Below are 57,671 nucleotides of genomic sequence, written 5' to 3'. Positions count from 1 at the left end.
TCCTTCTTAGCCAAAATACTGAAACTACGTTCATCAATTTTGTAGGCGATGTAACTCAACACGAGCCCCAGCAATACTAAGGCATAAATACCGTGGGTATAAAGAATGCCTGAAGACCAGCCAAATTCATCAATCAACACCGATTGGAAATAGGCAAGATGTGGCAATAGGTGTATAATAGCATAGGAAACCCCCACACCAGCCGCGAAAGAATGAAAAAACTGAACATCACCATTTTTATCCAATAGAAAAATAGATGCCAAATGAATCAAGATAAAACCTGAGATCACCAACAAATTGATGAGCACCTCTGAATTCGAAAACATATGAACTCCTTACCAACAACCATGTTTAATATTTTAATATAAATAACGATTGTTTATTAAGTTCGAACCGAATATTTAACTAATAAGCAACATTTAATAATATGTAAAGCATTAAAAATATTGTAACACGCCTATTTTAAAATAACAACATACGCCATAGTGAAAACGCTAGGTGAAAATCATGAAAAAAACAGTTAAGCTTTCACTTAACTGTTGGTCAATGGATGGTGGCTTGCTTGCTGATCGAGATGATTGCTGTATAATGCCAAAAAATGTAATAACTCGGCTTTTTGCTCCGCATCCATCGTGGCAAAAATCGGTTGATCCCGTTCTCTGAACACTTGGTGCAAATCACGATGGGTGTCATATACGGACTGGCCTTCTTCCGTCAAGGCAAATAAGATCTCTTTTTTATTTTCCGGGGATTGATAGCGAGTGATTGCATCCTTCTTCAATAGCTTTTGCGTCAATTTGGTCACCGCACTGCGGGTCAAAAACAGCGTTTCGGCCAGCTGTGTCACATTCGGATGTGGCAAGTCATTGATCGCTTCAATCAAATGGACTTCAGTTGACGTATAGCCCGCCAACGCAGCTTCCATTTCCTGTTTGTTCAAGGCAGCCATTTTGTTGTAGACATCACGAAAGCCGCGTATGATTTTTTCTTCATCGGTATAAGGCATCATCTTGCAGCTCCTTCATTTTTTATTATTATAAGCCGAATGAAGGAAGAATTCAATGGACGCCTCAGTCAAGAGAGTGAATCATATTATACCACTAATAGCAACAGCAAATGTTTCCACAAAAATCAACGTATACCATTCCGATCCAAAGTGATTTTTTCGATAAAATCAAGGTGATATAGTTTTTCCCAGTGGTTGATATTCAAGGTTCCTTGTGTAAGATGAATCGCCAAGAAGCAACAGCCTTGGTCTTTCTCATTGTTTACCTCATCATACCAAACAAATGCCTTCCTGATTTTCTCTCTCAGTTCAGCATTTTTCGGATCTAAGACCCATCCTAAATTCTCCCCAATTCCATTAGCCGTAAACCATTCCCCGCAAATTGCAATTGAAACTTCTGGATTTTGTTGGATCTGCTTGATCTTATTCGAATTTTCATGAGTGCATACATAAAATACCCCCGCTTCGTAATAGGCGTCTACATCACGGACAACAGGACGCGGCGTTCCCTTGCTCCCTGGCTCGCAAGCAATGGTTGCCAAGGAGATTAAGTTGTCTTTCCCCTTACCGAATTTTTCTTCTATCAGTAAAATTCCTTCTTTATACAATGTCATGGTGCGCTCTCCTTTTTTTATTAGTCTATGATTTTTCTTCACATATAATGGAATGAGATACCTGTTTCTGCTTGTAAAGACAACGTTATGTGTTTTATTTCACAAGATACCATTTACAGCATTGCAGAAGCAAACAAAGCAAATCTATCGGAGATTGAATCAGATAGATTGCTTCTTTAAAAGTGTATCAAGTAACATAATAATCCGCAACAATAAGCCATACTCACACTGAATCAACGCGTACGCTTCTTTCCTCTAACTTCCCATCCTTCATCACTACTTGTCGGTCACAGGCATCAGCAATAGCTTGTTCATGGGTCACGATGATCACAGTCTTGCCTTTTTGATGTTCCCTTCTCAGAATATCCAACACCAACTGACTATTGTGTGAATCTAGATTCCCCGTGGGTTCATCGGCCAAAAGAATATCTGGGTCATTGATCAACGCTCTCGCGATCGCGACACGCTGTTGTTGGCCACGGGAAAGCTGATTCGGATATTTTTTCAGTTGATTGTCGATCTGCAAGTCAGTAGCCAATGTGGCTAACTGAGCCGCTTTTTCTTTTCTGATTTTTCTCGGCAAATAGGTTGTTGGCAATAAAATATTTTCTTTCACTGTATAGTCAGTGATCAAGCCAAAATGCTGTAAAACAAACCCAATCATTTGATTTCTTATCTGTGCTTCTTGTTTATACGTGAATCTTTCGGTTAGTTGATCTTTAAGTTGATAACTACCGCTGTCACAGTGATCCAGCAAGCCTAAAATTCTTAACAATGTTGTTTTTCCGCTGCCCGATTCGCCGATGATGGCGAGCAACTCCCCTTGTTCGCAATGAAATAAGGGGATATCAAGCGCAGTATAAACCGTGTCTCCTGTTTGATATGTTTTCTTGATATCTGTTAAATGAATCACCTGATAGGCCCTCCTTTTCTCAACTACTGCTTCTTTCTAATCTTTCGTCTTGGAAAAAAGCGGCTGATTAAGACGGTCATGACTGTTACCCCATAAAATGCAAGATAAAATAATGTACCAAACACTATCTGCCGATTCAGCCAGTTTTCTCCTAAAAATAATTGATTGATCATATACATCAGCGCCCACGATACTGTAAATAGCACCAAATAACTTATACTGATCACAGCAAACAGCTCTGCTTTTGTAGACCCTATGCCAAAATAAGCAGCATATACAGTTTGTCGTTTTTGATAGCTAAAATGAACGATCATGCCTGTTTGTACCGTTGCAAAAACAAGCAGCAACAGTAACAAAAACAGTTGATTTTGGTACAAAGAGCGATACATATTGATCTCAAAATCAAAGATGGATCGATCATTGCTAAAAGAAAGGTAGCTGTATCCATGTCTAGTGCCTATGTCTTTGACCGCTTCTGCAAGATCTAAATAATTGAGCGATTCTTCCTCTTTAGCAGACAACATATAAAAAAAGCCCATGATCTGCACCGATAGATTGGGGCTATCTGATTGCATTAAATCTTCCGTCAACGGGATGACGATCATCTCGTCTAGTAGGATTTCTTCAGTTCTGCCTTGCCAAAAATTCAGCAATGAATGCGCCTCAGTCAGGAAGCCTTTCACCTGATACGTCCGCTCTGCTGTAATCACTTGACCCGCTTCATTGATTTCGACAAAAGTTTGCAATAAAAATTCATCACCAATCTGGTAACCTTCTCGGTAATGCGCCCCCAAGAGAATCCCATTTCCGCTACCGGCGAAATCACGCTCCTCAAGTTGGCGTCCGTTAGCAAGACGGAAGTCAGCTTTTTCTACTAATGCTTGATTCATGATCATGATTTGTGGCTGAACCAAAGACTGGCCAAATTGATTTTCAATCGCCAGTTCCGCCTCAGGGTAAACAAAGGCCTCTGCTCCTGCAAAAAAATCTCCCCCTTGCAAATAGTAATAAATGTCATCGCCGAATAGCGTTTTGCCTTCGTCAATGATCGCTAAAATATCCTTCGAAGAAATAGATTCGGTTGAAATGTCCACAAAACGGATCGAGGCGTCCGATCCAAAGTTTTTCATTAGAGCTTGTGTGTGTTCCAGATAGGTTTCATATGATTGGAAGAATTGGACACTGCTCATGATAACAAGGGTAGTCATCCCTACTACTGCAGCTTTCAGCCAAACATGTACGCCCATTTCGGTCAGTACATAGATCAACCTTCTCATTCGTCCACCTCCATAAACATAGCTGTTACACTGACTTTCCTGACGTACCAGATAGAAAGTAGGAAAAAGACGCCTAATAGTCCTGTGTACAACGCGTATACATGGAGCAATGCAAGCCAACGTTGAAAGGCTGTTAACGGTAAAAACCATGGAAACAAGCGAACTATACCGAAGTAGACTATGCAGGCAGAAACAAAGGCCCATGTAGTCAAAAACAAAAATTTTTTAAAGGTATCGATCACTAGCTGAAAAGTGTGGGCACCAGCCATTTTTCGGACAGCAAATTCCAAGCGCCATAAATCAAAGCGCTGATAATAATGAATCCCCATGCACAGCAAGATGATCAAGAGTAATTGCATGAATAATTGCCGGTATTCCGATACAATATCCGCCATATTTTGCTGATTCAACCCAGCGGACAGATCATTGATCGCGCTCATATAGTCACTTTCATCGACAACAGCTAAGATAGCTTGTAATTGGTTCTGTGCTTTATCGTAATGCGCACTGCTTACCACGATCGCAGTAATATTGGATTGGTAACGTGCATCTGTCAATATCTTATCAGAGTATAAAATTAGGTTCTGATTAAATGGCGATTGAGGCAGCAACCCAGTGATAGCAAATTGGGTATCATAAATAGCTAGTTGCTGATGATGGATGTCTTTGGCAATCGCTTGATACGCATCTTTCCCCGCAATCAGATGTGGAACTGTCTGGGCTGTATTTTCTAACACATTGAGCTGTTGAATCGCCCCTTGAGGATAGATCATCATTAATGAGGTTTCTGCATTATACATTGGCAAATAAAACTGAACAAAACTTGTATCATCTAACACATCATTCATGACGCGAATCATTTCCTCTCCATCGAATTGCAGCCCATGGACGTCGATTTTAGCAAAGGATTTTTCGTAATACGTTTGGTAGGTAGAAAAAAATGTCAGCTGGGATTGGATCATCGTACTTATGAAGAGTAAAAGCAGAAAGCTAACGGTAATGATCGCTCCAGGCAATAGTTGTTGATTCAATCTTTTCATAATGATCCTTTCAATTTGTGCGCACTATTCGACTTGGTTTAGCATCAAGGAAACTTCCATTTTGTAAGGTTGGTCTTGACCAAAAGGATATTTGAAAACAGCCAACCATTTAGTCAGATTGGTTTCTCTATCATAAACTGGTATTTCTGTATAGATCTCCCAAAGATCCAGTGGCAGTTGGTCACTGACCGATGTCGCCTCATAATGAAATTCTTTGTTGGATTGATTTCCTTCTAGCATGATATACAATGGAATGGCGTAAAAGCCTTCTGCTTCAGCAAGGAACTTGTACTTGTACTTGTCATAGTAGCCTAATCCATCATCACTATGATAGGATTCGTTTTCTTCTATCCCTATCCCATAGGCGAATTGTTCATAAAAAGCACTAGATTGGATGACATCTCCCGATAAACCATCACTAGATAACTGAGATACATAGCCATATTCTTTATTCTTAAGATAGATTTTTAATGTATTGCGCACATATTCATCCACTGACATGAAACCATTGTTGACTTCTGAGTCGATTACCGTGAATAGTTCGTCTTTCGTAAGTTGTTCAATACCTTTTTTACCCTCGCTATTGGCTATAAAAACAATAATAGCCGCGAGTATACTGAAACAACTAAACCCCCATAATACATATTTTCTCAAAAAGATCACCTTCAATTTATTTACTCTGCAACATATACAATATTGTTCAAGATACATTCAGAAATGCATTTGTTTTTGAATGTTCAGACTATTCTCTTGATATTTTATCATAATTAATAGTTAAATATATATAAAATGAAGATATTTTTGAGATTTTGTATAATATGCCAAATTTTTCAACTATCCTGTCCGAACGAAAAAACTATGAATAAGCTGTGAATAACTGATGAGGTGTCAAATCCAGAAACAAAAAAAACCAGTGCAATCTCTCATCGCACTGGTTTTCATATCTATTCAATTTTTAACGCACCATATTTGAATTTCAATAGAAATAAATCGGTCGTTCTTTGCGGTCTTGCAAAGGCCGGTTGTTGTTTTCCAAGACTTCTTCGCGGAATTCTTGAATAAACTTGCGGCTCATCTCTCCCACCCAGTCAAAAACGAACCAGTTGATCGGTCCTTTGGTTGGTGGTGTAGTCAATGACCCCACATAATGAAAATGGTGGGTCCGTTCTGGTAAGAACATGCTCGGATCGAACCATTGGACATGGTTTTCGAAATCCCAAATACTGTCATCTTGTGCATTGCAGATCCAGTTCAGTTTATCCGTCAGACGGAATAAGATACCAACAACCAAGTTCTGCCCTGCTTCATTCATATGCACTAAATGAAATTCAAGTTCTTGTTGTTCGTCATCGATGATATGTTCTGAAGGCATGTGGAAATGAATATCCGTCAAGTGGTAGTCGACCCCTTGGAACGTCACATAGCTCTCTTTATCGAAGGGAACAAAGTGGATCGTATTTTTAAATTCTTTCTCGGTAAATTGCTCACGGGTATAATGGAACGTCAGATCTTGATCGATTGGTTCTTCGGTTTCGTCATGGACCAATGCGATTGGGGATTGCAACGGGAACTCCGCGCCTTCTGCATACCAGTCACACAATGTATGCCAATGTTCGGGTCCATTATCGCCTGAATAACTCCAGGGCACATCCATATTTCTTTTCAAACAAACAGCCTCCTATATCAAGCGAATAGTCATTGTAAAGTTTACGCTAAGAAAACTTTCTCCCCATGCTATCAGAAAATAAATAAAATGAAAACGAATATGCTTACAGCTGACTGTAAGCTATTCGTTATTCGTTTCATGAAGAATGATTTAGTCGTTGGCTTTCCATGTTGCTGGTGACTGGCGCCACTCTTTCAACAAGGCCACATCATCTGCTTGAATCTTACCCGTTTCTAATGCCACATCGATCAAGGTCGAATAATTTGTCAGCGTAACAAAAGGCAATCCTGCTTCAGCAAAGTTTGCTGCTACTTGCGGCAATTCATAAGTGAAAATAGCGGCGACACCTAACACATCTGCGCCTTCTCTCTTTGCTGCACTGCAAGCTTCGAGCACACTGCCGCCGGTGGAAAGAAGGTCTTCGATCACGACCATTTTTTGATTAGGGGTGATTCGTCCCTCGATTTGATTGCCTTTTCCATGGGCTTTGGCTTGACTGCGAATGTAAACCATTGGTAAATCAAGCAATTCAGCTACCCATGCTGCATGAGGAATGCCGGCTGTTGCAGTACCAGCGATGACTTCAACATCAGGAAACGTCGTTTTGATGTTCTCAGCTAGTCCTTGTGCGATGGCGCGTCTGACTTGCGGATAACTCATCGTGATGCGATTGTCACAGTAGATTGGACTTTTGATGCCGCTAGCCCAAGTGAAGGGCGCATTTGGTTGTAGAAAGATGGCCTCGATGGCTAATAAATCTTTGGCAATTTGTTTGGCTTGTGTATGCATTATTGTTCCTCCCATGCTTCTTTGATTGCAAGATAACTTTCATATGGAGATGCCGCTTGCGTGATTGGCCGACCGACAACGATCATCGTAGCGCCAGCTTTACGGGCATTTTGCGGTGTCATCACCCGTTTTTGATCACCAATGGCACTGCCGGCTGGTCGGATCCCGGGTGTCAAGCGAATAAAATTCTCACTCGTGTGTTCTTTGATTTTCTTTGCTTCATGTGCTGAGCAGACCACCCCTTGCAGACCAGCAGTTTGCGCACATTTGGCATAATGCAAGACACTATCTTGCAAAGAAGTCAAAATTTGCTGATCTCGGTGCATTTGTGCTTCGCTGGTGGAAGTCAATTGCGTCACCGCGATCAGGTCTGGTACCCGCGCACCGGTTGGCGTGCCTTTGTGTAATCCAGCTAGACCCGCCTCCATCATGTCGATACCACCGGCGGCATGGACATTGGTCAATGAAACCCCCAGACCAGCCAAACGAGCCATCCCTCTTTCGACGGTGTTAGGTATATCATGCAACTTCAAATCAAGAAAGACATCATGGCCTTGATCCTTTAACCAAGCAACGATTGCCGGCCCTTCTTGATAAAAAATTTCCATGCCGACTTTTACAAATAAGGATTCATGCTGCGGAAAATGGGTGAAGAACGCCTCGATTTCTTGTTTGTTTGGAAAATCTAATGCAATGATTGGTCGTTGATTCATTGATCAAGCTCCTCTCTGACGTCTTTGATGAGTTGTTCCAAGGAAGATATACCGAGTTCTGCCATCCGCAAGGGTAAAGCGTCGATCAGTTTCGGACAAATATAAGGATCGGTGAAATTTGCGGTTCCCACTGCCACGGCTTGCGCACCGGCTAGAAACATTTCCAGTACATCATCCACGGTCATCACACCACCCATGCCAATGATTGGTAAATGCGAAACTTGTGCGACTTGCCGAATCAGACGTATTGCTACTGGTTTGATCGCCGGTCCCGACAAGCCACCAGTTTGATTGGCAAGAATTGGTTTTCTGGTTTTCAGATCGATCCGCATCCCCAATAAAGTATTGATCATCGTGAACCCGTCCGCCCCGCCTGCTTCGATCGCGCGAGCAATCGGCACGATGTCAGTCACATTCGGTGACAATTTGACATAGATTGGTACCTGCGACACTTCTTTAACGGCTTCTGTCAAAGCACCAGCAGTTGCTGGATCGGTACCAAAAGCGATGCCACCATGTTTGACATTGGGACAAGATACATTCAGTTCGATCGCTTTGACATTCGGCGCCTGGCTGATCTCTTTACAAACAAGCACATAGTCTTCGACTGTTGAACCCGCCACATTGGCAATGATCGGCAATGTGGGGTGCTTAGCGGCTAAATCCGGTAAAATTTGCCCCAAGACGGCATCCAGACCGGGATTTTGCAGACCAATGGCGTTCAGCATACCGCTTGGGGTTTCGGCAACCCGCGGCGTTGGATTGCCAAAACGGGCTTCAGGCGTCGTGGCTTTGATCATCACAGCACCAAGTTGACTGATATCATAGTATTTGTCATATTCTGCTCCAAAACCAAAGCAGCCGCTCGCAGGCATGATCGGATTCGCTAAATCTAATCCGGGTAGTTTCACTTGTAAAACCATCTCTAGATAACCACCTTTCTCGCTTGAAAGACAGGCCCTTCATCACAGACCTTGACGCTTTTGACACCCGTTTCATCCTCTTTCGTGTGACAAACACAAGCGTAACAAGCCCCCATCCCGCAAGCCATGCGGGCTTCCATCGAAAGTTGCACATCATCAAGCGCTTCATAGAGTTGGGCAACTGTTTTCAATAAACCGTTGTTGCCGCATGCAAAGACAGCTGCAGGCGTTTGGGCTGCAGCCATCAATACATTTCCGACATTTCCTTGTACACCATAACTGCCATCATCTGTGGCGATCCGCGTATCACCTAAAGCTTTAAATTCTGCCTCGTAATACATGACATCTTTACTGGCAAATCCAAGGAAATGGATGACGTTGATCTGACGTTGGCGCAACTGTTTGGATAGTTCATAGAGGGGTGGTACACCAATACCGCCACCCACTACGAACACTGTTTCGCCGGGGGTCAAATGATGAAATTGAAAACCATTGCCTAAAGGACCCATCACATCTAGCAAATCTCCCGTTGTCAAATGTGAGAAAATCTCAGTGCCTTCTCCTTCGACCCGGTAAATGATCCGGCATTCTTTTTTTGCTAAATCTACATGATTGATACTTATCGGCCGCCGTAAGAGAAAAGCCTGTTGCGGCACCCTAAGATGAAGAAATTGACCAGGGGTGGTCATTTGACTGACCAATTCCCCTTTTAGCGTCATTTCAAAAATCCTCGGCGCCAGTTGCCGTTGTCTTACGATTGTCATGTCTTCTTGTTTCATCCGTCGTCAAACCCCTATCCGTTATATTGCTTTTGTAGAAAAACTCCGAGATTCCATCACTTTTAAAATCGCATCTGCCGTATCAAGCGAGGTAAACAGCGGTACACCATGTTCTACTGCTTCTCGACGAATAATAAACCCATCTTCGGTGGTATTGCGTCGATCTTTATCCATGGTGTTGACTACGACTTGTGTGGTGCCATTTCTGATCAAATCTACCACGTTTTCTGAAGCGGCAGAATCAGAGATTTTGGCAACTCTCGTGACAGGCAGCCCTTGCGCTTCAAAGTAATCCGCCGTGCCGTTTGTAGCCAGTAAAGTAAAGCCAACCTCGAAGAATCTGGCCGCTAAAGCTGCGGCTTCTTCTTTACTTTCATCAGAAACTGTAAAGAGTGCTTTGCCAAATTCAGGAATATGCAACCCTGATGCTTCAAAGGCTTTATACAGTGCTTTTGCTAAATTCTTGTCTGAACCCATGACTTCCCCTGTTGACTTCATTTCAGGGCCTAAGTACGTATCGACTTTTAAAAGTTTTGTAAAGGAGAAGACGGGTGCTTTGATATGCACCTCATTCGGTGTTGGATACAAACCGTCATGATAGCCGAGTGCTGTGATCTTATCGCCTAAAATCGCTTTTGTGGCAATTTGCGCCATCGGGATTTCAGTAACTTTACTTAAAAATGGTACTGTACGACTTGCACGAGGATTGACTTCGATCACATAGACCTGATTTTCGTGGATCACGAACTGAATGTTCATCATACCGATACAGTTCATACCGATTGCCAAGCGTTTGGTATAATCCTCGATCGTTGCGATGATGTCATCTGAAAGATTTTGCGGCGGATAAACTGCCATCGAATCTCCTGAATGGACCCCAGCGCGCTCGATATGCTCCATGATCCCGGGAATCAACACTGTTTCCCCATCGCAGATCGCATCTACTTCACACTCTTTCCCAACCAAATACCGATCGACTAAGACTGGATGCTCTGGAGAAGCTTTGACTGCATGGCGCATATAATCTTGTAGATCTGCCTGGTTTTCGAGGATTTCCATTGCCCGTCCACCCAAGACATAGCTTGGACGCACCAACACAGGATAACCGATTGTTTGTGCAATGGCGATCGCTTCTTGTTCATTAGTCGCGGTATCTCCTGGCGGTTGCGGAATGGCCAATTTCTGTAATGCTTGCTCAAATAAATCGCGGTTTTCAGCACGATCTAGATCCTCAATGCTGGTCCCTAAAATTTTGACTCCATGTTTGGCCAAGGGTTCTGCTAAATTGATCGCGGTTTGTCCACCAAATTGCACGATAACGCCGATCGGCTGCTCTAAGTCAATGACGTTCAAGACATCTTCCAAAGTCAAAGGCTCGAAGTATAGTTTATCGGAGATTGAAAAGTCTGTAGACACGGTTTCCGGATTGCTATTCATGATGATCGCTTCATATCCCGCCGCTTGGATTGCTTTGACTGAATGAACAGTCGCATAATCAAACTCGACCCCTTGTCCAATTCTGATTGGCCCTGAGCCTAAAACCAGCACGGATTCTTTTGCGCTGCGTTGGCTTTCATTTTCAAATTCATAGGTGCTGTAAAAATATGGCGTTGCTGACTCAAATTCCGCCGCACAGGTATCAACCATTTTGTAAACAGGCAGCAGCTTCGCTTCATGACGTTGAGCACGAACTGCATCTTCTGTCGTTTGCCATATGCCAGCAATCGTACGGTCAGTGAAGCCGTTTTGCTTCGCTTCTTTCAAGTGTGCTAGGTCATTTTTGGCTGTTGCCAATGCTTGTTCGATTTCGAAGATATGCAGCAGTTTATCTAGGAAGAAGAGATCGATTTTGGTCATCTCATTCAAATCTTCTATCGTATAACCGCGACGAATGGCTTCCATGACATAAAACAACCGATCATCCTGGGCTTTGATCACTTTTTCGATCAAGTCATTGTCTGACAGCTCTGCCAATTCTTTGATTTCAATATGATTGGTGCCGATTTCCAATGAACGCACTGCCTTCAGCAATGATTCTTCGATATTGCGGCCGATGGCCATGACTTCACCAGTGGCTTTCATTTGTGTCCCTAGGCGCCGATCGCCAGTTTCGAATTTATCGAATGGCCAGCGAGGGATTTTTGCAACAACATAATCTAACGCTGGTTCAAACTCGGCATAAGTTGTCTCCGTCACTGGATTTTTCATTTCATCTAAAGTCAATCCGACAGCGATTTTGGCTGCTAGTTTGGCAATTGGATAGCCGGTCGCTTTACTGGCCAATGCGGAGGAACGAGAGACCCGCGGATTGACTTCGATCACATAGTAATTAAAGCTATGGGGATCAAGTGCCAACTGGACGTTGCAGCCGCCTTCGATTTTCAAAGCCCGAATGATTTTCAATGATGCATCCCGCAGCATTTGATACTCATGGTCTGACAATGTTTGGCTTGGGGCAAAGACGATCGAATCGCCAGTGTGGATCCCCACAGGATCAAAGTTTTCCATGTTGCAGACAACGATGGCATTATCGGCAGAATCTCGCATCACTTCGTATTCGATCTCTTTGAATCCAGCAATACTACGCTCGATCAAACATTGGGTCACTGGCGATAATTTTAAGCCGTTTTCCGCAATTTGACGCAGTTCCTCTTCATTGTTGCACATGCCGCCGCCGGTGCCCCCCAACGTAAAGGCTGGCCGCACGATGATCGGAAAGCCGATTTTTTTCGCAAAGGTCACGGCTGCTTCAACAGTCGATACGATTTCAGATTCTGGGATCGGCTGCTCTAGTTCTTCCATCAATTGTTTGAAAAGATCGCGGTCTTCTGCTTGGTCGATCGCTGATAATTTGGTACCCAATAGCTCGATCTGCAACTCATCTAAGATTCCTGAATTGGCCAATTCCATTGCCATATTCAGCCCTGTTTGACCGCCTAATGTTGGCAAGATTGCATCTGGCTGTTCTTTCCGAAGAATCCTTGACACAAATTCAAAGGTGATTGGTTCAATATAAACTTTATCGGCAATCTCTTTATCAGTCATGATCGTTGCCGGATTTGAATTGACGAGCACGACTTCATAGCCTTCTTCTCTTAGCGCCAGACACGCTTGTGTGCCGGCATAATCGAATTCTGCAGCTTGTCCAATAATGATAGGACCAGAGCCGATAACCATGATTTTCTTGATATCTGTACGTTTTGGCATATTAGTTCTGCTCCTTCCAAGCGTCGATCATTTCTAAAAATTCATCAAATAAGTGCACTGCATCATGGGGTCCAGGTGCAGCGTCTGGGTGATATTGGACACTGAATGCTGGGTAGCGGCGATGACGTACCCCCTCGATCGTGCCATCATTGACTTCCACATGGGTGATCATCAATTTTTCTGGATCAATAGAAGATTCAGCCACCGCAAAGCCATGGTTCTGTGAGGTGAAATCGATCCGTCCTGTTGCGATCTCTCGCACCGGATGATTCAAACCTCGGTGACCAAATTTCATTTTGTACGTATCTGCCCCATTCGCTAGCGCAAACAATTGATGTCCCAAACATATGCCGAAGATCGGTACCTTTCCTTGAATGCCTTGAATCATCGTAATGGCTTCTGGCAAACTCTTGGGATCTCCTGGGCCATTGGTCAACATCACGCCATCTGGTGCTAGATCAAGTATTTCTTGTGCAGTGGTATTGTATGGCAAAATCGTCAAGTTGCAGTTTCTTCTTGACAGCTCCCGCAAGATACTATGTTTCAATCCATAATCGATGACTACGATGTTTTTGCCTGTGCCTGGGCTTGGATATGGTTTTGATGTTGACACCTGTGCAACTTGATTGGTGGGCAGAACAGCGGCTTTCAGCTGATCGAAGGCATGATCAAACGTATCCCCCGCATCAACGATACTCGCTTTCATCGTGCCATGCTGCCGAATCTTGCGGGTCAATGCCCGAGTATCGATCCCAGCAATGCCTGGAATGTTCTTGCGGGTCAAAAATTCATCTAAAGTCAACTGATTGCGCCAATTACTGGCACGACGGGCATGTTCTTTGACTACGACCCCTTTGCATGTTGGGGCGATCGATTCGTAATCATCTCGGTTGACACCATAATTGCCCACCATCGGGTAGGTAAAGGTGATAATTTGTCCATTGAAACTTTGATCAGTGATCGTTTCTTGATAACCCGTCATACTTGTTGTGAATACAATTTCACCATAGACGTTGATGTTGGCGCCAAAGCCCTCGCCTTCAAAATACGTCCCATCTTCTAAAATCAACCATCGTTTCATCTTATCGCCCACCTTTTTGCCAAACTATGTTGCCATTTACAAATGTATAACTGGTATCGCCGTACAATGTCCACCCACCAAATGGGGTATTCACGCCTTTTGATAAAAAGTGCGCTGGATCGATCTCATAGGCTCCCTCTAAATCAAAGATGGCCAGATCAGCTGGTGCACCTACTGTCAAACGTCCCGTATCTAGGCCAAAGACATCTGCTGGTTTCACTGTCATCCAATCAATCAACTGCTGTAAGGTAAAGCGTCCTGTTTTGACGAAGTGCGTATACAGCAATTGAAACGCATACTCTGACCCTACGATACCGAATGGTGCTTTTAAAAAACTTTGCATTTTTTCTTCTAAGCCATGCGGCGCATGGTCGGTTGCGATACAATCAATCGTGCCATCTAAAAGACCTTCAATCAATGCGTGCCGATCGTCTGTACCGCGCAATGGTGGATTCATTTTCCAGAATCCTTCATCAGCAGGAATATCTTCATCCACCAACAATAAATGATGGGGTGAAACCTCAGCTGTCACATGGATCCCGGCTTTCTTGGCATCACGAATCACACGGACACTCTCTTTTGTCGACACATGACAGACATGATAATGGGCACCCGTCGCTTCCGCCAACAAGACATCTCGCGCGATCTGAGAAGCTTCCGTCACACTCAAGATACCTGGCAAGCCCAACGCTTCTGCTTTTTGACCTGCGTGCATGACACCGCCAAACAAAAGCGAATCATCCTCTGTGTGGGCGACCAACGCCAAATCATTTTCAGCAGCAGCTTTCATAGCCAGATACATGGTCCCTGCAGTTTGGACGCCGACACCATCATTTGTTAGCGCAAAAGCGCCAGCTTTCTTCATGGCTGCTGCATCCGTCAATACGTTACTGCGTAGATTCTCTGTGATTGGCGCGTATTGCAAGACGTTGATCGCCGCATCTGTTTGAATTTTCTGATAAACGCGGTTTAACTTCTCTGGGGTATCTGGGACAGGATCAAGATTTGGCATGGCACAGACGGTGGTAAATCCGCCTCTGGCTGCTGCCATACTTCCTGTTTCAATCGTTTCTTTGTACTCAAATCCTGGCTCTCTGAAGTGAACATGAACATCCACCAATCCTGCTGTGATCAGTTGCTGTTTGGCATCAATGATCTGATCAAAGGCTATGTCAGAAAAGTCACTGCCAATGCCTCGAATCTTACCGTCCTCGATCCAAATCGCTGCAGGAACGCAATGATTGTCTTTTTTGATTATCTGACCATTTTTAATCAGTGTTTTCATGTTTTCTTCCTCCTTAGGTTGGTGTTTTGCTGCGATGGTTACGCTTTGCCATTCAATACGGCTTCTAAGATCGCCATGCGGATATAGACGCCATTGGCCATCTGAGTGACGATTCTAGAGCGGATACTTTCAACAAGCGCATCGGCCAGCTCGACATCCCGATTGACAGGTGCCGGATGCATGATAATCGCATGGTCCTTCATTTTCGCTGCTCTAGCCACCGTCAATCCATGATGTTTCAGATACTCTTCTTTAGAAAAGCTCTCTTTGCCATCATGTCGTTCATGCTGGACCCGCAGCATCATCATGACATCCACTTCAGTGACTAATTCATCCAAAGGCAGCCAATGGCCATAAACTTCATATTCTTCGTCATACCATTCCTTTGGTCCTGAGAAAAAGACCTGCGCCCCTAATCGTTTCAACATCTGCATATTCGATTTCGCCACTCTGGAATGGGTGATATCACCCACGATTGCTACTTTCAGATCCGAGAACTGACCGAATTCTTCATAAATGGTCATCAAGTCCAACAAACATTGGGTAGGATGCTGTCCACTGCCGTCACCGCCATTGATGATACTGCACTGGATCGTTTTACTCTGGATCAATTCATCATAGTAGTGTTCATCACCATGGCGAATGACCGCTATATCAACGCCGATTGCAGACATGGTCAAGACAGTATCATAAAGCGTTTCGCCTTTTTGAACTGAGCTAGTAGATGCGTCGAATTCAATCACTTCGATGCACAATTTTTTTTCGGCGACATCAAAACTCTTATGGGTGCGCGTGCTATTTTCAAAGAAAAGATTGGTTGCAAAATATTGCGGTTTTTGCGGGGTCCACTTGGCCCCTTTTTTAAAGGCTTGCCCTCTTCTGATCAGTCCCGTGACCTCACGATCAGATAAGGCTTCTACAGTTAAGAGATGTTTTAAGCTGATTTGTTCGGATTGGATAATCATGAATGTAATCCTCCTTTTATGCGGATGATGCTTGTCTTTCGTCTATTGTTCTTCGCTGCGAGAGGTTTCTGGTAAGACTAAGTTTAAGAAGATGCCTAAGACAGTCGCTAATGCCATGGCCGATAAAGTGAAGGTTCCGACTGTGAAGACCAGTCCACCGATACCGACGACTAAGATGACTGAAGCAATGATCAAGTTCTTCTTGCGGTCAAAATCGATGTTGTTATCGATCAAGATTTTCAAACCGCTGGCGGCTATCACACCGAAAAGCAGAAAGCTGATGCCTGAGATCACTGGCCCAGGGATGCTCAGGATCAACGCACTTAGCTTGCCGACAAATCCCAAAATAATGGCTAATGCTGCGGCGCCGCCGATGACGAACACACTGTGGACCCGCGTAATGGCTAAGACGCCAATGTTTTCCCCGTAACTCGTCACGGGTGGTCCGCCAACAAAGCCGGCAACGATCTGTGCGAAGCCATCCCCCATCAACGTCCGATTCAGTCCTGGTTCTTCAAAGAAATTGCGTTTGGTCAATTTGTTCAAGACCATCAAGTGACCGATATGCTCAGTCATTGTCACAAAAGCGATTGGTGCCATTGTGGTAATGGCATTCAAGTGTAAAGTTGGTGTGTAGTTGACAAAAGGAATCTCGAAACTAGGTAAGCTGAACCAAGCAGCATCGATAATCGGCTGAACATCGACGATACCTGCTGCTAATGCGATCAGATAGCCCCCCACGATCCCTAGCAGGATCGGGATCAGTCCCAAGAAACCACGCAGGAACATGTTGAAGAAAATCGTTAAGCCTAATGTCGCTAAAGCGACCAATATATATTTAAAGTCATAGACACTGTCATTGTACATCGCGTTTTGCGCGGCATTCGCTGCCAACCCAAGACCGATAACCATGATCACCGGGCCAACAATGATCGGCGGCAAGATTTTGTCTAACCAAGCTGCCCCCGCGCGTTTGATGATCATCGATACGATGACATAAACCAAACCTGTAGTGATGGCCCCTTGTGCAATGGCAGGATAGCCGTCTGATTTCATCAACATTTGCATCGCTGCGATGAAGGCAAAACTACTGCCAAGATAAGCTGGAATCTTCCCTTTAGTGGTGATCAGATAGACCAATGTACCTAGCCCTGAACTTACTAAGGCGATACTTGGATTGATCCCAACTAAGATAGGCACCAAAACGGTTGCCCCAAACATTGTGAATAAGTGTTGTAAACTAAGGCCTAGCCAAGGCAGGGCTTTTGGTCGATCTTTAATGTCTAAAACTGCATCCGGGTTACGAAATTCTTGCTTCTCCATCCTGTGTGTCACACTTCTTCCTAGTCGTTTTCTTTGTTGATCATAATGCGGTCTGAACCGTCTGTTTCTTCCATCTCAACGATGATTTCTTCACTTAAAGCCGTTGGGATATTCTTGCCCACGAAATCAGCTCTGATCGGCAACTCACGGTGTCCGCGGTCTACTAAGACGGCCAATGAGATTCTTCTCGGTCTGCCAATATCCATAATGGCATCCAGCGCGGCGCGGATCGTCCGTCCTGTAAATAAGACATCATCGATCAAGATCACTTCTTTGCCGTCGATCGCAGTCGGAATGTCTGAAGAATGGATCTCTGGATCTTCTTCGGCTTTTTTGTCATCACGATAGAGCGTGATATCTAATTCTCCCACCGGCACATCGACGCCTTCCAATTGTTTCAAACGCTCTGCAATCCTTTGTGCGATGTAAATACCGCGGGTTTTGATCCCTACAAGCACCAAATCCTCAATGCCGCGATTTCTTTCAATGATTTCATAGGTGATCCGTGTTAAGGCACGTTTCATTGTTACTGCATCTACCACTTCTTTTGCTGTCATCTGTTTTCCTCCTCATTTTGAACATAAAAAAACTCCTACCTGCTAGAGGTAGGAGTCATGTTTTCTGATTACAGCCCAATCCTAGATGTTACTCTTGTTTTGGGTATGCGTCATCATCCAGTAAGGGTTCGATCTCCAACGCGGGAGTCGTCTGCTTACTCATTCCTTCTTAGCCTCACGGGACTACATTTAAAGGAGCTATTTACTTGTTAGGAATACTATACATTTCTTTAAATAAAAAATCAATCATTTTTTCGCAATTTGTTTAAAGTCTCTTCAAACAACGCAGGTAATGGTGCTTCAAAGACCATGTTTTCACCTGTTGTCGGATGCGTGAAGCCCAACAATTTGGCGTGCAAGAATTGGCCATTGCCCTTCAGTGTTTTCTTTGGTCCATAGACTGGATCTCCGGCTAAGGGAAACCCAATATATTGCATGTGGACTCTGATTTGATGGGTCCTGCCAGTTTCCAATTGCAATTCCACCAATGTGAATTGATCAAAGCGTTCCAAGACGGTAAAGTGCGTCACCGCAGGCTTCCCATCTTCGATCACCGCTTGCATCTTCCGATTGACCTTTGAACGACCGATCGGTGCAGTGATCGTGCCTTTCTCATGACTGATATTGCCGTGGACCAATGCGACGTATTTGCGCAATGAGGTCTTGTCTTTCAACTGTTTGGCTAACGATTCATGGGCATGGTCGTTTTTGGCCACCATCAATAGACCCGATGTATCTTTATCGATGCGGTGCACGATCCCAGGACGAACGACATCGTTGATCGTGGATAGATCATCCAGATGGTACAACAACGCATTGACCAAAGTATGGTTTGGATGCCCTGCGGACGGATGGACCACCATCCCTTGCGGCTTATTGATGACTGCCACGTCGCTGTCTTGATAGACGATCGTCAAAGGGATATTTTCTGGTTCTAAGGTTAATACTTCAGGTTCAGGGATTTGGATCACGAAATGATCCCCAGATTTGACTTTATAATTGGCACGAACGGCTTCTCCTTCAAGTGTCACCGCATCTTCTTTAAGCCATTGCTGGATCTGTGACCGGGTGTGGTCAGCCAATCGTTCTGCCAATACTTTGTCAACCCGTCCTTTTTCTTCTTTAATGATTACTTCAAGTTGTTTTTCCATGATTTTCTCCTTACCCATTTGCTTCGTCATCAGTTAGTGCATAAATAAAAATCAATATAACCCCACATACCAATGACATATCTGCAATGTTGAAAATTGGGAAATTGATGAAATCAAATTGGAACATATCAACGACATAGCCATGCTGCATCCGATCAATAAAGTTGCCTATCGCCCCTGCGAGAACAAATGCTAGTCCGAAGCGAAACCACAAACTGTTTTTACGGTAGCGGAACATCAAGTAGATGACGACTGCCACAGCAATGACCGTGATGATCGCAAAGAAAATCATTCTACCTTCTAAAATACTCCATGCTGCCCCTGTATTTTGCAGATAAGTTAAAGAAAAAATACCATCGATCATCGAATGGATCTCACCCAATTGATAGTTGGTCACGATCCATATTTTCAGCCATTGATCCAAACCAATCACGACTGCACTTAATAAAAAAAACACTGCTATCATCTATCTTCCACACTCTCTTCATTAAAAATATCTCTCGGCCGAATAATCCCCAATAAATTGCCATTAGGGTCTTGATTTTTGGTGATCAAGACGGCTTCAAGAAATGTATTCTTCTGGAATAATTCCTCGACTTCGCTGATGGTCGTATCTGGCGAAACAAAGCAGTAGTTCGCTCTTTTACCATCTGCATGCAACAATTCAGCTGCCGTGCGGCCGGCAAGATCCAATGTGCCTGTTTGACTTTCTTTCGCAAACCAATAGCCTAAGATACGCAACGTGATCAAGCCTAAGAATTGCCCTTTATCATATAAAGGAAATTGCGAATAGCGTTTTTGGGCCACTGTTTTCAATAATTCCGTCAAAGGCAAATCTTTCTCGAACCCAGTCACTTTTTTGGCAAATTTAGGGACGACACGATCCGGTTGCAGCAATTCCTTCTCAATGGCTTGAATACGTTCTACCACCCATTGATTCGGCTCGGCAATCACAAAGTTTTCACCAATCTTTTCATGAACGATCGCATTGCGCAATTGCGCCATTTGCAATAAATCATCTTCTGCTTTTCGGATCGTTCCTTTTTGGCTCTTGGCCAAACGACGCACCATTTCCGAGAAGCCCATATTTCGAGGATTATCTAATGCATCCCGCAAATATTTTTCGATCCGATTAAAACTACTTAGAAATAGATCGGCACCACTGGCCATCTTATTCAACCTCCCTAATCAAATAACCTCGCACAAGGAAATAGCGCAAACCGACGCCATATAGGACGATCAGCATAATCAACAGCGGCCAAAGCCAGCCTTGCGTATAAAATAACCCGCTCAAACCAGCAAAAACGAAAAACAGGCCATAACTGAGAAAATAAAACTGTTTCAACTGCGGATTAAGCACAATCTCAAGCTTGACCGGCACCATCTCATGCTTCACCCTATAAGGTTGACTGCGAAGCATCATCAATTTAACCGTCAAAGGTTGTGACGGATCGATCGTGACCAGTTGTGATTGGTCGTGAGAGATACTGGCAATCGGTTGTCCAACTTGTATCAATTTGATTGGACTGGCCATGCCGAAAAAGCCTGTGCGACGTTTGATTTCGATTTGCATAGCAGGTACACACTCCAATTTTTTAAGTATACTTGAAAATCTGCAAAAATAAAACAGCTTTTGTCAGACCTCTTCTGATTATAACAAGAAAAACCGAAATTTGCGCCTAAAGACGACAAAGCACCAAAAATAACGACTACCATCGTGCAGACAGTAGTCGTTGTGCTTCTCTATTAAAACAGTCCCACCGCTTGTCCATCAGAAGTGACATCCATCTTCAAGGCAGCTGGTTGTTTCGGCAGGCCTGGCATAGTCATGACTGCTCCTGTCAGCGCCACGATAAAGCCAGCGCCTAGTTTTGGTACAAATTCACGGATGGTGACCGTAAAGTCCTTCGGTGCCCCTAGGCGTTGCGGGTCATCACTAAAGGAATATTGGGTTTTCGCCATACATAAAGGCAATTGATCCCAACCTTTTTCAGCGAAAGCCGCTATCTGACTTTTGGCTTTTGCTGAGAATTCAACGGCAGAACCGCCATAGATTTCACGTACGATCGTTTCGGCTTTTTCAACCAAAGATTGTGCATCCGAGTATAACCGTTGATAGCGGGCAGGCGTGCTCTCAATCGTCTGGACGACAGCCTGCGCGAGTGCTTCGCCCCCTGCGCCTCCCTGCGCCCACACATCGGTTCTAGCAACTTGGACATCTATCTCTTGGCACAGGTCTTCTACCAGTAGTCTTTCCTGTTCAGTATCTTGGACAAATCCATTTAATGCCACGACCACAGGTATTTGGTATTTCCGCAGATTGCTGACATGACGAGCCAAATTGCCAAAGCCTGCTCGGATCGCGTCAAGATTCTCGCTACCTAGCGCATTGACTGCTACACCGCCATGCATCTTCAAGGCGCGGATCGTTGCGACGACGACGATGGCATCCGGCGCTTTGGACAAATTCGGTGTTTTGATATCCAAAAATTTTTCAGCCCCTAAATCAGCACCAAATCCGGCTTCCGTTACAGTATAAGCGCCTAAACGCAAAGCAGATTCTGTAGCGATCACGCTGTTGCAGCCATGCGCAATATTGGCAAATGGGCCGCCATGTACAAAGGCTGGTGTACCTTCGATCGTTTGGACAAGATTCGGTTTCAAGGCATCTTTGAGTAATAAGGCCAATGCACCTTGGATTTGAAGATCTGCTACGAAAACAGGCTGCCGGTCATACGTATACCCAATCAAAATGTGACTCAAGCGTTGTTTCAAATCATCGATACTGGTGGCCAAACATAAAATGGCCATAATTTCACTGGCGACTGTGATGTCAAATCCATCTTCTCTAGGTACACCTTGCACAGGTCCACCTAGTCCTACGATCACTTGTCGCAAGGCCCGATCATTTAAATCGACGACGCGCTTCCAACTCACTCTGCGGGGATCGATGTTTAGTTCATTCCCTTGTTGGATATGATTATCGATCAAAGCGGACAAGGCATTGTTCGCCGCAGTGATCGCGTGCATATCTCCTGTAAAGTGCAAATTGATATCTTCCATCGGCAACACTTGTGCCATGCCGCCACCGGCCGCACCGCCTTTGACACCCATCACAGGCCCCAATGAAGGTTCTCTTAATGCAATCACGGATTGCTTCCCGATCCGATTCAAGGCATCTGCAAGACCGATGGTCACGGTCGATTTGCCTTCCCCAGCAGGCGTTGGATTGATTGCCGTAACTAGGACCAATCTCCCGGTTGCTTGTTGTTTGCGTGCTTCGATCGCTGACCACTCCAGTTTGGCCTTATATTTGCCATATAAAGATACATCATCTTCAGTCAAGCCAATGGTCTGCGCAATGTCAATAATCTGTTTAAGCGTTGATTCTTGTGCTATTTCAATATCTGATTTCATTTAAACCCTCTATTCACGAACTATTTAGCATATAAATAAAGATTCGTTTGCTATATATCCATTATACTAGTTTTTCAATAGATGTGAAGCCCGAGTTTGTGCCCAATAGCAAAAAAAAAGCCTCTCCTTCTGCCGCAGCATCCAGAGAGCACTTTATCATTAGTCGATCGGCGGTCTTTTTTCTACCACACCTGAAACAATCGGCAATGCTGTTTTATCCGACAAATATTCCGCCAAAGCTGAAACATCCTGTTTGCGGAAAGCAGCGGTCCATTGCTCATTGCTGGTTGAAATCTTCAACATCCGTCCTTCATTGCAGAGATGTTCGATCTCTGTATAACGGATCACTCTTTTTTTCCAAATACGGGCATAACGGATCGTGAGTTGCGTATCATCTAACGATACTTTGCGCCGCGAGCCCAAATAGACAAATAACACAAAGAACGCCAGCACCAAATTGCTTTTCCAGTAGGGTCTGGTATTCTCCAAAGCCAAAATCAAACTATAAAATAAAATGATCAAAGTCAATGACCAATAAATAATCGCTGTTGCAGCTTCTGGCTGCCAGTAAAATTTACGCTTCATATATGTTCCTCACACCATTTATTTCTTGTATACTATAAGTTAATCATAACAAAAAGGGTGAAAATATGTTAAAAATCTATCTCGATGCTTCTACAAAAGGCAATCCTGGTCCTAGCGGCGGCGGCATCATGCTTGTCGGTGACCAGATATATGAACAACTGTCCTTCCCATTAGCACAAGGCAGCAACCATCAAGCTGAATTCGCCGTCATGGCCCAAGCGTTGACCTTTGTCTTGGAAAGAAAGCTGCATCAGCAAACCTGCATGTTCTTTACCGATAGTAAAATCGTGGCGCAGACCATTGATAAAGACTATACCAATAATCCCGATTTCAAAGATTATTTACAGCAGATTCATCTTTTGCTAGATCAGTATGCTTTGGCGATCATTCAATGGATTCCCGAAAGTCAAAATAAGGGCGCCGATCATCTGGCCAGACAAGGGTTGGCCAAAGCCCTGAAATTACAAGATCGGTGAAAGCAGTCGTGAAAAGTTTTGCTTGAATCGCAGCCAATAGGATTGTTCCGCCAATAGTTCATCCGTCAGCAATGTCGATTGCTGCATATCCTCTTCAAAAAATTGTTTCAACGTTTGCGTGACATCATGGTCATAAGTAAAGGCATTGACTTCAAAGTTCAATGCGTAACTGCGGATGTCTTGATTGGTGGTCCCAAATGAACAAATCGTGTCATCCATCATCACCGTCTTGGCGTGTAAGAATCCATTGTTATACACATAGATTTTGGCGCCCCGACGATGCAAATAATTGGCATAATGCTGCGTAGCACGATAAATAAATGGATGATCTGGCATACAAGGGATCATGATGCGAACATCGACACCTGAATGGATCGCGATTTCCAGTGCGTTCATCATACTATCATCGGGAATCAAGTAAGGTGTTTGGATCCAAATGGACTCTTTGGCAGCCAAAATCATTTTGACGAAGCCGCCTTTGAGAATTTCGGTTTCTGATTCTGGTCCGTCAGCCACGATTTGCATATCCACATTGCCAGAAAGCTCTTTTGAAGGCAAAATAAAATAATTGTCTGCATATTCCAGCTGGTCTTCTTCTTTTTGTACAGAAGCATTCCAGTCGCGGATAAAAATCTCTTGCAACGTAAAACTAGCGGTACCAACGATACGGGCGTGGGTATCTCGCCAGTAACCAAATTTGGCTTTTTTACCTAAATACTGATCCCCTACATTAAAGCCGCCCGTCCAGCCGATTTGTCCATCGATAACCACGATTTTCCGATGCAAATGATAATTCAATCGGGTATTACGGATCAAATTTTTAGATGTAATGAACGGGGCAACTTTCCCCCCCGCATTGATCAACGGTTGAAAAAACTTCCGATTGGCTTTTGGTGATCCCCATGGATCATACACCAAACGAACTTCGACCCCTTCTTTGGCTTTATCGATCAAGATCGATAAAAATTGACCACCGATCTCATCATTAAAAAAGGAGTAATACTCTACATGCACGTTATCTTGGGCTTGTTTGATATCTTCAAACAATGCCGCAAATTTCTCTTTGCCATCGGTATAAAAATCAACTTTGTTGCCTTTTGTCAACGGCGACTCATCTAAGTTTTTAAAATAGCGTTCCAATAAATGGTTGTCATCCGAATAGGGATGATCAGGGAAAGAATAGTTGTGCATTTTGATGATTTGATTGATTTCATTGATGCGGCTTTGGTGGTGCTCACTAAATTTATAAATGATTTCTCCATCGATCCCCCGACCGCAAAACAAATACAAAACAAACCCTAATCCTGGTATGAACACCAACGTCATCATCCAGGCAAACACACTTGCTATCGAGCGTGGTTTGCGAAACACCGTAATGAGGGCTGCCACTGTATTGATAAAGAGCAGCGCCACAAAGACAGTTGACACCATACTCATATCCATTTTAATCATATTTTCCTCCTACAATAGATAACTATGGTCAAAGGTGATCTCCACCACATAGTTTCCTAATTCCTCCGTCATTTTTTCCTGCATCATTTGCCGAATAACCGCATCTGGATAGAGCGCTTCATTCGGGATGACCAGATCAAAGTAAATCTTTTCCCCCGACACACGAAAATCATGCATTCTTAGTTGCGGATCGATCATCCGCAGCAATCTTTTGACGGCTTGTCTCAATTGGCGATAATGCGGATCATGGATCGGGACCGGATCCAAATGGCAAACAAGCTCCACTTGAAGCTGCGTGAAAAAGTCATGCTCGATTTGATCGATCACTTGATGGGCTTGATTCAAGGTCCAGGTATCATCCACTTCTATATGCACACTCGCAAACCGATTTGAAGGGCCATAATTATGAACGAGCAGATCATGAAAACCCAAGATCGTCTGATAACTAGCCAACCGTTCTTCCATTTCTGTCAACTCGGCTTCGGTTGGACGACTGCCTAACAAATCATTGATAAATGTGCGAATCATTTGTATCCCATTATATAAAATATACAGCGCGATCAGCAACCCAACGTACCCATCGACCCGCCAGCCTGTCAGCCATTCCACGATTGCTGACAATAAAACAGCAGCTGTCGTGATGACATCATTGATGCTGTCTTGGCCACTGGCTTGCAATGTCGCCGAATCGATTTTTTTTGACAGCGATCGGTACATCAAGCCCTGCCAGACTTTGATACCAATCGATAAGATCAAGACAACAAACAGCATAGGCGAAAGGCGAATATGTTCCGGTGTGATGATTTTATTGATTGAGGAAAGCAAGAATTGCCCCCCAACAAAGGTGATTAGCAAAGAGACTACAAACCCGCTGATGGATTCAAAACGGGCATGTCCATAAGGATGCTCACTATCTGCTGGCTTCCCCGCGATCCGAAAGCCGATCAACGTTAGCAATGAGGAAGCTGTATCGGTCAAACTGTTGATTGCATCAGCCATGATCGCCACTGATCCCGCCGATAAGCCAATCAAAAACTTGCCGATAAACAAGACAAGGTTCGATCCCAGCCCTAGCCAACCTGCCCGCACACCGATCGCCACACGGTCATCAGATCCGTTTTGACGATTGCCTTTCTGATTAAAATCAGCCACAAGTCGTCCCCCTCTCACCTAAAATTTCGTCTTTCTTATTTTACCCCGAAAGAAAAGATTTAAACAACTATTCCTCTCTTCATTTGAAAAAAAGTTTTTTTTGACTCTCAATGATAGGACCAGATAAACGTACATTTAAAAAGATAACAGAATGACCTCAATCATTCTGTTATCTTCTGACAATCGCTTGCGTCTAAATATAAATAAGGGTTGTTTTATTTTTCGGCTAACCATTCTTTGGTTTTGGTCAAGGCTTCTGCGATTCCTTCAGGATTCTTACCGCCTGCTTGCGCCATATCAGGACGGCCGCCACCCCCACCGCCAACGATTGGTGCGATGGTTTTGATCAGGTCGCCAGCCTTTATGCCTTTGGCATTAGCCGCTGCATTCACAGCTGCCAAAAGATTGACTTTGCCATCATTGGCAGTCGCTAAGACCAACACGTCAGAGTAGTCTTTTTGTTTCCATTGATCGGCCAATTGACGCAGTTGGTTCATATCTTTGACATTGACTTTGGCTGTGATCACACGGACACCATTGATCTCTTCGACTTCTTTAAAGACATCTCCAGCTTGCTGATTGGCCAATTTGCTCGCCAGTGCTTCATTCTCTTTTTGCAGTTCCCGCAATTGCATGTGCAATTGTTCTGTCTTGGCAACCACTTCTTTGATTTGTGCGGACTTCACGATAGAGGCAACAGCTTTCAATTGTGCTTCCTCGTCTTGCAGCAAGCGATAGGCTTCTTCACTAGTTACCGCTTCGATCCGACGAACGCCTGCGCCAATACCAGATTCTGAAATGATCTTGAAGATACCGATATCTTCCGTATTCACAACGTGGGTTCCCCCGCATAGTTCGATCGACCAATCTGCTACATTCACTACCCGAACATCATGGCCGTATTTCTCACCGAATAAAGCCATCGCGCCCATGCCTTTGGCAGTATCGATGTCGGTTTCAATGGTTACGACTGGCAAAGCAGCCCAAATCTTTTCATTGACGATCTGTTCCATTTGGCTCAGTTCGTCGGCAGTGACTTGGCCAAAATGGCTAAAGTCAAAACGCAAGTGCCCAGGTGCCACTAATGAACCGGCTTGATTGGCATGATTGCCCAATACTTCTTTCAACGCTTTGTGCAGCAAGTGGGTTGCTGTGTGGTTTTTGATAATTTTATTGCGACGGTGCTGGTCGACTTGCAAGAAATACACTGTATCGACTGTGATCGGTGCAAGGATCGTGACTGTATGAAGGAATTGACCATTCGGCGCTTTCTTCACGTCGGTGACTTCAGCAACGATTTGACCTGTTTCATCAACGATCGTTCCAGTATCTGCGACTTGTCCACCCATTTCTGCGTAAAATGGCGTTTCAGCAAAAATCAATTGCGCTTCGCCTTCATTCGCCGTATCTTGCAATGCTTCCTCTTGGATCAAGACGCGCAAAGAACTTTTGACTTCTTGGGTGTCATAGCCGACGAAACGGCTGTCGATTTTGATGTCTGTCAACAAAGCAGATTGAACGCCCATAGATAACTCCGTTTGACGGGCAGAACGTGCGCGGGTCCGTTGTGCCTCCATTTCAGCTTCAAACCCTGCATGATCGACTTTCAATCCTTCGTCTTCTGCCACTTCTTCTGTTAATTCTACTGGGAAACCATACGTATCATATAGTTTGAAAATATCTGCCCCTTGCAATGTATCTTGATCAGCAGCTTTGACTGCAGCGATGACATCGTTCAAGATGGCTAAACCTTCATTGATAGTTTCATGGAAACGTTCCTCTTCACTGCGAACGACTTTTTCAATAAAGGCTTGTTGTGCCAATACTTCAGGATAGTAGCTTTCCATGATCCCGCCAACGATTGGCACCAATTTATACAAGAAAGCAGCGTCGATCCCTAATTTCTTACCATGCATGACCGCACGACGGAGCAAACGACGCAAGACATAGCCGCGGCCTTCATTTGATGGCAGTGCGCCATCGCCAATCGCAAAAGAAAGCGCACGGATATGATCAGCGATGACTTTGAACGAGATATCCGTTGTTTTGCTATCGCCATATGCGACTTTTCCGCTCAATTGGGCAACTGCTTCAATGATCGGCATAAACAGGTCCGTTTCAAAGTTGGTTGGTGCATTTTGCACGATCGATACCATCCGTTCCAGACCCATCCCCGTATCAATGTTTTTGTGCGGCAGTGGTTCATAAGAACCGTCAGGCTGGTGGTTGAACTCAGAAAAGACTAAGTTCCAAATTTCTAAATAACGCTCATTTTCGCCGCCAGGATAATTTTCTGGATCATCTTCCGCTACATCATTAAACGCTTCACCACGATCATAAAAAATCTCTGAATCCGGTCCACATGGGCCCGCACCGATATCCCAGAAATTGTCTTCGATCTCAACAATATGTTCTGGAGTCAAACCGATTTCTTCCGCCCAAATGCGTTTTGCTTCCGTATCTTTCGGGTAAACAGTCACATATAATTTTTCCGGATCAAAAGCCATCCATTCAGCACCAGTTAAAAATTCCCAGGCCCAATGAATCGCTTCATTTTTGAAATAATCACCGATGGAAAAATTTCCTAGCATTTCAAACATTGTATGGTGACGGGCAGTCTTACCCACATTTTCGATGTCGTTGGTCCGAATTGATTTTTGGGCATTGGTGATACGCGGATTTTCAGGTACGACTGAACCATCAAAATATTTCTTTAATGTTGCGACACCCGAATTGATCCATAATAATGTCGGGTCATTGACAGGAACCAATGATGCACTTGGTTCGATAGAATGGCCTTTAGATTGGAAAAAATCTAAAAACAGTTTGCGTACTTCTGCACTGGATAATTGTTTCACTTTATTCTCCTACTTTCTGCTGTGTTCGTTTAGGTCGTGGTGCATACGCTCTCCTGTTGATCGCGGCGTATAGAAAAAAAGACAAAAAAACACCATTGCAAAGACAAGGACGTCAACACGCGGTACCACCTTGCTTGCAATGATGTAACTCATTACCTCTTAGACTCGCTAACACTGAGTACGCGTCAACATTGCTGTTGAAAACCGATCAAAGGGAGCCATTCAGCTGGGCACATGTTTTTCTCTCAGCAGTGAAAAACTTTCTGTGATGCAACACCAAACCAACGATATCCTTTATCATTCAAAGTATAAGGAAAGATAAGGAAAAAGTCAATCCTTAGATGCGGTCTTTTTCGATCAAAATCGCTTTACGATAGCGATAATCTTGGGGAGAAAGAAGTTTATCCGGTTGCAAGATCTGCCGTGACCGATAGTAGGTGGCATAGGGCAAGGCATCCAACAATGAATGACCGCAAGCTGCCCACTTATCCATTTTCAACGACAAGCCATCGGTCAATTCCCAGCCGTCTGCTAACCCATACATACAGCCAAACATATTGGGTTCCAGCAGCTCAAAGGCAGGCAGTGTCATTCCATCCTCGCAGGATTTCTCATTCCCCCAGCGAAAAAGCCGTCTCGTGCCAGCGCCGCAGCAATATTCCCACTGGTCTTCTGACAACAACGAAAAGCCCTCAGCAGCCAATCTTGTTTGCAGCATCGTTTGGGATACTGCTTGATGATCGAACAGCATATAATCGTCGGTCAGAGGATGCAAAGCAGCATAATAGTGATTTTCTTTCACGATTCCTTGAGGCAACGCATAGCGTAAGCTTTCTTCGAAGGAAGTCGGCCGATGGAATGTTCCTTGTAGATCGTCGGCAAACAAATTGTATCGCTCGACATGGCCGCGAAACTCTGCAGTGACGGTGTTGAGAATCCCCACGAAGGTACTGCCAACTGGTAATGCATAACATTGCACCAGCATAGGCGCAATTTCAGCTTTACGCAGCGGACTGGTAGATTCATTGACATAGTCAGACCAATCCTGTTCATTTTGGAAGCCATAGGTTTGAGCCAAGCTTTCTGCATGGGTATTTGCTTTTTGCCATGATTGTCCCCAGCTTGATAGCGTCAACCCTTGAACACCTAAATCCCAGCCCAAGATTGCCTCAGAAGTGCCTGGCACAAATACAAAGGCCTCATCATCGATCATTAGCTGAAACGTCGTACATTTTATTCCAGCATACGCATATTCCACTAGATGCAAATCGGTTATTTCCTTTAATGGACTGACAAAATACATCAATATCTGTTGAATCAACTGGTGTTTGACCTCCAACGGCAGCTTTTTCCAATTGTTCCATTGCAACGCCTCAAAAAAGTCCACGTCATATCCCCTCTCATCTGCTACAATTACTTTACCTAGAGTATACCATGAATCAGGAGGGAATAAATACATGCTTTATTTTGGACGCAGTCCCTGGTTGACAGCACAGGTCTATGCCTTGCGACGCACGGTTTTTGTTGAAGAACAACAGATTCCCGCTGCTTTAGAGTTTGACCGATTGGATCAAACTTGCCCTTACTACTTGTGGCTGGACGACAATGATCAGCCAATCGCCACCGTGCGCTATCAATTAAGCGACCCAATGACAGTGCAGCCGGATCGTTTTTGTGTGGCTGCAGCCTATCGACAACAAGGATATGGCAAACGCTTGCTAGCCTTCTTGGAAGAACGAGGCCAACGCGCAGGTGCCGAACGCGCCATCCTTTCAGCTGAAATCACTGCCAGCGGTTTTTACTTATCTTGCGGCTATCAGATTCATTCTGCACCTTTTTTGGAAGATGGGATTCCTTGTGTGACCATGCTGAAAAAACTAAAATAACCCTCGGAAATGATTTATCCAAGGGTTGCTTTAGTCGATCAACTATTCGAATTTTTCTTGTTCTTACGCGCAGTACGCGTTGTTTGGCGTCGCTCGATCTTGCGTTTTTCTTTGTTTTTCTTCTCTACGGCCCATTGAATTTTCTTCTTGTAGCCTGGTTTGATATTTTTCTTTTTCTTTTTCACTAAACCAATCAAAGTAGGATCTAGTTCGTCACGAGATTTTTCCCGCTTGGTTCGTCGGTTACGATCATAGGTATCGACGATTTCATCGTTTTTGATTTCTTTCGGTTGGAAAGTCACACCCAGATCTTCAATGGCTTGGATCGCTTGTTCATCTGCTGGATCATATAATGTGATCGCCGTACCAGGTAAATGGTTGCGTCCTGTCCGTCCCACTCGGTGGATAAAGAAATCTAAATCGGCAGGAATCTCCGCATTGATCACGTGGGATACCCCTTCAATGTCGATCCCGCGGGCCGCCAAATCAGTGGCAACGACATATTGAAATTCTAAATCATGGACTTGGCGCATGATCCGTTTGCGTTCTCTTGGACTGATATCCCCATGGATCTTCGCGACTTTTAAGCCCTGCCCTTTCAGGTAATCCGCAATATCATCGACACGGCTTTTTGTGTTCGCGAAGACAATGGCTAAATACGGGTGGCCAGTCGTCAAAATTTGGTGGATCAATTTGTTTTTGTTCTTCCCTTTGGTAGAGATCAGCCAGTTTTCAATAGAATCAGAAATAACGGCTTTGGCTTTGATTTCTTCAATCAATGGGTTTTGCATATATTTCTTCAAAAATGGGCGTAGTTTCTCAGGAATCGTCGCTGAGAAGACCAGCATTTGCAATTTGGCTGGCAAGCGGCCGGCGATTTGGTCGACTTCTGCCAAAAACCCCATGTCCAATGTCATGTCTGCTTCATCCACGACAAAGGCTCGTGCAGTATGCACGGATAAAGCTTGCTCGTTGATCATATCAAGGATTCGACCTGGCGTTCCAACAACCACATGCGGTTGTTGATTGCCTAAACGGGCCAATTGGCGTTTTTTATCGGTGCCGCCGACAAAATTTGATACTCTGATCTCTGGATCATGGAAGCCGCCGATTTGTTTGGCTGCTTGATAAATTTGAACGGCTAATTCTCGACTAGGTGCCGTGATCACGACTTGAACTTCATCTTTGCTGGCATCGATTCGATCCATCAAAGGCAGTAAAAATGTATGGGTTTTACCGCTTCCCGTCTGGGATTGTCCGACAACGCTGCGGCCTTTTTGGATAACCGGAATCAATTTGGCTTGCACTTCAGTTGGTGTTGCGAACTGTTTTTCCGCAAGTGCTTCGTAAATAAATGGTTGAAATTTAAATGACTCAAAAGACATTCAAACACCTTCTTTCTTTTAACATCTTTAGAATTATAGCATAATCTACAGGCTTTTCCTAACCTTCTTTTGGTTGGACCGTACTTATCGTATAGGTTTTGCTGCGTTTCTCATAAAAGAAGCGCGGCTCTTTTCTGATGGCTCCCCAGATCAAATTGAGGTAAAAGCCGAATTGCAGCAAGCCAAACAGCAAGACCATCAGCAAGCTCACTATCAGCAAAAGAGCTGAATCTGATTGAAGGAAAGGTGCGAACAGCAGGTTGACTCGACTGATACTGGCATAAATCAAGTAGAATAGACCATACCGAAGGAACAATGCAGAAAAACTGATTCTTTGCCGTCCTTCTTGCATCAATCGGATGCGTACCATTTTTTTCCCAAGGGTTTGCCCGTTGGTTAGATAAGGGATCAGCATGAAATACAGACAGACTTCCACAGCGAAAAACCAATAGTCACCAGTAAAATCGCGCATATTTTTTTGCGATACCAGTGTGACGATCAGCAACAAGAAGGTCTGAAAAACATTTAAAATCAGCCAATCGATTGCCCAGGCGAAAAAGCGCCGTGTCACTGTCACCCGTGTATCCTTGGCATAAGATTCGGCATCGATTTCTTCTCTGGATGGCAACAAGAAAGTAAAGATTGGTGCAATCCCCCACCCCAGCACACCACCAAGAGTATTGACGAATAAATCATTGACATCAAAGAGTCGATAAGGCCGTGGGTAGATGAAATATAGACCAGTCAACTGTGTCAATTCAAAAAACAACGTAAGACAAAAGGATAACAACAAGGTTTTTTTGAATGAATAGTTAAAGTAATAGCGCAAGTAAATACCGAATGGGACCGTCAGCAGCAAATTAAATAGCGGCTCCAAGACGACGCCTTGCTTCAAAGCTGGCAGATAGGTGCTTGGGTCGTGGATATCTAAGACCGTTTGCTGCATGAAATGGACCCATGACGCCCCCAAATGCCACTCCATTTTTGGTCCCGTCATTTGTGCCACTTCAGAAATAGCTGGCAATGGCAAGATCACCAAAAAATAGGCGCACAATAAATAAAAGACAAATGAATACAAGATGATTCCTCTTGACCAGATAAATCGGCCATATCGCCGATATTGGCGAACAAAAAAGATCGTGGAAATCGCAAGCGCGAGAAATGGAAATACGAGTAATGCGATTTTGATTGGTTCAATATACGCTGACATGATACACTCCTCTGTAATGAATATAGCACGCAAGTTCACAAAAATCAGATTTTGGCGTATGATAAAGAAAAGGAGGTCGAAAATATCATGTTAGATCCTTACTTCTCATTCGGCGTGCCCAGCTTATTGCTGATTTTATATGTGGCATTTGCGTTGTTTCAACGTTCTGCCCACATTCCTTATTTGGGTTTCGGATTATTTATTATTGCTGGTTTCCTGACCGGGTTTAGTCTGCAAGTGATCCAGCTGGCATGGAGTGAAGTCGCTCGATCATCCATCGAACAAGTTCAGGATACGTACCATTATTCCCCTTATTTGCTAGTGATTCCATTGGTGATGGGTTTATTATTGATTGGTATCCATCTATATCAAGGATATCTGAAAGTCAAAACGGTTCACTTACGAAGTAAATAACGATCAGCAATCTCAATCAAAATCACCTGACACAAAACAACAACTAACCAGTCCCTGATTCTGACAGCCCAACTGCTGCCAGAATGTGACGATGGTTAGTTGTTTTTTAGTAAAACAGTTTATGTGCTAAGTTTCATCTTCTGATAATGCATCAAACGAGGTGGTCTCTTCAATAAACGATGCCTTGACTTCCTCATCCACTTGCGACAAAAGATCTTGCCAATCACTATTCGACAAAACCACCACATCAATGTTGTTTTCTTCATCGATCAGCGCTACATTGGTAACTTCTTCTCCTAAAGATTGAAACAATGCTTTGAGTTTTGCATCTTTGATCGTGATATATTCCGTGCGATTCATTATTCATCACCCCATGAATCAATAAACTCGTAAAACAAAATATCAATGTTTTCAAGGTCGTCCATTTTCTGTAATGTGGATAAATCTAAGCGTATGAAGGCTTTCTCCACAAGAATATAATGATTTTCTTCCAAAGCTTCTTCAATAAAAGGTAAAATTTCTTCTTCATCACCAAGTTTGATATTGGCAATTTGATCAATTTGCTCGAAGAAGGCTTCATCTTGGAGCAAGAAGTATTGATTATCATACCGATAGACCGCAACCTCATATGTCCGCAGAGGTAATGTTGCGCGAATGACGAATAGACATTCGCCAGTTTCAGAAAGTGTCGGCAATAACTCATTCGGTTGCAGTGCTTGCTGATAATACATTTCCATCCCTCCTTTCTTCTTATTATAGTGAAGAAAGGAGGAAAATGGAAATAATCGGGTTATAGATTAAAATTCTCTAAATATGGCTAAAGATCCCATTCTGCGTAAAACTCTTTTAAGAATTCTTCCATAAAAGATACGCGGCGCAGTGCTTCTTTACGACCATAATCAGTCCGCATCTTTTCCGGCAGTAAAAATAATTTTTCGTAAAAATGATTGATGACTGTAGTTCCTTTGCGGTAATCAGCATGGTTGGCAAAATCTTTCGGCGGAAGTGACGGAAGATGCAACGGGTGCTGATGACTGCCGCCAAAATAACTAGTTCGCATGATTCCGATTGCCCCTAATGCATCTAAACGGTCGGCATCACGAACGATTTGCCCTTCCAATGTCGTCACATCTGCCCCTTCGAGTAACTCTTTCGAAAAGGAAAGGTGATGAATAATCAGGAAGATATGATCGATCTGTTCTCGACTAGCTCCTGCTGTGTGCAAACAGTCATTGACCTCTTGTTGAGCTTGGTTTACATCTGCAACCACTTTGTCGTCTATTGTATCATGGAGATAGGCTGCGCTTTGGACGACAAAATCATCGACACTTAATTGATCCTGATCGATAATGGCTTGACTCAGTTTTGCGACGCGCTGGACATGGTCAAAGCCGTGTCCGGTGTAATCTTTTGAAAGGATCAGTTTGGCATAATCAATCACTGGTTCGAGATTGGGTTGATCCTGTGAGTATCTGTCTGTCATCATTAGCTCCTTTATCTCATATTGGACCGAAAGAAAGAGCCTGTCTGTTGGGAAGCGGCGCCGATATAAGGCAAGTCCTCTTCTTTCACAAATCAGGCACTTCAGGTCACATAGTTGGCAATCAATTATTCGTTGATTTTGTAGACGGCAAAATATATTTTCCGTAAATAATCCAATAGATATTGCGGGTTCAATAATTCACCTGTGGCATCTAGAATCAGTTCATTTGGTTTTTTTGACGCGCCATATTGGTGGATATGTTCTGTTAGCCAATGACGGATCGGTGCATAGTCGTCAGAAGCCAACACCTCATCCACAGCGACATCACGTTGCATCGCATGCAGCAATTGGGCGGCATACATATAGCCTAACGCATACGATGGGAAGTAACCAAAGCTGGCACCTGACCAATGCACATCTTGCAAGATTCCTTCTAAATCATTTTCAGGACGAATCCCTAAATATTCTTCATATTTATCATTCCAAATTTGTGGTAGATCTTCCACAGCTACTTGACCATTGAAGAGCATTTTTTCAATCTCATAACGAATGATGATATGCAAAACATAGGTTAAACTATCGGCTTCGATCCGAACTAAGCTCGCTTGGGAATACTTTAATGCGTCATAAAATGCATCAAACGACACATCATCAAAGGTGCCTTCCGCACATGTTTGAAAGAATGGAAATTGTTTTTCCCAGAATGCATGATTGCTGCCGATGATGATTTCATTGAATAAAGATTGTGATTCATGGATGCCCATCGACGCCCCTTCATGGACTGGGGTGCCTTGATATTTTTCATCGATATTTTGTTCATACATCCCATGACCGGCTTCGTGGATGACCCCGAACAAGCCCATCGAAAAATCATGTTCATTCCATCTTGTAGTCAATCGGACGTCATTATGGTTGATACCTGTCGCAAATGGATGGACCGTGTTGTCCAAACGACCGCGCGCAAAATCATAGCCTAAGTCGGTAATGACTTTGGTGATAAATCTGCGTTGTTGTGCTTCGGTCATTTTGCGAGAAAGGATCGTTGTTTTTGGCGCTGTTCCCTTTTCGGCAAGTTGACGACGAATATCCATGATCCCATCTCTGACTTGCGAGAAGACATTGTCAAGGATTTCAACAGTCATATTGGGTTCATATTGATTCAATAGGACATCATAATCTGTGCGTTCATTCTTTTTCATATAAGGAATCATTTCTTTTGTCAAACGAATGTTTTCTGATAATGCCTCTTTAAAAAGATTAAAATCTTGTTCTTTACGGGCTTTCAACCAAGCGGTATGGGCTCTAGATGTAGCTGCAGAAGCGGCGATCGCCAATTCTTGCGGCACGTCTTTTTGCAATTCGTATTCTTCTTTGACCAATTTGTACGCGGCTTGACCAACTTCAGATAATTCGTCCGGATGCGTACCGAAGTAAGTAATTGCCTCTTTGATCGGCGCACCGATTTTTTTCTCGAAATATAAACCATAAAGATAGCTGTCAACTTCACTGCGGTATTCACTGGCTGCTTCAGGCATGCCGGTTTGGTTGTCCCATTCTAAGATGCCCATGGCTTGACGCAATAGATTGATTTCTTTCAATTCTTTCAGAAAATCTTGTTCTTTCATGCACCCATCTCCTTCTTCCGTGGTGGACGTTGTCCCCAATATTGGAACAAGTCTGTTCGGATCGCACCATTATATAATTTCCGTTTTTTGGTCGCTTTTTCTCCATAATGACTTTCGAATGTCAAATCACTGGTCAGGATATATTTGCTCCAAGTTTTTAACGGTCGAAATGCTTGACCCATTTCTTTGTACAAGCGTTGGACTGATTCTTCTTCACCCAAACGTTCGCCATATGGTGGATTCGCGACGATCACACCATATTCTTTCTCCGTCTTGAAGTCTTTGACTGCTTGTTGCTTGAAGACGATTGAATCGCCTAATCCGATTTCTTCGGCATTTCGTTGCGCGATATCGATCATGCGGCCGTTGATATCCGAACCGGTGATATCTAAGACGATATCATAGTCAGCCGCTTCATCTGCTTTTTTACGCACGTCTTCAAAGACGGAGGCTGGGAACCAATCCCATGTTTCACAAACAAAAGACCGATTAAAGCCTGGAGCGATATTGTGACCAATCAATGCTGCCTCGATACATAACGTACCTGATCCGCAAACCGGATCAACAAAAGGTTTGTCTTTGTGCCAGTTGGTCAACATGACCAAGGCAGCCGCCATATTTTCTTTCAGCGGCGCGCCCCCTTTTTCTAACCGATAGCCACGTTTGAACAAACTAGGTCCGGTGGTATCTAACGTAATGATCGCATGGTCTTTCAATAAGGCGACTTCTAATTGGAAGAACGCACCTGTTTCAGTTAAAGGTACACTCGCTGGACGATGGTAGACATCCCGCAAACGATTGACAATGGCTTTTTTAGTGATCGCTTGACAATCGGGTACACTAAATAATTTTGATTTGATCGACTTGCCCGCTACCGGGAATTCGGCGTCCAAGGGCAGAAAATCTTCCCATGGCAACGCTTTGACCGATTCAAACAGTTGATCGAAGGTCAACACGTCAAATTCTCCTACAACGATTTTGATCCGATCCGCTGTCCGCAGCCATATATTCGCTGTCGCGATCGTTTCTAAAGTCCCTTTGAATCGCGCACGGCCGTTTTCGACTTCACAGTCGATGCCTAGATCACGTAATTCTTTCCCTACTAATGCTTCTAAGCCGCTGGCAGCTGTCGCAATACAATTAAATGTTTTTTCAGTCATAAATAGCTCCTTCTTGATATAAAAAAACCTTCCGTTGCTGGAAGGATTCCCTGATATGTTGTGGTTTTCTATAAGCCATGTTTTGTCCCTATTTTCCTCAGGGAGAAGAAAATAGTGGGTAATTATCTATCTGCAATTACTTGCCTTCTTGCTTCCGTTCATTTCCGTGCAAAAAGCGCCCCTACCGTTGTTTGGGTTGCTCGCTCGAGGGGTTTACCGCGTTCCACCAAGACAGTTTCCCGGCTTGCTTCGTCACTGTGGCACTTTCAAGGATACTTTGGCATAGCTTGCACCTTAGCCATTTTTCCTGCCGTTACTTTCTCAAGTACCCTAGCTTATGGTTTCGCTAGGCACGAACACTACAAGCATCTCAGCCTGTGCGAGCATGGACTTTCCTCAGCATAATCTAGTTATGCCGCAATTACCCGAAAACCACAACCATCATCATTGTCTAGAATTGACGGGTTTTCTCATTGTCATCTTCAAGATCAGCATTTGTATAGTTGCTGCTATAAGACGTGCTGCGTGTCGTTGGTTCTGGCTCACGATCAAGCTTTTTGCCAAAGACTTCTTTTTCAAGATTCGATAAACGCTTCAAGATATCAAAGTTGGTCACAGTTTGACTCTTAGGCGCTTCTTGTTGGACACGAGAAGCAACTGCTTGATTCTTTGATAATTGATCGACTTTTGCATTCAAACGATCGTTTTCTTCTTGCAGTGCCAAAATCTCTTTGTTGTAGTTTTCGTAATCTTTGATGATATTGTCTAAAAACTCATCCACTTCAACTGGATCGTACCCGCGCATCTTGGTTTTAAATTCTTGTTGCAGAATATCTTTCGGACTATAAATTAAATTTGCCATTATTTACACCTCATTGTTTATTCCAAATGGTTTTCACTTTCTTACCCATTCTATCAAAAAAAACGAGAAAATCAAAGTAAATTACCATCAAATGTTGCGTTTTGTAAATCATCCATCGTAATTTGGTCGATCACATAGGGGTGTTGCTCACTAAAATCTTGCGCATCTTTCAGAAAATAACTGGTTTTTCCAGGAAATTCTTCATCATATAATAGGAGGGCACCATCCGTATGCTGTAGTAAAAAGGCAGTATGATTTCGCAATTGACTGGGGTCTTGATACGGTTTGTGGCTAGTGGCATCGACATAATCAGCAAAAGCTTTCGCTGTTTGCAATGCTTCTCGGTTGGTTTCATTCCAATTTTCGCCAAAACCTTCAAAAGGAAAGATGATGCCTAATTTGATTTCTGGATATTCTGCCTTCAACCCGGCCATCAATTCCCCGCACCACAGCTCAACACCCAAGTTGCCACTGATCAAGATCCAGGCCAACCCTTCTTCAATGTAACGTACAAGTGCTTCTTTTATGACTTTCTTAATGACTTTGACTTTAGGATCTTTTGCTTGAAAGACGCCTAATTCATAACTTCGATACCCAGTAAAGTATAAGGTTTTCATTGTTTATATAGTCATCTCTTTTCTTTCCAATCTTATTTTTGGTATAATGTGCCCTAGGAGTGTGAATAACATGGTCATTCGTTACCCTAACGGTCAGTCTAGTACTTATGATGGCGGGAAAAAACAAAAAATGCAAGAAAAAGCTATACGTCCCAAAACATTTGCCAATCGTGGTATGCGTTTTGAAGAAGCCATCAATGAAAGCAATCTTTACTATTTGAACCGGCAGATCGCAGTCATCCATAAGAAACCTACCCCGATCCAAATCGTGAAAGTCGATTATCCAAGGCGAAGTGCAGCAGTCATCAAAGAAGCTTATTTTCGAGAAGCCTCTACGACGGACTACAATGGTGTTTATCGTGGACATTATCTTGATTTTGAAGCGAAAGAAACCCAAAACAAAACGTCATTTCCCTTTAAAAATTTCCATCTGCACCAAATCAAACATATGGAAAACTGTTTAGAACAAAAGGGTCTTTGTTTTGTTTTATTATGGTTTTCCAGTTTACAACGCTGCTTTTTTTTAGATAGCCGTTCGTTGATCGAAAAGTGGTATTTACAAGATAGCACAGGCAAAAAATCATTGCCTCTATCGTATATCGAGCGTGCGGGCATTGAGATCAACCCGAAAATCGCCCCGCGGATCCCCTATCTTGAAGCAGTTGATTCATTTTTAACAATAAAGGAGAATGAGTGATATGGCAAATGAATCCCGTTCGAGAACCGCTCGGCATGATTCAAAGAAGAGTTCAGGCAACAAAAAAGCACCTAAAAACAAGAATACGCGCAAATCCAGTATCGGCAGCATCTTGCTGAAAATCTTTATGGGTTTGTTTTTCTTAGGCTGCGTGGCGATTCTTTCTGGTATGGGCTTGTTTTGGTGGTATGCCAAAGATGCGCCAGCTTTAGACGAATCCAAATTAGATTCAACGGTCTCTTCTCGTTTCTATGCAGCCAACGGTGACTTGATCACCGAATTCGGCAGTGAGACCCGCGAAAAAATCACGGCGAGCGACATTCCGCAACAATTGGAAGACGCCATCGTTTCCGTTGAAGACCGTCGATTCTATCAGCACATCGGCGTCGATCCCATACGGATCGTCGGTTCTGCCCTTTCCAATGCAACCACAGGAGGGATGCAAGGTGGTAGTACCTTGACCCAGCAATTGATCAAACTGTCCTTCTTCTCTACCAACGCAGAAGATCAAACCTTGCGGCGCAAAGCCCAAGAAGCCTGGATGGCGGTGCGATTGGAGCAAACGAAGTCAAAACAAGAGATTTTGACCTATTATATCAACAAAGTTTATATGTCCAATGGCCTATACGGGATGCAGACAGCAGCGACCAAGTTTTATGGCAAATCATTGGATGAATTGGATTTGGCACAAACTGCATTGCTTGCAGGATTGCCAAATGCACCTTCTGCCTTCGATCCTTATGTAAATGCTGATAATGCAAAAAAACGCCGAGATGTCGTCCTTAAAGCCATGTTGGACAATGAAAAGATCACCCAAGATGAATATGACACTGCCGTCGCTGAAGACGTCCAAGAAGGATTGCAAGATATCAGTGATGACAATCAAGAATGGAAATACTTTGACAACTACTTCAATGAAGTGATTGCCGAAGTCAAGGAGAAAACCGGGAAAGATGTCTATACCGATGGATTGGACATTTACACCAATATTGATGTCGATGCCCAAAAACGGCTGTATGATATCGTCAATTCTGATGATTATATCGATTACCCAGATGATGAGATGCAAGTTGCTGCGACGTTGATCGATGTCAATACCGGTAAAGTCACCGCCCAAATCGGTGCCCGCAACAACGATGCCGTCCTAGGCAATAATTTGGCTGTCAATGTCACCCGGGACTTTGGATCCACGGTCAAACCAATCACTGATTATGGTCCAGCTTTCCAATTTTTGGAGAACTCCACTGGACGCACAATTCTTGATGAGCCATATAATTATGTTGGTACGGATATTCCAATTTATAACTGGGATCGTCAATACATGGGCAACATTACTTTGCGGACCGCTTTGGTGCAATCTCGGAATGTACCTGCCGCAAAACTATTTGAGGAAGTCGGCGCGGACAATATCAGTGACTTCTTAAGTGGTTTAGGGATTGAATACAATGCCATCACACAATCAAATGCGATTTCAAGCAACACCGATAAAATCGATGGCTCAAAATATGGTATCTCCAGTTTGAAATTGTCTGCGGCTTATGCCGCCTTTGCCAACGGCGGAACCTATTATGAACCACAATACGTCAACAAAATCGTCTATCAAGATGGCACCGAAGATGAAGATTCTTTCAATGTATCCGGTGAAAAAGCGATGGATGATACTACTGCCTACATGGTGACAGACATTCTCAAGGATGTGATCTCTCAAGGAACTGGGACCAATGCGCTAATCGATGGCTTGTATCAAGCTGGTAAAACCGGGACATCCAACTACACCGATGACCAATTGGCCCAATTAGACACGTCAAATGGGGCTTATCCAGATATCACTTTTGCAGGCTATACACCTTCCTATTCACTAGCAGTTTGGACAGGGTACAATGACAAAATGACCCCAATCACAGATAGCAGCACCCATGTGGCGTCTGATGTTTACCGAGAGCTGATGCGGTTTGTTTCCTCTTCCGTAGAAAACACGGACTGGACGATGCCTGATGGCCTCACACGTATTGGCAATGAACTTTACTTGGCTGGATCGTACACACAACCAAGCTATTCATCAACAAGCAGTTACAGCAGCAGTTCTTCTTCTGAAACGACTGAACCATCTTCTGAAAGTTCAGAATCAACGGAATCTAGTTCTTCTGAAGAATCGATTCCTTCGTCTAGCAGTGAGGAACCACCTGCCTCTTCTACACCTGAGACGACACCAAGCAGTAGCGAGGAAAGTACACCATCCTCTTCTGACAACGGCGAATCCTCTGCACCACCATCACCACCAGAATCAAGTGAAGATACAAATGAATAATAAAAAACCAGCAAATCCTTCACGATTTGCTGGTTTTTGCTTTCATTCTGATTTTCCCCTCTTGACACATGGCGAGCAATGGACAGCTGTCACACTTTGGTGATCGTGCCGTGCAATGATATCGGCCAAAGAAAATCATCGAGTGATGAGTTTTGACCCAAAGAGATTCAGGAATTTTTTTCATCAATGTCTGTTCGACTTCGACCACATTGGCATCCAAGCGGCAGATCCGCAATCGTTTTGACACGCGTTCAACATGGGTATCGACAGCGATTGCCGGTATTCCGAAAGCATCCCCCATCACCACATTGGCCGTTTTGCGGCCGACGCCTGGCAAAGAAACCAAATCTTCTCTGCTATGGGGTACCTGGCCATCAAATCGAAGCAAGAGTTCACCTGCACAAGCCTTGATGTTCTTGGCTTTATTGCGGTATAAACCAATTGATTTGATTTTATCGATGATCCCTTCCATTGGTGCTTCGCTTAACGCTTCCGGCGTCGGATACGCAGAAAAAAGCGCTGGTGTGACCTTATTGACCGACACATCAGTGGCTTGCGCACTGAGGATCACAGCGATCAGCATTTCAAACGCATTGTTTGAAACCAGCTCGCCATGGGCTTCCGGGAACATGTCGAACATCGTTTCTACCGCTTGCAGTGTTTTCTCTTTACTGATCATCTTTCTCTTTGGCCACTCCTCTTATTACTCGCCTTCCAGCCAGTTGTGCATAGGGATCTTCGGTGCTGGTCCCTCCTCTTGCTGCAACGAATCTTTTTGTAAAAATTGTTTTTTGCGTCGTTTTTGTTCTTCTTCGACTTGCGCTTTTGACGTGATATTCTTGCGTTCCCATGACAGCAAGATCCGATCGATATAATTCAAACTGTAAGCTTGATTCAACACCGCTTCTCGTAGCGCAAGCTGCACCAATTCGGGTTGATAGTGATCCTCTTCTAACCACTGGCTGATCCGTTGGTATTCAATGGCCGACAGTGGCCGCCCGAATTCACCTTCAAATAACTGATAAAGATTGCGTACCTTTTCTTCATTTGTTTGTGCTGCTTGTTTGCTGGCTTGCTGCTTCAACAATGCTTCTAGCCGACCATAGATGCCGGAAAAATCATAATAATCGGTCATTTTTCCAAAAGAATCTTTTTTGGCATCCAGCTTGATGATATTTTTCTTCAACAATTGGTTGAGCCAGTGATAAATTTCTTTCTGGTCACTCCCCATAATAGCTGCAATCTCACGCAAATCAGGAAAATCATTTCCTTGTTCATGAAACCGGAATAATTGCAGCCATAACAGAAATTCATCATTGGACAAGCCTAGCTGATGATAATGATCCAGCAACATATTGGAGATCGTCGTTTGTCCTTTTGCTAAATAATCCTCTAACGAGATCACTGAACATCCTCTTTTCTATTCTAAGACATGTATCGATTGATTCATCAAAAAAGGGACTGCGCCAAAGCGTTCGTCCCCTATCGTTCTTTATTTACGCTTCAACAGCCGCAATGATCTCGACTTCAACCAATACGTCTTTCGGTAGGCGGGCAACTTCGACCGCTGACCGAGCCGGCAACGTTTGATCAAACAAGGTTGCATAGGTATTATTAAATGGCACGAAATCATTCATATTTTTTAAGAAACAAGTTGTTTTGACAATTGCATCTGGTGTCAAATCAGCCGCTTCTAATATGGCACGAATATTTTTCAGTACTTGCTGCGTTTGAACTTCGATCGTGGTACCTACCACTTCACCTGTTGTAGGGTCCAATGGTACTTGACCAGAAGCAAATAAAAATCCATTTGCGATTTTGGCCTGTACATAAGGGCCGATCGCTTGCGGTGCTTGATCTGTCGAAATAATTTTCATGATTGATCTTCTCCTTTACAATCGGAACAAAGTCCATATACTTCTAAGCGATGGTTATTGATTTGATAGCCGGTTAATTTAGAAGCTGCCATTTCGACATCTTCTAATCCCGGATAATAAAAATCGGCGATTTTGCCGCAATTTTGACAAATCGCATGGTAATGTTGTTCCGTCGTAAAATCAAAACGACTCGACGAATCGCCATATTTCATCTCTTTGACAAAGCCGATTTCCGTGAATAACCTTAAATTATTATAAACCGTCGCGACGCTAATACCAGGAAAATGTACTTCGATCGCACGGTAAATCTCCTCAGCGGTCGGATGGGCATCGTGGCTGGCTAGAAATTCTAAAATAGCTACTCGCTGCGGTGTAATACGAATATTTTCGTGTTTGAGCTTTTTGATTGCTTCATCATAAATCGTACTCACAGGAGTTCCTCCATTTCTCTTATCCTTCCTATCATACTATGTAAATAACAAAAATTCAAACAGCTTTCCTTTATTTTTGGTCTTTTCCGATACTTTATTTCACAAACAGCTGCTTTTTATTTCGATAAGAAAAGCAGGCATTTGTTTGCCTGCTTTTCCCTGTATCAATCTTCGAACTGATATAAAGCTGTAGATAGATAGCGTTCCCCGTTATCTGGTACGATGGCTAAGACTTTCTTGCCTGGCCCTAGATCTTTGGCTACTTTTAAAGCGGCGTGGATCGCAGCTCCTGAAGAAATACCGACCAAAATTCCTTCTTGACGCCCAACGGCACGGGCTGTTTCCATTGCTTCTTCACTTGATACGGCGATTGCTTGATCAAAAATATCCGTGTCCAAGACCTTCGGCACAAAACCAGTACCGATCCCTTGGATTTTGTGGGGACCAGGTTGACCGCCTTCTAAAATCGCGGATTCAGCTGGTTCAACACCATAGATTTTCAAATCAGGATAGACCCGTTTTAATTCTTTTCCTGCACCGGTGATCGTTCCGCCAGTACCGATCCCAGCAACAAATGCATCTAATCCTTTTGATTCGAAGGCATCCTCGATTTCTTTACCAGTCGTTTTCTCATGGATCTCTGGATTCGCTGGATTGTCAAATTGCAGTGGCATGAAATAGCCATCTTGGGCTGCAATTTCTTTGGCTTTATTGATAGAACCTGTGATTCCTTCTGAGCCAGGTGTCAATACCAGTTCAGCCCCATATGCTTGAACGATTTTGCGTCTTTCGATACTCATGGTTTCTGGCATTACTAGCATAACTTTATAGCCCTTAGCAGTACCGATCATGGCCAATCCAATCCCAGTATTGCCCGAAGTCGGCTCAATGATCGTATCACCAGGTTTAAGTGTCCCGTCTTTTTCCGCTTTTTCGATCATGGCTAAAGCGATCCGGTCTTTGACACTGCCTCCTGGATTGAAAAATTCTAATTTAACATAGACATCTGCCGAACCCTCTGCCACAATACGATTTAATTTGACGATAGGTGTATGTCCGACCAATTCATTGATTGATTGATAGATTTTTGTCATTGAAAATCCCTCCAATTCTTATGTCCATTCTACCGAAAAAATCAAGGGATTGCGAATAAAAAGTAAGCACTTTCCAAAAAATATAGACTCCCACGCATGTTACTGGCATTTTTGAATAAAAAACACACTCATCTATCTTTGCGATAAGACAAGTGTGTTCCTCTTTTCTTGCTAAGAGTTACTTATTCTAGTTGATTGATTTAAATGTATCTACAACATTCTCAACTGTAAAGCCAAATTCTGCTAAGACTTTGTCCCCAGGTGCAGAGGCGCCAAAATGATCAATGGCGATCACTTTGCCTTTACAGCCTAAGTAACGATCCCAGCCAAATGGTGAAGCTGCTTCGATCGCTACGCGTTTCTTGACTGCTTTAGGCAAGACGCTTTCTTTGTATGCTGCCGATTGAGCTTCAAATAAATCGAAACTTGGTAAGGATACAACGGCAACATCGATGCCTTCTTCTGCCAATTTTGCTTGTGATTGTACAGCTAAGTTGACTTCAGAACCTGTAGCGATCAAGATTCCTTCTGGTTGTTCACCTTTTTGTTTTGCAATCACATAGCCGCCTTTTGCGACTTGTTCATCAGCGTGTTCTTTTGTTCCTTCGATGACTGGCAGGTTTTGACGGCTCAAAACTAAAACAGTTGGTTTGTCCGTAGTCGTCATGGCCAATTTCCAAGCTGCACGGGTTTCATTGCCATCAGCTGGTCGGATCACTTGGACATTCGGGATACAGCGGACACTGGCCAATTGTTCGATTGGCTCATGGGTTGGTCCATCTTCACCGACTGCTACTGAGTCATGGGTCAAGACATAGATGACTGGTGCATGTTGGATCGCAGACAAACGGACTGCTGGGCGCAAGTAATCTACAAAGACAAAGAATGTTCCACCATAAATGCGTGTTCCACCGTGCAATTGGATTCCATTCATCGCTGCGGCCATCGCAAATTCACGCACACCGAACCAGATGTTGCGGCCTTCATATTGGCCAGGTTCAAAATCTTTTTCAGCTGCGACCATTGTGTTGTTAGAACCAGATAGATCGGCTGAACCGCCCCATAAACTTGGGATCGCTTTTGATAGAGATTGGATCATTTCTTTACTAGATACACGGCTGGCTTGTGAACTGCCGACTTCATAGCTTGGCAATGTTGCATCCCAGTCACTTGGCAATTCGCCTGCGAACGCTTTTGTGAATTGATCTGCCAACTCTGGATACGCTTCTTTATAGGACGCGAATTTGTCATTCCAAGCCGCTTCTGCTTTTTGTCCTTCATCGATCATTGTTTCTTTGAAACGGGCAGCGACTTCTTCAGGTACGGTGAATTCAGGATATTCCCAACCGTAGATCGCTTTGGCTGCAGTAATGCCATCCGCCCCGATCGGTGCACCATGCACTGCTGAAGTGCCTTGGTTCGGTGCGCCATAGCCAATGACTGTCTTGATTTCGATCAAGGTTGGTTTGTCAGTTGCCGCTTTGGCTTCTTCGATCGCCGCAGAGATTGCATCCAAATCGTTGCCGTCTTTGACCAAAATATGCTGCCAGCCATAAGCTTCGAAACGTGCGCCGACATTTTCAGTGAAGGCTTTTGATGTTGGTCCGTCTAAGGAGATGTCATTTGAATCATATAAAACGATCAATTTATCTAGTTTCATATGGCCCGCCATTGACGCTGCTTCTTGGGAAACACCTTCCATCAAATCGCCATCGCCGCAAAGTGCATACGTATAGTGATCGATGACATTGTAGCTATCACGATTGTATGTGGCAGCCAAATGGGCTTCAGCCATCGCCATCCCTACGGCCATTGCGATGCCTTGGCCTAATGGTCCAGTCGTTGCTTCCACACCATCTGTATGGTCAACTTCAGGGTGACCTGGTGTACGGCTGTTCCACTGACGGAAGTTTTGCAGATCATCCACAGTCACATCGTAGCCGGATACATGTAATAAACTGTATAACAATGCGGAGCCATGTCCTGCGGATAAGACGAAACGGTCGCGATCGACCCAGTTTCTAGATGTAGTTGGATTGACCTTTAAATGTTTGGTCCAAAGCGCATAGGCCATAGGTGCTGCACCCATCGGTAGACCTGGGTGACCTGAATTCGCTTTTTGGACAGCTTCAATACTTAATGTACGCAATGTGTTGACGCCTAATTGATCGATTTTATCAAACAATGATAGTTCCTCCTAATTTAGGTTTTTTTTACCTTTATTACTTATTTTCAATTATACGTGATTTCTCTATCGATTACAATAGATTGGAAAGGATTTCACTACTCCCTGCCGTGAAGTCCTTTTTGCTTTTGGATTTCTTTTAATTTTTCTGGCGTGACATCGGTTCCTTCTGGGTCAACGATCTTCATGCCTTCGATATGGTGTCGCATCCCACCGCGAAAGGCTGTTAAATACTCTTCTCGCAAGATTTTTTGTTCTTTTGCTTCAGCATCTGTCAGACCTGTACTTTTTTTCTTTTTTGCCAATGCATTGATGCGCGCTAATTTCTCTGGTGATAACATCTTCGTCACTCCTTTACCCTTGATTTTACTACAACTTGCGCTATAAAAACAATAGGACAAAAAGCGAACATTTGTTTGAATTATTGACAATCCTATGGTACACTTTAGTTATTAAATGAAAGAAGGTGTCAGTTTTGGCAAAACGAACAGAAAATCGACAGATCGAAATTCTTAAGTTTATTCATACACGTGTCACTGAAAAAGGTTATCCGCCGACTGTTCGCGAAATTGGCGAAGCCGTTCAGTTATCCTCCACTTCAACTGTTCATGGTCATTTGTCCCGACTTGAAAAAAAGGGCTTGATTTTAAGAGATCCAACGAAACCTAGAGCGATCGAATTGACCGCTTCCGGTCTTGAAAAAATCGATGTTCAACCAGCTTCGATTCCAATGCTAGGGATCGTTACAGCCGGCGAACCGATTTTAGCTGTCGAAGAAGCATCGGACTTTTTTCCGATTCCGCCTGATTTAGCCAATAGTTCTGGCAGCTTGTTCATGCTGACGATCCGTGGTGAAAGTATGATCAACGCTGGCATCCTCGATGGGGACCAAGTCATCGTCCGCAAGCAGTCTAGTGCCCAGAACGGAGATATCGTGATCGCCATGACGGATGAAGACGAAGCGACTTGCAAACGATTCTTTAAAGAAAAGAACTATATTCGTTTACAACCAGAGAACGATTATATGGATCCGATCATCCTCAATGATGTCACGATTTTAGGACAAGTCGTTGGATTATATCGACATTTTTTATGACCAATATGCGCTATATCAATGAAATCTTCGAATCTTCGAAGATTTTTTTCTTTCCTCTTTACAAAGCGAACAAACATTCGTATAATAGGTATACAAACATTAGTTCGTATATAAGGAGTGAACAAGATGAAAGCTATTCGTCGATTTGGTTTTGTTTTATTTATATTATTGGTGGGTATTATTATTGGTTATTTTGGCGTACTTAGTGCAGTTTTGATTTTTTGTCCTCTAACGATGCTATGGTTCATGTTGTGGGACGAAAAGAAATTCCGACAAGCTGAACGCAAACGAAATAGACATTACTACGATCATGATATCTATCGCTACGAACCATAACCCTTCCCTTCGATCACAAGGCTCCCTTGATTATAATAAAAAAAAGTCGGACATCACGTCCGACTTTTTTAATATTCCATCAATGTTTTGATTTCGACACCTTGGATTTTATCTCTGCCATGAAGATCCATCAATTCAATCAAGAAGGCACAGCCAACTACGACACCGCCTAGTTTTTCGACCAATTCAATGGTTGCTTTGATTGTACCGCCAGTTGCCAATAGGTCATCACATATCAACACGCGTTGGCCTGGTTTGATGGCATCTGCATGCAGCGTCAATACATCTACACCATATTCTTTTTCATATTCAGCTTCGATGGTTTCACGAGGCAATTTGCCTTTTTTGCGTACTGGCGCAAAACCGACACCCAATTGATAAGCAACGGGACAGCCGACGATAAAGCCGCGCGCTTCTGGTCCGACCACCATATCGATTGATTTTTCTTGCGCATATTCAACGATTTGCTGTGTCGCATAACGATATGCTTCGCCATCCGCCATCAAAGGGGAAATATCGCGGAAAATAATGCCTTCTTGAGGGTAATCCGGAATACTCGCAATATAATTTTTTAAATCCATGTTTTTTCCTCCTAAGATATCAACCATTGTTTTAAGGTCGATAAATCACTCATTAATAAAAATTCTTCTGTCTTGATCATTTGCTGCCTTTGTTGATATATACGGCTATCCGTTAATGGATGATTTGCAGGGGCAGCATTTTTTTTCAAAACGCCATCTTGTATTGTAACAAATTCCAGCTCAGAAAACACCTGAATCATAAAAATTAATAATTTTTCGGGTAATTTTAAGAAATCCGCAATGCTTTTCAGTTTATAGCGGACATCTAATTGTGCTTGATGCTGAATCAGCTTGAACAACCGGCTGTATTGATCACGGGAACCAACACCATCTACATAGGCGTCTTCTGGAGAAAGCAGAACGAAATCGATGCGGTTGACAGTCAATGCATCAACGATTTCTTTGATGATCTGCGGCTCTGTCGGACAATCCAAAAACGCGATCTCCTGGTACCCGCCGTCATGATATAAATCGATCAATGCTGGCAATGTATCAAATACTGTCAGCATTGGCGCCAGCCGTTGTGCCTCAGGTGCTGGTTTTTTCTGGAATGAGATGCTTAATGTCTGTTTGCCAAAAGATACGCCTTGACGGTTACGTTTTGAGCGGTAATCAAATAGTTGAAACCCTTCAACTGCAAAGTCTTCCAACATCAATTGCGGTTTTCTATTGCCATTCCATTCGTTGATTGTCAGTTGGCCGACCAACGATAAATGGTCATTGGCAAATTCCGGGGCATCAGCACCGAAACCAAAGCCGATCACATCTAATTGGTTCGACGCAGCATCTTCCATGACCAACTTCAAATGCTGATTGTCTGATCCAATTTGGCGGGCATTTTTGGTGTTTAAATCTTTGATCAAGAATTTAGGTAATGGATTGCCCAGTCCGAATGGTGCCAATAATTTCAATGCCTCGATCAATTGGATCGTCACATCCGCCAAAGGCAGTGTATCATCGATTTGTAATGGAATACCTTGACGCAAATCGATTGCCTTAGATTGGACATACTGATTCATTCCTGTTTGCAGCAGATCCAGATCATCCGTGGGAATGGTCAAACCTACTGCTGCATGATGACCGCCAAAACTGACGAACAGGTCTTTCATCGTTGACAGCATCTCAAATAGATTCAAAGCAGCGACACTGCGACCTGATCCTTTAGCGATTCCTTGGTCTTTTTTGGTCAAGACAATCACGGGACGACCTGTTTGCTGCATCAGACGGCCAGCCACGATCCCTAAGACACCTTCATGCCAGTTATCCCCCACCACCAGATGGACCTCGTTTTCGGGGTGGATTTTTTGTTGGGCTTCTTTCATGATTTCTTCAACAAAAGACTTGCGTTGTTGATTGATGACATCTAATTCGTGGGCGAGTTGTCTCGCTTCTTCCTGGTCGAAAGTCGTCATCAATGTGACTGCCGGATTAGGATCTTTTAACCGACCGATGGCATTCAATCTAGGCCCGACAGAAAAACCGATATCCGTTTCAGTTACTTGCTGCTTATTGACGCCACTGATCGACAGCAGCTCATTCAATCCGATGCGATCGGACTGTTGGATCATTTTCAACCCATTGCTGACCAAGATCCGGTTCTCATCGGTCAAAGAAACCATATCTGCGATCGTACCGATCGCAACTAAGTCCAGCAGTTCCAATGGTACTTCTTCCAATAATGCACAAGCAGTTTTGAACGCAACCCCCACACCAGCCAAATCACCGAATGGATACTGTCCTTGCGGGTGTCGTGGATGAATGATCGCATAGGCGTTGGGCAGCGTGTCCGGCAATTCATGGTGGTCTGTAACGATCACGTCGACACCTTGTTGTTGGGCATAAGCAATCGCCTCATGTCCAGATACGCCATTATCCACTGTCACGATCAATTGAATACCTGAAGCGATTTTCTCTTTATAAACCTCTAGATTGGGGCCATACCCATCTGTGAAACGGTTTGGCAAATATGTGCTGGCTTCAGCACCAAGCAATTCCAATGTTTCTTTTAACACAGTGGCACTCGTGATCCCGTCGGCATCATAGTCGCCATAAATCAAGATCTGCTCTTCATTGATGATTGCTTCATGGATCCGTGCTACCGCCTTTTCCATATCATATAACAAAAAGGGATCATGTAATCTATCTAAATCAGGACGCAAAAAAGCAGCTAACGCTTCGGCGGACCGAATTTTTCGTTGCCACAATAAACGACCAATCTGTTCGGGAATATTATTTGTTTGTAGTATTTCCTTAAACGCTGGGGATAGCTCAGTCACTTCCGGCTGGACCCACAGAAAATTTGCTTGTTTCACCAAATCACTCCTAACACGCTCATTATATCAAACCTCAGACAAAAATGGAAAACAAGCTAAAAAACCACGCCTTATCTTTCTGGCAATAGGTTTAGATCAATGCTCTGTCTTCGCCTTTTGACAATAGAAAGTCGTGGTTTTGCTATCTCATCCTCTATTCAAATTCAACGATCAAGCTTGAGAATCGAAAGATTTCATTTCATCTGTTTCATCTGTAGAACGCGTCTGCACAGCCTCTTCGAACAATGGTTTTTCCTGATTGCTCAGCTGTTTTTCTCTTGCTGCCAACTCCGCTTGTTTGTTGTTAAACTCGCGTTCTAAGCTTTCCCGTTGTTCTTTGAGGACTTGATCGTTCTCCGTTTGATATTTGGTAAGACTTTTACGTAGTTCCTTCAACTCTTTTTTTTGACGGAACATCGCTGTTGTTGAAACCAACAGCAAAATCAAGGCTCCCAGTAATGCAGAACCAATGATGACCAAAATCAATGGAGATTGGATAGTCGTAAAACCAAAATTTATGGGTACCGTCATATTATTTGCCACTGCGAATAACACGACCACCAAAATCAATAAAATACCAACAATGACCCGCCATTGATTTTTCATCTGTTTCACCTCCTATTTTTTGTTAAATAAACTTCCTGCCATATAATCCCCGATACTAGGAAACAACGTGTATAGTTTCGCTGCGGCACCAAAAATATGCGGTCGATTGATTTCTCGTTTAGGATGGATCATGTTTTTGACAATCGTTCGGGCTAGTTTATTCGGTTCCAACACGATACTGCCCAAATTCGCCAAATAATTACCGCTTGGATCTGCTTGATCAAAAAAGGCGGTTTCAATCGGTCCTGGATTGACCGTTGTGACATGGACGCCAACTGGTTTCAACTCCAAACGCAAGGCATTAGAAAAACCGATCACCGCAAATTTAGTTGCGGAATAGACAGCCGTTTTTGGTGTCGCGATTTTTCCAGCGATCGAGGCAACATTGATAATATGACCAGCTTTTTGCTCAGCCATCTGAATGGCGATTTTTTGGGTCAAGACCATCATGCCTAACACATTGACCTCGAACATTTGGTGAAAAACCTCTGAATCCATCTCTGTAAATTCTTGGAAGATCCCATAACCTGCATTGTTGACCAATACATCTACAGGACCGACTTCTTCATTGATGCGTTCCACTAGGCGATCAATGCTTTCAGGATTGGCAATATCTAATTGAAACGCGAAGGCTTCTTTACCGCTTAATGCCATACATTGTTCTTTGACTTTGCCGATCAAATTGATCCGGCGGGCGCAGGTAACGACAATTGCACCCTGTTTCGCAGCTTCATAACAAATTTGTTCGCCTAAACCTGCCGAACCCCCAGTGACAACCACGACTTTATTTTCTAAATTCATACTAAACGTCCTCTCCAGCAAAGGGAATGTCGACAATATCGAAATCTTTTACAATCAAGGTATTGGGAAACTTCTCTTTGGCTTCATTCGCTAAATCAGTAATGTCTTTGCCTACATATCGGGCACTGATATGGTTCAATAACAATTTTTTCACGCCAGCATCAGCTGCGACTTGGGCAGCTTGATATGTCGTAGAATGAAAATAAGCCCTGGCAAGCTTTGCCTCTGCCTTATTAAAGGTGCTTTCATGCACAAGTACATCCGCGCCTTCGGCAAGGGTGACTGCATTGCGGCATAAACGGGTATCTCCTAAGATTGCCACGATTCGGCCTTGTTTATCCTGTCCGAGATACTCAGATCCGTCGATCACCAGACCATCTTCAAGCGTCACCACTTCACCTTTTTTCAAACGACCAAAAACCGGTCCAGGTTTCAAACCTAGGGCCAAAAGCGCATCAACTTGTAATTCACCCTTATGGCTGGCTTCAACGATGCGATAGCCAAAACTTTCTATTCCGTGATCAAGTCGTAGACAAGATACTTCGAACTGCTGGTCTTTGAACAGCAAGCCTTCTTCCTCGATCTCGATCAAGCGCAAAGGATAGCTGACTTTTGTTTGTGAAATACGCAAAATCGTATAGACAAAATCTTTGATGCCTTTTGGGCCATAGATTTCTAATGGTGTATCGCCACCTTGAAAAGAACGACTGCTGATCAACCCTGGTAATCCATAGATATGATCACCATGCAAGTGGGTAATAAAGATTTTTTCAATTTTACGTGGGCGAATCGTTGACCGCAAAATTTGCATTTGCGTGCCTTCGCCACAGTCAAACAACCAAACCGCGTTGCGTTCATCCAACAACCGCAGGGCTGTACTTGTAACATTCCGATGTTTTGCGGGCACACCCGCGCCTGTGCCTAAAAATTCTAATTCCATGTGCTTCGTTCCTTTCATCTCTCCACAATTTTAGCGGAAAAGAAAGCAATATGCAATCGAAGGTTCCATGGATCAGTGCGTGTCATTTTGCGTGTCGTTTTGGTCATGAGAATTTTTCCAATCCTCTTGGGCACGGACCCGCGCTTGTTCTTCAACCTCTTTGGCTTTTTCGATTTCTGTTTCGACTTCCTCAGAATCAAAGCGTGAAATATCGCCGCCTAATTCTTGCATGATCAATTGATTCAATGGCCGATTGTCGTCTTCATCCGCCAAAAGCAGCAGACCCGTATCGCCTACGCCAATTTGTTGTCCAACATGTTCAAACAATACTTGGGCATTTTGGATCTCCTTGGCATCTCTGCTGGCACCGATCATACTACCGCCAAACCAGCCCAGCATAATACCTAGCGGGCCGCCAAGAATCCCAACTAACATCCCGATCAACCCACCGGTGGAAGTTTTGTTGCTGCCGGTAAAATCAAGAAAATCTTCGATCTTGAATTGATGGACACCTGTATTGGTATGGGTCAAGACCGCCATTTGTTCTCCTTTGATCCCTCGGCTGGCATGCAGCTTTTTGACCTCGGAAAAGGCTTGGAAAGCTTTCGCATTGGCATCAAAATTCATTACGATCACACGTTTTGGCATGAAAATCACTCCTATTCATTTTTATGGATCTCTTTTATTTAACAGTATATGATTTAGGCAAAAAAATAAACCAAAAAGACTGCAATTCACTGTTTTCTTATCGAAAAGGAGTGTTTTGCAGTCTAAAATGATAGATCATCTTGTTATTTTGTTAAACTCAGGTTCAAACAAAGACCTATTCAACAAATTCAAATTCAAATTCACCGATGCGAACGATATCGCCGTCCTTGGCACCTCGTGCTCGTAAGGCTTCATCGACACCTAATCCACGTAATTGACGGGCAAAGCGCATGACGGTTTCATCATGATCAAAATTCGTCATTTGGAACAGTTTCTCGATTTTATCGCCGCTTAATACCCACGTTGCATCCGGTTCACGATCGATTTGGAAGACAGGTTCATCTGATTTGAAGCCATATTGTACCACATCTTCTTCGATTTCTTCATCGTATAACAAGAATTCTGGCGTTACTTCAATCAAATCAGCTGTTGCATTCAACAGACTGTCGATGCCTTTTCTCGTTACACCGGAAATTGGGAAGATCATTGGGCCTTCTGCAAACTCATCCGTCTGTTCTTTGGCCAATTGTTCTTTGAACAAAGCTAAGTTTTCTTCAGCATCCGGCATATCCATTTTGTTGGCCACAATAATTTGCGGTCTTTCCAACAAACGCAAATTATGCGTGGACAATTCATGATTGATCGCCAAGTAGTCTTCATACGGATCGCGCCCTTCCATCCCACTCATATCGACCACATGCAAAATCACTCGTGTCCGTTCGATATGGCGTAAGAATTGCGTACCTAGTCCTACACCTTGTGATGCGCCTTCGATCAGTCCAGGCAGATCGGCCACAGCAAAGCTCCGGCCATCTGATGTGGTGACCATCCCTAAATTCGGCACCAATGTTGTAAAATGATAGGCGCCGATCTTTGGCCGTGCAGAGGAGATCACAGACAATAATGTCGATTTCCCAACTGAAGGAAATCCAACCAACCCAACATCTGCTAAGACTTTCAATTCTAATTCAATTTTTCTTTCTTGACCTGGTTCACCATTTTCTGCTAATTCTGGTGCTGGATTTTTTGGTGAAGCAAAACGCGTATTGCCGCGTCCGCCACGACCGCCTTTAGCGATCACAAGCGTTTGGCCTTGCTCGATCAAATCGCCCAATAAAGCGCCGGTCTCTGCATCTCTGACAGTCGTGCCTTGAGGGACTTTGATGTAAGTATCTTCGGAACCGCGGCCATGCATGCCTTTACTCATTCCGTTTTCACCCGGATCTGCTTTGAAATGACGATTAAAACGAAAATCCATCAAGGTACGCAGCCCTTCATCGACCATCAGTACGACATCACCGCCTTGACCACCATCACCGCCGGCAGGTCCACCATCGGGTACATATTTTTCTCTGCGGAATGCGACCATACCGTCGCCGCCTTTACCCGCTTTCACATCGATCGTTACTTGATCTAAAAACATGGACATGATTTGTCCTCCATTCTTTTCTTTGTTACCTTCTGTTTAGTTGATTATCAGTTATCCCACAAAAAGTGGTGCCTATTTCTCTTATAAGAAAGCCTATTTTATTGTAACGACCCAGCGGACTTTTGTCCATCTTTTCCTTTGATTTCTTCTAGTTTATGCGAATTCGTGAACTACTCACCACTTAGCTAAACCTAACGGTTCTTAACGCTTGAAGTGGGAGCTTCTTAGGAAGAGAGCATACTTGATAGCTTATTTCTTTACTAACAGCGGTGTCTCTTATTTACCAAGCTATCTCCGTAGTTCCTACGGTTCTTGATTCTATCTAAGCTAACGATTTTATTCTTAGACCTTCGGTCAGAATATTGATACTAGCGTTGATGTCTCGGTCATGATGAGCAC

Annotated in this window: 58 protein-coding genes and 1 other RNA gene (1 of these 59 running past the window's edge); 7 read left to right on the top strand and 52 right to left on the bottom strand. The window is 43.6% G+C overall.

Going from position 1 to position 57,671, the window contains the following annotated elements; genetic code table 11:
- The 24 genes from AEQ18_RS03385 to AEQ18_RS03270 all read right to left on the bottom strand — a co-directional run.
- A protein-coding gene (locus tag AEQ18_RS03385) for a hypothetical protein (protein ID WP_054114957.1) crosses the window boundary here: on the bottom strand, nt 1-326 show its start. The gene continues 418 nt to the left of window position 1, outside the view; 326 of the gene's 744 nt are visible here — the first part of the coding sequence; its start codon is at nt 324-326; the stop codon falls past the left edge of the window.
- A 206-nt stretch (nt 327-532) separates the two neighbouring features.
- On the bottom strand, nt 533-1,009 hold the full coding sequence (locus AEQ18_RS03380) for a MarR family winged helix-turn-helix transcriptional regulator (protein WP_235505478.1): 477 nt from the start codon (nt 1,007-1,009) through the stop codon (nt 533-535).
- Between the two features lie 122 nt (nt 1,010-1,131).
- Nucleotides 1,132-1,620: a pyridoxamine 5'-phosphate oxidase family protein gene (locus tag AEQ18_RS03375; RefSeq protein ID WP_054114956.1), complete on the bottom strand. Its 489-nt coding sequence runs from the start codon at nt 1,618-1,620 to the stop codon at nt 1,132-1,134.
- Nucleotides 1,621-1,843: 223 nt separating this feature from the next.
- On the bottom strand, nt 1,844-2,533 hold the full coding sequence (locus AEQ18_RS03370) for an ABC transporter ATP-binding protein (protein ID WP_054114955.1): 690 nt from the start codon (nt 2,531-2,533) through the stop codon (nt 1,844-1,846).
- Nucleotides 2,534-2,556: 23 nt separating this feature from the next.
- Complete coding sequence (locus AEQ18_RS03365) at nt 2,557-3,810, bottom strand: hypothetical protein (RefSeq protein WP_054114954.1); 1,254 nt, start codon at nt 3,808-3,810, stop codon at nt 2,557-2,559.
- A complete protein-coding gene (locus AEQ18_RS03360; RefSeq protein WP_054114953.1) occupies nt 3,807-4,850 on the bottom strand; it encodes a hypothetical protein in 1,044 nt (347 codons plus the stop codon). Before AEQ18_RS03360 ends, AEQ18_RS03365 begins: the two co-directional genes overlap by 4 nt.
- Nucleotides 4,851-4,874: 24 nt before the next feature.
- Nucleotides 4,875-5,504: a hypothetical protein gene (locus AEQ18_RS03355; protein ID WP_054114952.1), complete on the bottom strand. Its 630-nt coding sequence runs from the start codon at nt 5,502-5,504 to the stop codon at nt 4,875-4,877.
- 322 nt (nt 5,505-5,826) lie between these two features.
- A complete protein-coding gene (locus AEQ18_RS03350; RefSeq protein ID WP_054115026.1) occupies nt 5,827-6,504 on the bottom strand; it encodes a carbonic anhydrase family protein in 678 nt (225 codons plus the stop codon).
- Nucleotides 6,505-6,666: 162 nt separating this feature from the next.
- Nucleotides 6,667-7,305: an orotate phosphoribosyltransferase gene (pyrE, locus tag AEQ18_RS03345; protein ID WP_054114951.1), complete on the bottom strand. Its 639-nt coding sequence runs from the start codon at nt 7,303-7,305 to the stop codon at nt 6,667-6,669.
- Nucleotides 7,305-8,018 carry an orotidine-5'-phosphate decarboxylase gene (gene pyrF / locus AEQ18_RS03340; RefSeq protein WP_054114950.1) on the bottom strand — a complete coding sequence of 238 codons (714 nt, stop codon included), beginning with the start codon at nt 8,016-8,018 and terminating at the stop codon, nt 7,305-7,307. Before pyrF ends, pyrE begins: the two co-directional genes overlap by 1 nt.
- Nucleotides 8,015-8,941 (bottom strand): dihydroorotate dehydrogenase, encoded by a 927-nt coding sequence (locus tag AEQ18_RS03335; protein ID WP_054114949.1) that lies wholly within the window; start codon nt 8,939-8,941, stop codon nt 8,015-8,017. The genes pyrF and AEQ18_RS03335 overlap by 4 nt, the downstream gene beginning before the upstream one ends.
- Nucleotides 8,942-8,943: 2 nt before the next feature.
- Nucleotides 8,944-9,720 carry a dihydroorotate dehydrogenase electron transfer subunit gene (locus tag AEQ18_RS03330; RefSeq protein ID WP_054114948.1) on the bottom strand — a complete coding sequence of 259 codons (777 nt, stop codon included), beginning with the start codon at nt 9,718-9,720 and terminating at the stop codon, nt 8,944-8,946.
- Between the two features lie 21 nt (nt 9,721-9,741).
- Complete coding sequence (gene carB / locus AEQ18_RS03325) at nt 9,742-12,927, bottom strand: carbamoyl-phosphate synthase large subunit (protein ID WP_054114947.1); 3,186 nt, start codon at nt 12,925-12,927, stop codon at nt 9,742-9,744.
- A 1-nt stretch (nt 12,928) separates the two neighbouring features.
- A complete protein-coding gene (locus AEQ18_RS03320) occupies nt 12,929-14,008 on the bottom strand; it encodes a carbamoyl phosphate synthase small subunit (protein ID WP_054114946.1) in 1,080 nt (359 codons plus the stop codon).
- A 1-nt stretch (nt 14,009) separates the two neighbouring features.
- On the bottom strand, nt 14,010-15,293 hold the full coding sequence (locus AEQ18_RS03315; RefSeq protein WP_054114945.1) for a dihydroorotase: 1,284 nt from the start codon (nt 15,291-15,293) through the stop codon (nt 14,010-14,012).
- Nucleotides 15,294-15,331: 38 nt separating this feature from the next.
- The gene (locus AEQ18_RS03310; RefSeq protein ID WP_054114944.1) at nt 15,332-16,258 is read right to left on the bottom strand and encodes an aspartate carbamoyltransferase catalytic subunit; all 927 of its coding nucleotides are present in this window, start codon (nt 16,256-16,258) and stop codon (nt 15,332-15,334) included.
- 42 nt (nt 16,259-16,300) lie between these two features.
- Nucleotides 16,301-17,581 carry a solute carrier family 23 protein gene (locus tag AEQ18_RS03305; RefSeq protein ID WP_054114943.1) on the bottom strand — a complete coding sequence of 427 codons (1,281 nt, stop codon included), beginning with the start codon at nt 17,579-17,581 and terminating at the stop codon, nt 16,301-16,303.
- Nucleotides 17,582-17,601: 20 nt separating this feature from the next.
- Complete coding sequence (pyrR, locus tag AEQ18_RS03300) at nt 17,602-18,138, bottom strand: bifunctional pyr operon transcriptional regulator/uracil phosphoribosyltransferase PyrR (RefSeq protein ID WP_054114942.1); 537 nt, start codon at nt 18,136-18,138, stop codon at nt 17,602-17,604.
- 242 nt (nt 18,139-18,380) lie between these two features.
- The gene (locus AEQ18_RS03295) at nt 18,381-19,289 is read right to left on the bottom strand and encodes an RluA family pseudouridine synthase (protein WP_054114941.1); all 909 of its coding nucleotides are present in this window, start codon (nt 19,287-19,289) and stop codon (nt 18,381-18,383) included.
- Nucleotides 19,290-19,299: 10 nt separating this feature from the next.
- Entirely contained in the window at nt 19,300-19,755 is a 456-nt protein-coding gene (gene lspA / locus AEQ18_RS03290; protein WP_054114940.1) for a signal peptidase II, read from the bottom strand.
- A complete protein-coding gene (locus tag AEQ18_RS03285; RefSeq protein ID WP_054114939.1) occupies nt 19,752-20,459 on the bottom strand; it encodes a CBS domain-containing protein in 708 nt (235 codons plus the stop codon). The genes lspA and AEQ18_RS03285 overlap by 4 nt, the downstream gene beginning before the upstream one ends.
- Nucleotide 20,460: 1 nt before the next feature.
- Nucleotides 20,461-20,862: a hypothetical protein gene (locus AEQ18_RS03280; protein WP_054114938.1), complete on the bottom strand. Its 402-nt coding sequence runs from the start codon at nt 20,860-20,862 to the stop codon at nt 20,461-20,463.
- A 173-nt stretch (nt 20,863-21,035) separates the two neighbouring features.
- A complete protein-coding gene (locus AEQ18_RS03275) occupies nt 21,036-22,706 on the bottom strand; it encodes a formate--tetrahydrofolate ligase (RefSeq protein WP_054114937.1) in 1,671 nt (556 codons plus the stop codon).
- Nucleotides 22,707-22,865: 159 nt separating this feature from the next.
- Nucleotides 22,866-23,291 carry an EbsA family protein gene (locus AEQ18_RS03270; RefSeq protein WP_054114936.1) on the bottom strand — a complete coding sequence of 142 codons (426 nt, stop codon included), beginning with the start codon at nt 23,289-23,291 and terminating at the stop codon, nt 22,866-22,868.
- A gap of 65 nt (nt 23,292-23,356) precedes the next feature.
- Between AEQ18_RS03270 and AEQ18_RS03265 the strand changes: the two genes are divergently transcribed.
- Complete coding sequence (locus AEQ18_RS03265) at nt 23,357-23,767, top strand: ribonuclease HI family protein (protein ID WP_054114935.1); 411 nt, start codon at nt 23,357-23,359, stop codon at nt 23,765-23,767.
- Here AEQ18_RS03265 and cls read toward each other — a convergent pair.
- The 4 genes from cls to AEQ18_RS03245 form a co-directional block, all read right to left on the bottom strand.
- A complete protein-coding gene (gene cls / locus AEQ18_RS03260) occupies nt 23,753-25,219 on the bottom strand; it encodes a cardiolipin synthase (protein WP_054114934.1) in 1,467 nt (488 codons plus the stop codon). The genes AEQ18_RS03265 and cls overlap by 15 nt on opposite strands.
- Before the next feature lie 9 nt (nt 25,220-25,228).
- On the bottom strand, nt 25,229-26,371 hold the full coding sequence (locus tag AEQ18_RS03255; RefSeq protein ID WP_054114933.1) for a cation diffusion facilitator family transporter: 1,143 nt from the start codon (nt 26,369-26,371) through the stop codon (nt 25,229-25,231).
- 215 nt (nt 26,372-26,586) lie between these two features.
- Complete coding sequence (gene alaS / locus AEQ18_RS03250; protein ID WP_054114932.1) at nt 26,587-29,229, bottom strand: alanine--tRNA ligase; 2,643 nt, start codon at nt 29,227-29,229, stop codon at nt 26,587-26,589.
- 337 nt (nt 29,230-29,566) lie between these two features.
- Nucleotides 29,567-30,616: a DUF7278 family profilin-like fold-containing protein gene (locus tag AEQ18_RS03245; protein ID WP_054114931.1), complete on the bottom strand. Its 1,050-nt coding sequence runs from the start codon at nt 30,614-30,616 to the stop codon at nt 29,567-29,569.
- A gap of 70 nt (nt 30,617-30,686) precedes the next feature.
- On the opposite strand from AEQ18_RS03245, the gene AEQ18_RS03240 reads away from it, so the two are divergent.
- Nucleotides 30,687-31,115 (top strand): GNAT family N-acetyltransferase, encoded by a 429-nt coding sequence (locus AEQ18_RS03240; RefSeq protein WP_054114930.1) that lies wholly within the window; start codon nt 30,687-30,689, stop codon nt 31,113-31,115.
- A 38-nt stretch (nt 31,116-31,153) separates the two neighbouring features.
- Here the strand turns inward: AEQ18_RS03240 and AEQ18_RS03235 are convergent, their stop codons facing one another.
- Both AEQ18_RS03235 and AEQ18_RS03230 read right to left on the bottom strand, forming a co-directional pair.
- On the bottom strand, nt 31,154-32,500 hold the full coding sequence (locus AEQ18_RS03235; protein ID WP_054114929.1) for a DEAD/DEAH box helicase: 1,347 nt from the start codon (nt 32,498-32,500) through the stop codon (nt 31,154-31,156).
- Nucleotides 32,501-32,558: 58 nt separating this feature from the next.
- Complete coding sequence (locus AEQ18_RS03230; protein WP_054114928.1) at nt 32,559-33,710, bottom strand: VanZ family protein; 1,152 nt, start codon at nt 33,708-33,710, stop codon at nt 32,559-32,561.
- Nucleotides 33,711-33,797: 87 nt separating this feature from the next.
- Here AEQ18_RS03230 and AEQ18_RS03225 point away from each other — a divergent pair, with 87 nt between their 5' ends.
- Nucleotides 33,798-34,124 carry a hypothetical protein gene (locus AEQ18_RS03225; protein WP_054114927.1) on the top strand — a complete coding sequence of 109 codons (327 nt, stop codon included), beginning with the start codon at nt 33,798-33,800 and terminating at the stop codon, nt 34,122-34,124.
- A 126-nt stretch (nt 34,125-34,250) separates the two neighbouring features.
- Here the strand turns inward: AEQ18_RS03225 and AEQ18_RS03220 are convergent, their stop codons facing one another.
- The 8 genes from AEQ18_RS03220 to AEQ18_RS03190 form a co-directional block, all read right to left on the bottom strand.
- Nucleotides 34,251-34,484 carry a hypothetical protein gene (locus AEQ18_RS03220; RefSeq protein WP_054114926.1) on the bottom strand — a complete coding sequence of 78 codons (234 nt, stop codon included), beginning with the start codon at nt 34,482-34,484 and terminating at the stop codon, nt 34,251-34,253.
- Nucleotides 34,484-34,861: a hypothetical protein gene (locus AEQ18_RS03215; RefSeq protein WP_054114925.1), complete on the bottom strand. Its 378-nt coding sequence runs from the start codon at nt 34,859-34,861 to the stop codon at nt 34,484-34,486. The genes AEQ18_RS03220 and AEQ18_RS03215 overlap by 1 nt, the downstream gene beginning before the upstream one ends.
- Before the next feature lie 80 nt (nt 34,862-34,941).
- On the bottom strand, nt 34,942-35,607 hold the full coding sequence (locus AEQ18_RS03210) for an HD domain-containing protein (RefSeq protein ID WP_054114924.1): 666 nt from the start codon (nt 35,605-35,607) through the stop codon (nt 34,942-34,944).
- A 125-nt stretch (nt 35,608-35,732) separates the two neighbouring features.
- Nucleotides 35,733-37,232: a carboxypeptidase M32 gene (locus AEQ18_RS03205; RefSeq protein ID WP_054114923.1), complete on the bottom strand. Its 1,500-nt coding sequence runs from the start codon at nt 37,230-37,232 to the stop codon at nt 35,733-35,735.
- Nucleotides 37,229-38,392, bottom strand: a complete 1,164-nt coding sequence (locus AEQ18_RS03200) for a THUMP domain-containing class I SAM-dependent RNA methyltransferase (protein WP_054114922.1) — start codon at nt 38,390-38,392, stop codon at nt 37,229-37,231. Before AEQ18_RS03200 ends, AEQ18_RS03205 begins: the two co-directional genes overlap by 4 nt.
- A gap of 66 nt (nt 38,393-38,458) precedes the next feature.
- An RNA gene (gene rnpB, locus AEQ18_RS15335) (RNase P RNA component class B) lies at nt 38,459-38,825 on the bottom strand.
- An 18-nt stretch (nt 38,826-38,843) separates the two neighbouring features.
- Nucleotides 38,844-39,254, bottom strand: coding sequence for a cell division regulator GpsB (gene gpsB / locus AEQ18_RS03195; RefSeq protein ID WP_054114921.1), 411 nt, complete (start codon nt 39,252-39,254; stop codon nt 38,844-38,846).
- Between the two features lie 71 nt (nt 39,255-39,325).
- Nucleotides 39,326-39,871: a DUF1273 domain-containing protein gene (locus tag AEQ18_RS03190; RefSeq protein WP_054114920.1), complete on the bottom strand. Its 546-nt coding sequence runs from the start codon at nt 39,869-39,871 to the stop codon at nt 39,326-39,328.
- Nucleotides 39,872-39,941: 70 nt separating this feature from the next.
- Between AEQ18_RS03190 and recU the strand changes: the two genes are divergently transcribed.
- Together recU and AEQ18_RS03180 are read left to right on the top strand one after the other, a co-directional pair.
- Entirely contained in the window at nt 39,942-40,568 is a 627-nt protein-coding gene (recU, locus tag AEQ18_RS03185) for a Holliday junction resolvase RecU (protein WP_054114919.1), read from the top strand.
- A gap of 1 nt (nt 40,569) precedes the next feature.
- On the top strand, nt 40,570-42,876 hold the full coding sequence (locus AEQ18_RS03180) for a PBP1A family penicillin-binding protein (protein WP_054114918.1): 2,307 nt from the start codon (nt 40,570-40,572) through the stop codon (nt 42,874-42,876).
- 19 nt (nt 42,877-42,895) lie between these two features.
- On the opposite strand, the gene nth is transcribed toward AEQ18_RS03180, so the two are convergent.
- From nth to AEQ18_RS03145, 7 genes are all read right to left on the bottom strand, one after another.
- Nucleotides 42,896-43,555: an endonuclease III gene (gene nth, locus AEQ18_RS03175; protein WP_054114917.1), complete on the bottom strand. Its 660-nt coding sequence runs from the start codon at nt 43,553-43,555 to the stop codon at nt 42,896-42,898.
- A 24-nt stretch (nt 43,556-43,579) separates the two neighbouring features.
- Complete coding sequence (locus tag AEQ18_RS03170) at nt 43,580-44,281, bottom strand: DnaD domain protein (RefSeq protein ID WP_054114916.1); 702 nt, start codon at nt 44,279-44,281, stop codon at nt 43,580-43,582.
- 91 nt (nt 44,282-44,372) lie between these two features.
- The gene (locus AEQ18_RS03165; protein WP_054114915.1) at nt 44,373-44,753 is read right to left on the bottom strand and encodes a RidA family protein; all 381 of its coding nucleotides are present in this window, start codon (nt 44,751-44,753) and stop codon (nt 44,373-44,375) included.
- Entirely contained in the window at nt 44,750-45,184 is a 435-nt protein-coding gene (locus AEQ18_RS03160; RefSeq protein ID WP_054114914.1) for a Fur family transcriptional regulator, read from the bottom strand. Before AEQ18_RS03160 ends, AEQ18_RS03165 begins: the two co-directional genes overlap by 4 nt.
- Before the next feature lie 164 nt (nt 45,185-45,348).
- Nucleotides 45,349-46,278, bottom strand: a complete 930-nt coding sequence (gene cysK, locus AEQ18_RS03155) for a cysteine synthase A (RefSeq protein ID WP_054114913.1) — start codon at nt 46,276-46,278, stop codon at nt 45,349-45,351.
- A gap of 187 nt (nt 46,279-46,465) precedes the next feature.
- Complete coding sequence (tkt, locus tag AEQ18_RS03150; protein ID WP_054114912.1) at nt 46,466-48,463, bottom strand: transketolase; 1,998 nt, start codon at nt 48,461-48,463, stop codon at nt 46,466-46,468.
- A 98-nt stretch (nt 48,464-48,561) separates the two neighbouring features.
- Entirely contained in the window at nt 48,562-48,804 is a 243-nt protein-coding gene (locus AEQ18_RS03145) for a DUF896 family protein (RefSeq protein ID WP_054114911.1), read from the bottom strand.
- A 125-nt stretch (nt 48,805-48,929) separates the two neighbouring features.
- Here AEQ18_RS03145 and lexA point away from each other — a divergent pair, with 125 nt between their 5' ends.
- Nucleotides 48,930-49,559 (top strand): transcriptional repressor LexA, encoded by a 630-nt coding sequence (lexA, locus tag AEQ18_RS03140; protein ID WP_152911875.1) that lies wholly within the window; start codon nt 48,930-48,932, stop codon nt 49,557-49,559.
- A 126-nt stretch (nt 49,560-49,685) separates the two neighbouring features.
- Nucleotides 49,686-49,895: a hypothetical protein gene (locus AEQ18_RS03135; RefSeq protein ID WP_054114909.1), complete on the top strand. Its 210-nt coding sequence runs from the start codon at nt 49,686-49,688 to the stop codon at nt 49,893-49,895.
- Nucleotides 49,896-49,963: 68 nt separating this feature from the next.
- On the opposite strand, the gene AEQ18_RS03130 is transcribed toward AEQ18_RS03135, so the two are convergent.
- From AEQ18_RS03130 to obgE, 7 genes are all read right to left on the bottom strand, one after another.
- Nucleotides 49,964-50,476, bottom strand: coding sequence for an adenine phosphoribosyltransferase (locus AEQ18_RS03130; protein WP_054114908.1), 513 nt, complete (start codon nt 50,474-50,476; stop codon nt 49,964-49,966).
- Between the two features lie 11 nt (nt 50,477-50,487).
- Complete coding sequence (gene recJ / locus AEQ18_RS03125) at nt 50,488-52,788, bottom strand: single-stranded-DNA-specific exonuclease RecJ (protein ID WP_054114907.1); 2,301 nt, start codon at nt 52,786-52,788, stop codon at nt 50,488-50,490.
- 171 nt (nt 52,789-52,959) lie between these two features.
- Nucleotides 52,960-53,394, bottom strand: coding sequence for a lipopolysaccharide assembly protein LapA domain-containing protein (locus AEQ18_RS03120; RefSeq protein WP_054114906.1), 435 nt, complete (start codon nt 53,392-53,394; stop codon nt 52,960-52,962).
- A 12-nt stretch (nt 53,395-53,406) separates the two neighbouring features.
- Nucleotides 53,407-54,195 (bottom strand): SDR family NAD(P)-dependent oxidoreductase, encoded by a 789-nt coding sequence (locus AEQ18_RS03115; RefSeq protein WP_054114905.1) that lies wholly within the window; start codon nt 54,193-54,195, stop codon nt 53,407-53,409.
- A 1-nt stretch (nt 54,196) separates the two neighbouring features.
- Nucleotides 54,197-55,135, bottom strand: a complete 939-nt coding sequence (gene rnz / locus AEQ18_RS03110; protein ID WP_054114904.1) for a ribonuclease Z — start codon at nt 55,133-55,135, stop codon at nt 54,197-54,199.
- A 72-nt stretch (nt 55,136-55,207) separates the two neighbouring features.
- Nucleotides 55,208-55,783 (bottom strand): DUF456 domain-containing protein, encoded by a 576-nt coding sequence (locus AEQ18_RS03105; protein WP_054114903.1) that lies wholly within the window; start codon nt 55,781-55,783, stop codon nt 55,208-55,210.
- A 175-nt stretch (nt 55,784-55,958) separates the two neighbouring features.
- Nucleotides 55,959-57,272 carry a GTPase ObgE gene (obgE, locus tag AEQ18_RS03100; protein WP_054114902.1) on the bottom strand — a complete coding sequence of 438 codons (1,314 nt, stop codon included), beginning with the start codon at nt 57,270-57,272 and terminating at the stop codon, nt 55,959-55,961.
- Between the last annotated feature and the right edge of the window lie 399 nt (nt 57,273-57,671).

The sequence above is a fragment of the Enterococcus sp. RIT-PI-f genome (assembly GCF_001297065.1).
GTDB lineage: Bacteria > Bacillota > Bacilli > Lactobacillales > Enterococcaceae > Enterococcus_D.
The sequence above is the reverse complement of the archived record's forward strand: the minus strand, read 5'-3'. Positions and strand labels throughout refer to the sequence as shown.

Excerpts from the sequence above, each read along its gene's own strand:
- AEQ18_RS03380 (WP_235505478.1), bottom strand. The coding sequence starts at position 1,009 with ATGATGCCTTATACCGATGAAGAAAAAATCATACGCGGCTTTCGTGAT.
- AEQ18_RS03375 (WP_054114956.1), bottom strand. The coding sequence starts at position 1,620 with ATGACATTGTATAAAGAAGGAATTTTACTGATAGAAGAAAAATTCGGT.
- AEQ18_RS03365 (WP_054114954.1), bottom strand. The coding sequence starts at position 3,810 with ATGAGAAGGTTGATCTATGTACTGACCGAAATGGGCGTACATGTTTGG.
- AEQ18_RS03360 (WP_054114953.1), bottom strand. The coding sequence starts at position 4,850 with ATGAAAAGATTGAATCAACAACTATTGCCTGGAGCGATCATTACCGTT.
- AEQ18_RS03350 (WP_054115026.1), bottom strand. The coding sequence starts at position 6,504 with ATGGATGTGCCCTGGAGTTATTCAGGCGATAATGGACCCGAACATTGG.
- pyrE (WP_054114951.1), bottom strand. The coding sequence starts at position 7,305 with ATGCATACACAAGCCAAACAAATTGCCAAAGATTTATTAGCCATCGAG.
- pyrF (WP_054114950.1), bottom strand. The coding sequence starts at position 8,018 with ATGAATCAACGACCAATCATTGCATTAGATTTTCCAAACAAACAAGAA.
- AEQ18_RS03335 (WP_054114949.1), bottom strand. The coding sequence starts at position 8,941 with ATGGTTTTACAAGTGAAACTACCCGGATTAGATTTAGCGAATCCGATC.
- AEQ18_RS03330 (WP_054114948.1), bottom strand. The coding sequence starts at position 9,720 with ATGAAACAAGAAGACATGACAATCGTAAGACAACGGCAACTGGCGCCG.
- carB (WP_054114947.1), bottom strand. The coding sequence starts at position 12,927 with ATGCCAAAACGTACAGATATCAAGAAAATCATGGTTATCGGCTCTGGT.
- AEQ18_RS03320 (WP_054114946.1), bottom strand. The coding sequence starts at position 14,008 with ATGAAACGATGGTTGATTTTAGAAGATGGGACGTATTTTGAAGGCGAG.
- AEQ18_RS03315 (WP_054114945.1), bottom strand. The coding sequence starts at position 15,293 with ATGAAAACACTGATTAAAAATGGTCAGATAATCAAAAAAGACAATCAT.
- AEQ18_RS03310 (WP_054114944.1), bottom strand. The coding sequence starts at position 16,258 with ATGATTATCCAATCCGAACAAATCAGCTTAAAACATCTCTTAACTGTA.
- AEQ18_RS03305 (WP_054114943.1), bottom strand. The coding sequence starts at position 17,581 with ATGGAGAAGCAAGAATTTCGTAACCCGGATGCAGTTTTAGACATTAAA.
- pyrR (WP_054114942.1), bottom strand. The coding sequence starts at position 18,138 with ATGACAGCAAAAGAAGTGGTAGATGCAGTAACAATGAAACGTGCCTTA.
- AEQ18_RS03295 (WP_054114941.1), bottom strand. The coding sequence starts at position 19,289 with ATGGAAAAACAACTTGAAGTAATCATTAAAGAAGAAAAAGGACGGGTT.
- lspA (WP_054114940.1), bottom strand. The coding sequence starts at position 19,755 with ATGATAGCAGTGTTTTTTTTATTAAGTGCAGTCGTGATTGGTTTGGAT.
- AEQ18_RS03285 (WP_054114939.1), bottom strand. The coding sequence starts at position 20,459 with ATGGCCAGTGGTGCCGATCTATTTCTAAGTAGTTTTAATCGGATCGAA.
- AEQ18_RS03280 (WP_054114938.1), bottom strand. The coding sequence starts at position 20,862 with ATGCAAATCGAAATCAAACGTCGCACAGGCTTTTTCGGCATGGCCAGT.
- AEQ18_RS03275 (WP_054114937.1), bottom strand. The coding sequence starts at position 22,706 with ATGAAATCAGATATTGAAATAGCACAAGAATCAACGCTTAAACAGATT.
- AEQ18_RS03270 (WP_054114936.1), bottom strand. The coding sequence starts at position 23,291 with ATGAAGCGTAAATTTTACTGGCAGCCAGAAGCTGCAACAGCGATTATT.
- AEQ18_RS03265 (WP_054114935.1), top strand. The coding sequence starts at position 23,357 with ATGTTAAAAATCTATCTCGATGCTTCTACAAAAGGCAATCCTGGTCCT.
- cls (WP_054114934.1), bottom strand. The coding sequence starts at position 25,219 with ATGATTAAAATGGATATGAGTATGGTGTCAACTGTCTTTGTGGCGCTG.
- AEQ18_RS03240 (WP_054114930.1), top strand. The coding sequence starts at position 30,687 with ATGCTTTATTTTGGACGCAGTCCCTGGTTGACAGCACAGGTCTATGCC.
- AEQ18_RS03235 (WP_054114929.1), bottom strand. The coding sequence starts at position 32,500 with ATGTCTTTTGAGTCATTTAAATTTCAACCATTTATTTACGAAGCACTT.
- AEQ18_RS03230 (WP_054114928.1), bottom strand. The coding sequence starts at position 33,710 with ATGTCAGCGTATATTGAACCAATCAAAATCGCATTACTCGTATTTCCA.
- AEQ18_RS03225 (WP_054114927.1), top strand. The coding sequence starts at position 33,798 with ATGTTAGATCCTTACTTCTCATTCGGCGTGCCCAGCTTATTGCTGATT.
- AEQ18_RS03220 (WP_054114926.1), bottom strand. The coding sequence starts at position 34,484 with ATGAATCGCACGGAATATATCACGATCAAAGATGCAAAACTCAAAGCA.
- AEQ18_RS03215 (WP_054114925.1), bottom strand. The coding sequence starts at position 34,861 with ATGGAAATGTATTATCAGCAAGCACTGCAACCGAATGAGTTATTGCCG.
- AEQ18_RS03210 (WP_054114924.1), bottom strand. The coding sequence starts at position 35,607 with ATGACAGACAGATACTCACAGGATCAACCCAATCTCGAACCAGTGATT.
- AEQ18_RS03205 (WP_054114923.1), bottom strand. The coding sequence starts at position 37,232 with ATGAAAGAACAAGATTTTCTGAAAGAATTGAAAGAAATCAATCTATTG.
- AEQ18_RS03200 (WP_054114922.1), bottom strand. The coding sequence starts at position 38,392 with ATGACTGAAAAAACATTTAATTGTATTGCGACAGCTGCCAGCGGCTTA.
- gpsB (WP_054114921.1), bottom strand. The coding sequence starts at position 39,254 with ATGGCAAATTTAATTTATAGTCCGAAAGATATTCTGCAACAAGAATTT.
- AEQ18_RS03190 (WP_054114920.1), bottom strand. The coding sequence starts at position 39,871 with ATGAAAACCTTATACTTTACTGGGTATCGAAGTTATGAATTAGGCGTC.
- recU (WP_054114919.1), top strand. The coding sequence starts at position 39,942 with ATGGTCATTCGTTACCCTAACGGTCAGTCTAGTACTTATGATGGCGGG.
- AEQ18_RS03180 (WP_054114918.1), top strand. The coding sequence starts at position 40,570 with ATGGCAAATGAATCCCGTTCGAGAACCGCTCGGCATGATTCAAAGAAG.
- nth (WP_054114917.1), bottom strand. The coding sequence starts at position 43,555 with ATGATCAGTAAAGAGAAAACACTGCAAGCGGTAGAAACGATGTTCGAC.
- AEQ18_RS03165 (WP_054114915.1), bottom strand. The coding sequence starts at position 44,753 with ATGAAAATTATTTCGACAGATCAAGCACCGCAAGCGATCGGCCCTTAT.
- cysK (WP_054114913.1), bottom strand. The coding sequence starts at position 46,278 with ATGACAAAAATCTATCAATCAATCAATGAATTGGTCGGACATACACCT.
- AEQ18_RS03145 (WP_054114911.1), bottom strand. The coding sequence starts at position 48,804 with ATGTTATCACCAGAGAAATTAGCGCGCATCAATGCATTGGCAAAAAAG.
- AEQ18_RS03135 (WP_054114909.1), top strand. The coding sequence starts at position 49,686 with ATGAAAGCTATTCGTCGATTTGGTTTTGTTTTATTTATATTATTGGTG.
- AEQ18_RS03130 (WP_054114908.1), bottom strand. The coding sequence starts at position 50,476 with ATGGATTTAAAAAATTATATTGCGAGTATTCCGGATTACCCTCAAGAA.
- AEQ18_RS03120 (WP_054114906.1), bottom strand. The coding sequence starts at position 53,394 with ATGAAAAATCAATGGCGGGTCATTGTTGGTATTTTATTGATTTTGGTG.
- AEQ18_RS03115 (WP_054114905.1), bottom strand. The coding sequence starts at position 54,195 with ATGAATTTAGAAAATAAAGTCGTGGTTGTCACTGGGGGTTCGGCAGGT.
- rnz (WP_054114904.1), bottom strand. The coding sequence starts at position 55,135 with ATGGAATTAGAATTTTTAGGCACAGGCGCGGGTGTGCCCGCAAAACAT.
- AEQ18_RS03105 (WP_054114903.1), bottom strand. The coding sequence starts at position 55,783 with ATGCCAAAACGTGTGATCGTAATGAATTTTGATGCCAATGCGAAAGCT.
- obgE (WP_054114902.1), bottom strand. The coding sequence starts at position 57,272 with ATGTCCATGTTTTTAGATCAAGTAACGATCGATGTGAAAGCGGGTAAA.